The organism is Serratia ureilytica, assembly GCF_013375155.1.
In the GTDB taxonomy this organism is placed as follows: Bacteria; Pseudomonadota; Gammaproteobacteria; order Enterobacterales; family Enterobacteriaceae; genus Serratia; species Serratia ureilytica.
Map to the genome: position 1 here is coordinate 172170 of NZ_JABXOF010000012.1, position 44786 is coordinate 216955.

General features: G+C 60.3%; 46 protein-coding genes (1 of these 46 only partly in view). 32 read left to right on the forward strand and 14 right to left on the reverse strand.

What is annotated here, in order from left to right; genetic code table 11:
- From HWW83_RS21435 to trpS, 5 genes are all read left to right on the forward strand, one after another.
- Nucleotides 1–384: the 3' end of an SPOR domain-containing protein gene (locus tag HWW83_RS21435; RefSeq protein ID WP_033645274.1), read on the forward strand. It extends 630 nt beyond the left edge of the window; only the last 384 of its 1014 coding nucleotides appear in the window; the start codon falls outside the window, past its left edge; its stop codon occupies nucleotides 382–384.
- Between the two features lie 84 nt (nucleotides 385–468).
- Entirely contained in the window at nucleotides 469–1281 is an 813-nt protein-coding gene (gene dam, locus HWW83_RS21440; protein WP_033651736.1) for an adenine-specific DNA-methyltransferase, read from the forward strand.
- A 51-nt stretch (nucleotides 1282–1332) separates the two neighbouring features.
- The gene (gene rpe, locus HWW83_RS21445) at nucleotides 1333–2010 is read left to right on the forward strand and encodes a ribulose-phosphate 3-epimerase (RefSeq protein WP_019456160.1); all 678 of its coding nucleotides are present in this window, start codon (nucleotides 1333–1335) and stop codon (nucleotides 2008–2010) included.
- Entirely contained in the window at nucleotides 2003–2701 is a 699-nt protein-coding gene (locus tag HWW83_RS21450) for a phosphoglycolate phosphatase (RefSeq protein ID WP_038878137.1), read from the forward strand. Before rpe ends, HWW83_RS21450 begins: the two co-directional genes overlap by 8 nt.
- Nucleotides 2702–2703: 2 nt before the next feature.
- Nucleotides 2704–3711, forward strand: a complete 1008-nt coding sequence (gene trpS, locus HWW83_RS21455) for a tryptophan--tRNA ligase (RefSeq protein ID WP_025304534.1) — start codon at nucleotides 2704–2706, stop codon at nucleotides 3709–3711.
- A 51-nt stretch (nucleotides 3712–3762) separates the two neighbouring features.
- On the opposite strand, the gene cysG is transcribed toward trpS, so the two are convergent.
- The 3 genes from cysG to nirB are packed head-to-tail and all read right to left on the reverse strand — an operon-like array spanning nucleotide 3763 to nucleotide 8089.
- Nucleotides 3763–5166 (reverse strand): siroheme synthase CysG, encoded by a 1404-nt coding sequence (gene cysG, locus HWW83_RS21460; protein WP_176589540.1) that lies wholly within the window; start codon nucleotides 5164–5166, stop codon nucleotides 3763–3765.
- Between the two features lie 50 nt (nucleotides 5167–5216).
- Nucleotides 5217–5543, reverse strand: a complete 327-nt coding sequence (gene nirD, locus HWW83_RS21465; RefSeq protein ID WP_038878129.1) for a nitrite reductase small subunit NirD — start codon at nucleotides 5541–5543, stop codon at nucleotides 5217–5219.
- Nucleotides 5540–8089 (reverse strand): nitrite reductase large subunit NirB, encoded by a 2550-nt coding sequence (gene nirB, locus HWW83_RS21470; protein WP_129993643.1) that lies wholly within the window; start codon nucleotides 8087–8089, stop codon nucleotides 5540–5542. Before nirB ends, nirD begins: the two co-directional genes overlap by 4 nt.
- 290 nt (nucleotides 8090–8379) lie before the next feature.
- On the opposite strand from nirB, the gene HWW83_RS21475 reads away from it, so the two are divergent.
- The gene (locus tag HWW83_RS21475) at nucleotides 8380–9660 is read left to right on the forward strand and encodes a cytosine deaminase (protein ID WP_169539927.1); all 1281 of its coding nucleotides are present in this window, start codon (nucleotides 8380–8382) and stop codon (nucleotides 9658–9660) included.
- A gap of 53 nt (nucleotides 9661–9713) precedes the next feature.
- Here HWW83_RS21475 and tsgA read toward each other — a convergent pair whose 3' ends face one another.
- The 4 genes from tsgA to HWW83_RS21495 all read right to left on the reverse strand — a co-directional run bounded on the left by tsgA (nucleotide 9714) and on the right by HWW83_RS21495 (nucleotide 13785).
- Nucleotides 9714–10898 carry an MFS transporter TsgA gene (gene tsgA / locus HWW83_RS21480; RefSeq protein ID WP_025304528.1) on the reverse strand — a complete coding sequence of 395 codons (1185 nt, stop codon included), beginning with the start codon at nucleotides 10896–10898 and terminating at the stop codon, nucleotides 9714–9716.
- 191 nt (nucleotides 10899–11089) lie between these two features.
- The gene (locus HWW83_RS21485) at nucleotides 11090–12070 is read right to left on the reverse strand and encodes a LacI family DNA-binding transcriptional regulator (protein ID WP_033645266.1); all 981 of its coding nucleotides are present in this window, start codon (nucleotides 12068–12070) and stop codon (nucleotides 11090–11092) included.
- 72 nt (nucleotides 12071–12142) lie between these two features.
- Nucleotides 12143–13450: a 6-phospho-beta-glucosidase gene (locus HWW83_RS21490; protein ID WP_046687917.1), complete on the reverse strand. Its 1308-nt coding sequence runs from the start codon at nucleotides 13448–13450 to the stop codon at nucleotides 12143–12145.
- Complete coding sequence (locus HWW83_RS21495) at nucleotides 13447–13785, reverse strand: PTS lactose/cellobiose transporter subunit IIA (RefSeq protein WP_025304525.1); 339 nt, start codon at nucleotides 13783–13785, stop codon at nucleotides 13447–13449. The genes HWW83_RS21490 and HWW83_RS21495 overlap by 4 nt, the downstream gene beginning before the upstream one ends.
- A 354-nt stretch (nucleotides 13786–14139) precedes the next feature.
- On the opposite strand from HWW83_RS21495, the gene ppiA reads away from it, so the two are divergent.
- The 6 genes from ppiA to argD all read left to right on the forward strand — a co-directional run bounded on the left by ppiA (nucleotide 14140) and on the right by argD (nucleotide 20966).
- Nucleotides 14140–14709: a peptidylprolyl isomerase A gene (ppiA, locus tag HWW83_RS21500; protein WP_060660178.1), complete on the forward strand. Its 570-nt coding sequence runs from the start codon at nucleotides 14140–14142 to the stop codon at nucleotides 14707–14709.
- Nucleotides 14710–14865: 156 nt separating this feature from the next.
- On the forward strand, nucleotides 14866–16551 hold the full coding sequence (locus tag HWW83_RS21505; protein WP_044029984.1) for a sensor histidine kinase: 1686 nt from the start codon (nucleotides 14866–14868) through the stop codon (nucleotides 16549–16551).
- Nucleotides 16551–17276: a two-component system response regulator BtsR gene (btsR, locus tag HWW83_RS21510; RefSeq protein WP_046688553.1), complete on the forward strand. Its 726-nt coding sequence runs from the start codon at nucleotides 16551–16553 to the stop codon at nucleotides 17274–17276. Before HWW83_RS21505 ends, btsR begins: the two co-directional genes overlap by 1 nt.
- Before the next feature lie 151 nt (nucleotides 17277–17427).
- Complete coding sequence (locus HWW83_RS21515; RefSeq protein WP_129993644.1) at nucleotides 17428–18951, forward strand: helicase HerA-like domain-containing protein; 1524 nt, start codon at nucleotides 17428–17430, stop codon at nucleotides 18949–18951.
- Nucleotides 18952–19023: 72 nt separating this feature from the next.
- Nucleotides 19024–19599 carry an aminodeoxychorismate synthase component II gene (locus HWW83_RS21520; RefSeq protein WP_033645386.1) on the forward strand — a complete coding sequence of 192 codons (576 nt, stop codon included), beginning with the start codon at nucleotides 19024–19026 and terminating at the stop codon, nucleotides 19597–19599.
- Nucleotides 19600–19730: 131 nt separating this feature from the next.
- Nucleotides 19731–20966, forward strand: a complete 1236-nt coding sequence (argD, locus tag HWW83_RS21525; protein ID WP_176589541.1) for a bifunctional acetylornithine/succinyldiaminopimelate transaminase — start codon at nucleotides 19731–19733, stop codon at nucleotides 20964–20966.
- A 22-nt stretch (nucleotides 20967–20988) separates the two neighbouring features.
- Here the strand turns inward: argD and HWW83_RS21530 are convergent, their stop codons facing one another.
- Nucleotides 20989–23067, reverse strand: a complete 2079-nt coding sequence (locus HWW83_RS21530; protein ID WP_129993646.1) for a YccS/YhfK family putative transporter — start codon at nucleotides 23065–23067, stop codon at nucleotides 20989–20991.
- A gap of 50 nt (nucleotides 23068–23117) precedes the next feature.
- Complete coding sequence (crp, locus tag HWW83_RS21535; protein ID WP_004090925.1) at nucleotides 23118–23750, reverse strand: cAMP-activated global transcriptional regulator CRP; 633 nt, start codon at nucleotides 23748–23750, stop codon at nucleotides 23118–23120.
- Nucleotides 23751–24132: 382 nt separating this feature from the next.
- On the opposite strand from crp, the gene HWW83_RS21540 reads away from it, so the two are divergent.
- On the forward strand, nucleotides 24133–24540 hold the full coding sequence (locus tag HWW83_RS21540; protein WP_004930372.1) for an OsmC family protein: 408 nt from the start codon (nucleotides 24133–24135) through the stop codon (nucleotides 24538–24540).
- A gap of 38 nt (nucleotides 24541–24578) precedes the next feature.
- Here HWW83_RS21540 and HWW83_RS21545 read toward each other — a convergent pair whose 3' ends face one another.
- The 3 genes from HWW83_RS21545 to HWW83_RS21555 form a co-directional block, all read right to left on the reverse strand.
- Entirely contained in the window at nucleotides 24579–25448 is an 870-nt protein-coding gene (locus HWW83_RS21545; RefSeq protein ID WP_042785488.1) for a phosphoribulokinase, read from the reverse strand.
- Nucleotides 25449–25599: 151 nt separating this feature from the next.
- On the reverse strand, nucleotides 25600–25833 hold the full coding sequence (locus HWW83_RS21550) for a YheU family protein (RefSeq protein ID WP_069101032.1): 234 nt from the start codon (nucleotides 25831–25833) through the stop codon (nucleotides 25600–25602).
- Entirely contained in the window at nucleotides 25830–26810 is a 981-nt protein-coding gene (locus HWW83_RS21555; protein ID WP_123062005.1) for a hydrolase, read from the reverse strand. Before HWW83_RS21555 ends, HWW83_RS21550 begins: the two co-directional genes overlap by 4 nt.
- A gap of 119 nt (nucleotides 26811–26929) precedes the next feature.
- Between HWW83_RS21555 and HWW83_RS21560 the strand changes: the two genes are divergently transcribed.
- The 6 genes from HWW83_RS21560 to tauD all read left to right on the forward strand — a co-directional run bounded on the left by HWW83_RS21560 (nucleotide 26930) and on the right by tauD (nucleotide 31891).
- The gene (locus HWW83_RS21560; RefSeq protein WP_033645257.1) at nucleotides 26930–27532 is read left to right on the forward strand and encodes a LysE family translocator; all 603 of its coding nucleotides are present in this window, start codon (nucleotides 26930–26932) and stop codon (nucleotides 27530–27532) included.
- 11 nt (nucleotides 27533–27543) lie between these two features.
- A complete protein-coding gene (locus tag HWW83_RS21565) occupies nucleotides 27544–28326 on the forward strand; it encodes a PhzF family phenazine biosynthesis protein (protein WP_033645256.1) in 783 nt (260 codons plus the stop codon).
- 114 nt (nucleotides 28327–28440) lie between these two features.
- A complete protein-coding gene (tauA, locus tag HWW83_RS21570; RefSeq protein WP_176589542.1) occupies nucleotides 28441–29436 on the forward strand; it encodes a taurine ABC transporter substrate-binding protein in 996 nt (331 codons plus the stop codon).
- Nucleotides 29437–29445: 9 nt separating this feature from the next.
- Nucleotides 29446–30213: a taurine ABC transporter ATP-binding subunit gene (tauB, locus tag HWW83_RS21575; protein ID WP_033645255.1), complete on the forward strand. Its 768-nt coding sequence runs from the start codon at nucleotides 29446–29448 to the stop codon at nucleotides 30211–30213.
- On the forward strand, nucleotides 30210–31046 hold the full coding sequence (gene tauC, locus HWW83_RS21580; RefSeq protein WP_033645254.1) for a taurine ABC transporter permease TauC: 837 nt from the start codon (nucleotides 30210–30212) through the stop codon (nucleotides 31044–31046). The genes tauB and tauC overlap by 4 nt, the downstream gene beginning before the upstream one ends.
- Nucleotides 31043–31891, forward strand: coding sequence for a taurine dioxygenase (gene tauD / locus HWW83_RS21585; RefSeq protein ID WP_033645253.1), 849 nt, complete (start codon nucleotides 31043–31045; stop codon nucleotides 31889–31891). Before tauC ends, tauD begins: the two co-directional genes overlap by 4 nt.
- A 6-nt stretch (nucleotides 31892–31897) precedes the next feature.
- Here tauD and HWW83_RS21590 read toward each other — a convergent pair whose 3' ends face one another.
- The gene (locus HWW83_RS21590) at nucleotides 31898–33811 is read right to left on the reverse strand and encodes an ABC transporter ATP-binding protein (protein ID WP_033645252.1); all 1914 of its coding nucleotides are present in this window, start codon (nucleotides 33809–33811) and stop codon (nucleotides 31898–31900) included.
- A 129-nt stretch (nucleotides 33812–33940) separates the two neighbouring features.
- Between HWW83_RS21590 and kefG the strand changes: the two genes are divergently transcribed.
- The 4 genes from kefG (at nucleotide 33941) to slyD (ending at nucleotide 37221) form a co-directional block, all read left to right on the forward strand.
- Entirely contained in the window at nucleotides 33941–34492 is a 552-nt protein-coding gene (gene kefG / locus HWW83_RS21595; protein ID WP_028127618.1) for a glutathione-regulated potassium-efflux system ancillary protein KefG, read from the forward strand.
- A gap of 2 nt (nucleotides 34493–34494) precedes the next feature.
- On the forward strand, nucleotides 34495–36303 hold the full coding sequence (gene kefB / locus HWW83_RS21600; RefSeq protein WP_033651722.1) for a glutathione-regulated potassium-efflux system protein KefB: 1809 nt from the start codon (nucleotides 34495–34497) through the stop codon (nucleotides 36301–36303).
- A gap of 14 nt (nucleotides 36304–36317) precedes the next feature.
- The gene (locus HWW83_RS21605; RefSeq protein WP_015379274.1) at nucleotides 36318–36521 is read left to right on the forward strand and encodes a YheV family putative zinc ribbon protein; all 204 of its coding nucleotides are present in this window, start codon (nucleotides 36318–36320) and stop codon (nucleotides 36519–36521) included.
- A 112-nt stretch (nucleotides 36522–36633) separates the two neighbouring features.
- Nucleotides 36634–37221 carry a peptidylprolyl isomerase gene (slyD, locus tag HWW83_RS21610; protein WP_004930407.1) on the forward strand — a complete coding sequence of 196 codons (588 nt, stop codon included), beginning with the start codon at nucleotides 36634–36636 and terminating at the stop codon, nucleotides 37219–37221.
- Nucleotides 37222–37284: 63 nt separating this feature from the next.
- Here slyD and HWW83_RS21615 read toward each other — a convergent pair whose 3' ends face one another.
- The gene (locus HWW83_RS21615) at nucleotides 37285–37512 is read right to left on the reverse strand and encodes a SlyX family protein (RefSeq protein ID WP_033645250.1); all 228 of its coding nucleotides are present in this window, start codon (nucleotides 37510–37512) and stop codon (nucleotides 37285–37287) included.
- Nucleotides 37513–37868: 356 nt separating this feature from the next.
- On the opposite strand from HWW83_RS21615, the gene fkpA reads away from it, so the two are divergent.
- The 9 genes from fkpA to HWW83_RS21660 form a co-directional block, all read left to right on the forward strand.
- Nucleotides 37869–38693 (forward strand): FKBP-type peptidyl-prolyl cis-trans isomerase, encoded by an 825-nt coding sequence (gene fkpA / locus HWW83_RS21620; protein ID WP_033645249.1) that lies wholly within the window; start codon nucleotides 37869–37871, stop codon nucleotides 38691–38693.
- 373 nt (nucleotides 38694–39066) lie between these two features.
- A complete protein-coding gene (locus HWW83_RS21625) occupies nucleotides 39067–39789 on the forward strand; it encodes a helix-turn-helix transcriptional regulator (protein ID WP_033645248.1) in 723 nt (240 codons plus the stop codon).
- Nucleotides 39789–40178, forward strand: a complete 390-nt coding sequence (gene tusD, locus HWW83_RS21630) for a sulfurtransferase complex subunit TusD (protein WP_033645247.1) — start codon at nucleotides 39789–39791, stop codon at nucleotides 40176–40178. Before HWW83_RS21625 ends, tusD begins: the two co-directional genes overlap by 1 nt.
- Nucleotides 40179–40185: 7 nt before the next feature.
- The gene (gene tusC, locus HWW83_RS21635) at nucleotides 40186–40545 is read left to right on the forward strand and encodes a sulfurtransferase complex subunit TusC (protein WP_033645384.1); all 360 of its coding nucleotides are present in this window, start codon (nucleotides 40186–40188) and stop codon (nucleotides 40543–40545) included.
- 9 nt (nucleotides 40546–40554) lie between these two features.
- Nucleotides 40555–40842 (forward strand): sulfurtransferase complex subunit TusB, encoded by a 288-nt coding sequence (gene tusB / locus HWW83_RS21640; RefSeq protein ID WP_046687912.1) that lies wholly within the window; start codon nucleotides 40555–40557, stop codon nucleotides 40840–40842.
- 143 nt (nucleotides 40843–40985) lie between these two features.
- Complete coding sequence (gene rpsL / locus HWW83_RS21645; protein ID WP_004930426.1) at nucleotides 40986–41360, forward strand: 30S ribosomal protein S12; 375 nt, start codon at nucleotides 40986–40988, stop codon at nucleotides 41358–41360.
- A gap of 96 nt (nucleotides 41361–41456) precedes the next feature.
- Nucleotides 41457–41927, forward strand: a complete 471-nt coding sequence (rpsG, locus tag HWW83_RS21650) for a 30S ribosomal protein S7 (RefSeq protein ID WP_004956203.1) — start codon at nucleotides 41457–41459, stop codon at nucleotides 41925–41927.
- A gap of 93 nt (nucleotides 41928–42020) precedes the next feature.
- A complete protein-coding gene (gene fusA, locus HWW83_RS21655) occupies nucleotides 42021–44135 on the forward strand; it encodes an elongation factor G (RefSeq protein WP_033645245.1) in 2115 nt (704 codons plus the stop codon).
- A gap of 70 nt (nucleotides 44136–44205) precedes the next feature.
- The coding region (locus HWW83_RS21660) for a GTP-binding protein (protein WP_164124542.1) at nucleotides 44206–44786 on the forward strand (581 nt) is incomplete at its 3' end.

Below are 44786 nucleotides of genomic sequence, written 5' to 3' on the forward strand. Positions count from 1 at the left end.
GCCGCCAAACCGACCGCAACGCAGCATAAATCACCGACTACGGTGTATACGCCGCCGGCCAAGCCGTCTTCCACCGCGAAAGCGGGAGCGGTCGCCAGCAGCGGCAGTTCTGTGCAGTCTGCGCCGGGCAGCCACTATACCTTGCAACTGAGCAGCGCTTCGCGTTCCGATACGCTGAACGCCTACGCCAAACAGCAGAAGCTGCAGAATTACCTGGTGTACGCCACCAAGCGTGACGGCAAGCCGTGGTATGTGCTGGTGAGCGGCAACTATGCGTCTTCTGCTGAAGCGAAGCGCGCCATTGCTTCGTTGCCGGCCGATGTGCAGGCGAAAAAACCATGGGTTCGACCTGTACACCAAGTGCAGCAAGATCTTAAAAAATAAATCATTTAAATTTGTGCGCTGATGTGCTGTCTGAAACAGAGTACAATCCGCCGCTCTGAATTGTATAAGTAGCTAATTGACGGCATGAAGAAAAACCGCGCTTTTTTAAAATGGGCTGGTGGAAAATACCCGCTGGTAGATGAGATTCGTCGCCATCTGCCGGCGGGAGACTGCTTAATCGAGCCCTTCGTGGGTGCGGGATCCGTCTTTCTGAATACGGATTACGACGCCTACATTCTCGCCGACATCAATAGCGATCTTATCAACCTGTATAACATCGTTAAGCTGCGCACGGATGACTTCGTGCGCGATGCCCGCACGCTTTTCGCCGATGAATTCAATAACTCGGATCAGTTTTACCTGCTGCGAGAAGAGTTCAATACTAGCACCGAGCCTTACCGCCGGGCGCTGCTGTTCCTGTACCTGAACCGTCACTGCTATAACGGCCTGTGCCGCTATAACCTGCGCGGCGAGTTCAATGTGCCGTTTGGCCGGTACAAGAAACCGTACTTCCCGGAAGAAGAGCTCTACTGGTTTGCTGAAAAATCGCGCAATGCCACTTTTGTCTGCGAGCATTACCGCGATACCATGGCGAAGGCCGCAGCCGGCGCCGTGGTGTATTGCGATCCGCCTTATGCGCCGCTGTCGGCGACGGCGAATTTCACCGCTTACCACACCAACAGCTTCAGCATCGCCGATCAGCAGAGCCTGGCGCATCTGGCGCATCAGCTCTCGGTAGAGAGCCGGGTGCCGGTATTGATTTCCAATCACGATACCGAGCTGACGCGCGACTGGTACCAGCATGCTGCGCTGTATGTGGTGAAAGCGCGCCGCACGATCAGCCGCAATATTCTCGGCCGCAGCAAAGTGAACGAGCTTTTGGCGCTGTATCGCTAAGCCGGGGGCACCCCGGCGCATAACAACTCGACCCTACGTTTGGAGAAGCGGATGAAAAAGTTTTTGATTGCCCCGTCCATTCTGTCGGCAGATTTTGCCCGGTTAGGTGAAGATACCGCTAACGTGCTGGCCGCAGGCGGCGACGTGGTGCACTTCGACGTCATGGACAACCACTACGTGCCCAATCTGACCATCGGTCCGATGGTGTGCGAAGCGCTGCGCAACTACGGCATTACCGCGCCGATTGACGTGCATCTGATGGTCAAGCCGGTGGACCGCATCGTGCCTGACTTCGCCAAGGCCGGCGCGTCTTATATCTCTTTCCACCCTGAAGCCTCCGAACATGTCGATCGCACCATTCAGCTGATCAAAGAGCACGGCTGTAAGGCCGGCCTGGTGTTCAACCCGGCGACCCCGCTGAGCTATCTTGATTACGTGATGGATAAAATCGACGTGATCCTGCTGATGTCGGTCAACCCGGGCTTCGGCGGCCAGTCGTTCATCCACGGCACGCTCGACAAGCTGCGCCAAGTGCGCAAGCTGATCGACGACAGCGGTCGCGACATCCGCCTGGAAGTCGACGGCGGGGTGAAGGTGGATAACATCGCCGAAATCGCCGCCGCGGGCGCCGATATGTTCGTCGCCGGTTCCGCCATCTTTGGCCAGCCGGACTACCGCAAGGTGATCGACGAGATGCGCAGCGAGCTGGCGAAGGTTTCCCATGGCTGATTTCGGCGCGATCCGCGCATTGGCCTTCGATCTGGACGGCACGCTGGTCGACAGCGCGCCGGGCCTGGCGGCCGCCATCGATATGGCGCTGGAAGAAGCGGGCCTGCCGCAAGCGGGTGAGGAGCGGGTTGGCACCTGGATCGGCAACGGCGCCGACGTGCTGGTGCAGCGCGCGCTGCGCTGGGCGGAAGCGGAAGGCACGCCGGAACAGTGCGGCCGGCTGCGTGAACGCTTCGACCATTTCTATGCGCAGACCGTCGACAGCGGTAGCCGCCTGTTCCCGCAGGTGCAAGAGACGCTGGCCCGACTGGCCGCGCACGGCTACCCGATGGCGCTGGTGACCAACAAGCCGACGCCGTTCGTGGCGCCGCTGCTGGCATCGTTGGGGATTGGCGACTATTTCTCGCTGGTGATCGGCGGCGACGACGTGACGGAAAAGAAACCGCACCCGGCGCCGTTGTATCTGGTGCTCGGCAAGCTTGGGCTGCGCGCGCATGAACTGCTGTTCGTCGGCGATTCACGCAACGATATTCAAGCCGCGCAGGGCGCCGGTTGCCCAAGCGTCGGCTTTACCTACGGTTATAACTACGGCGAATCGATAGCCCTGAGCCACCCCGATCGGGTGTTGGAGCGCTTTGCCGATTTGTTGCCCGCTCTTGGGCTGTCATCTTTAGAGAATCAGGAAATTTAAACATGAGTAAGCCCATCGTATTTAGCGGCGCGCAGCCGTCCGGCGAACTGACCATCGGCAACTACATGGGTGCGCTGCGTCAGTGGGTGCAGATGCAGGACGACTACGACTGCATCTACTGCATCGTCGATCTGCATGCCATCACCGTGCGCCAGGACGCCGAGAAACTGCGCAAAGCCACGCTGGATACGCTGGCGCTGTACCTGGCCTGCGGTATCGATCCGGAAAAAAGCACCATCTTCGTGCAGTCGCACGTGCCTGAGCACACGCAGCTGAGCTGGGTGCTGAACTGCTACACCTATTTCGGCGAACTGAGCCGCATGACGCAGTTCAAAGACAAATCCGCGCGCTACGCGGAGAACATCAACGCCGGGCTGTTCAGCTATCCGGTGCTGATGGCGGCGGATATCCTGCTGTATCAAACCAACCAGGTGCCGGTGGGCGAAGACCAGAAGCAGCACCTGGAACTGAGCCGCGACGTGGGCCAGCGTTTCAACGCGCTGTACGGCGACGTGTTCAAAGTGCCGGAGCCGTTTATTCCTAAATCCGGCGCGCGCGTGATGTCGCTGCAGGAACCGACCAAGAAGATGTCCAAGTCGGACGATAACCGCAACAACGTGATCGGCCTGCTGGAAGATCCGAAAGCGGTGACCAAGAAGATTAAGCGCGCAATGACCGACTCGGAAGAGCCGCCTGTCGTGCGTTACGACGTGGTCAACAAGGCGGGCGTCTCTAACCTGCTGGATATTCTCGCCGGCGTGACCGGCAAGAGCATCGCGCAGCTGGAAGCCGAGTTCGAAGGCCAGATGTACGGCCACCTGAAAGGCGCGGTGGCGGAAGCCGTCTCCGGCATGCTGGGTGAGCTGCAGGAGCGCTATCACCGCTTCCGTAACGACGAAGCCTATCTGCAGCAGGTGATGCGCGACGGCGCCGCCAAGGCCCGCGCACGCGCGCAGGAAACCCTGGCGAAGGTCTATCAGGCCGTTGGTTTCGTACCGCCGCAGGCGTAACGCCGGCGAAAATAAAAAAAGCGGCCACGGGCCGCTTTTTTTATGTCGGTATCACGCCATTTGCGCCAGGCTGACGGGTGATGCCTCGCTGGCGAACCAGTTGAGTTTGCTGCGCAGGCTGACCACGCTGCCGACGATGATCAGGCTGGGGCTGGCGGCCTGCAGTGACAGGGCGCCCAGTTGGCCGAGCTCGCCTTCGATCACCCGCTGGCGGCAGGAAGTGCCGTTTTCTACCAGCGCCACCGGCGTGGTGGCCGCCAATCCATTCACGATCAGCTGGCGCTGGATCTCCGCCGCCTGCGACAGCCCCATATAAAACACCAGCGTCTGTTGCCCGGCGGCCAGCGTCGCCCAGTCCAATCCGCCGTCGGCCTTGGCGTGGCCGGTCACCAGGCGCACGCTCTGCGCATGGTCGCGGTGGGTGAGCGGGATACCGCTGTAGGCGGAACAGCCGGAGGCGGCGGTGATGCCCGGCACCACCGAGAACGGCACGTTGGCGTCCGCCAGCGTCTCCAGCTCTTCGCCGCCGCGGCCGAAGATAAAGGGATCGCCGCCTTTCAGACGCACCACGCGTTTGCCTTGCTGCGCCTGCTGCAGCAGGATTTGGTTGATTTGCTCTTGCGGCACGCAGTGGTGGCCGGCGCGTTTCCCGACGAAGATGCGTTCGGCGTCGCGACGCACCAGCGTCATGATCGCTTCGGAGACCAGCCGGTCGTAAACCACCACGTCGGCCTGCTGGATCTGCTGCAGCCCTTTCAGCGTCAGCAGGCCGGCATCGCCCGGCCCGGCGCCCACCAGCACCACTTCACCGCGATCTTCCGGCCGTTCGCTGAACAGCTGCTCGAGCTGGCGTTCGGCCAGCGTGGCGTCGTCGTTGGCCAGCGACTGCGCCAGCCGATCGTGGGCGAATAACCGTTCCCAGAAGCGACGGCGCGCGCCGAGGCTGCTGAAGCGTTGTTTTACCCGCTGCCGCAGCGAGCCGCCCAGCTGGGCCAGCTTGCCGAGGTGCTGCGGCAGCATCGCTTCCAGCTTCTCGCGCAGCAGCCGCGCCAGCACCGGCGCTTTGCCGCCGGAGGACACCGCCACCATGATCGGCGAACGATCGATGATTGACGGCATGATAAAGCTGGCGCGTTTCGGATCGTCCACCACGTTGCAGAACACCCGCTGCTGGTTGGCGCACTGATACACCAGTGCGTTGACCTCCAGCCGGTCGGTGGCGGCGATCACCAGCCATTTTTCCGTCAGCAGGGCCGGGCTGAATTCGCCCTCGGCCAGCGTCAACAGGCCTTCTGCCGCCCACAGGCGGAACTGCGAGGTGAAGTCTACGGCGTTGACGGTCAGCGCTGCGCCGGCGTCCAGCAGCAGGCGGGCCTTGCGTTCGGCGATCTCGCCGCCGCCGACCAGCAGGCAGGCTTTGTGTTGCAGTTGGCAGAAAATCGGCAGGTAGTCCATCGGCACTCCTCAGGGTTATCGGCGTGGGGGCGGGATGCGCCCCCGAAAGGTTATGCCGCGACTTGCACGATGCCGTCGACCACCCGGCTGGTGAAGCTGGCGACGGAGCGGCTGTCATCTTCCAGACAGTGGCCGTCGTACAGGCGGAAATGCTGTTTCTTCAGCGGGCTGGCGACCCACAGTTCGCCCTGATGCTCGGCGATCAGCCCGCGTGACAGCACGCTGGCCTGGGCGAAGGGGTCGATATTGCTGATGGCGAACACCTGTTCGTCGGCATAGGGGCGGAACACCGCCACCTGCCGATCGCCGATCAGGGCGCACACGCCGGTGCCGGGCAGAATGTCGGCGACGGGACAAACGGTAATCCACTGGCTCATGCGTGGCTCTCCTCGGTATCGATCAGGGTGACGGGAATGCGCTCGTCAGGGCGCGCCGGGCGGTGCTGGTCGCGTTCAGCCACCACCTGCACGTTCGGATCGCGCAGCGGGCTGTTGATGAAGTGAGCGAAGCGCAGCTGCGTTTCCGGATGCTCGACGGTCTCTTTCCACTCGCAGACCACCGCGTCGCGCAGGCGGGCGATCTCCGCTTCCAACTGCTCGTTGATGCCGAGCTTGTCGTCGACGATCACCTTGCGCAGGTAATCGATGCCGCCTTCCAGGCTCTCCAGCCATACCGAGGTACGCTGCAGCTTATCGGCGGTGCGGATATAGAACATCATGAAGCGGTCGAGGTAGCGCACCAGGGTCTCGCGATCGAGATCGGCGGCCAGCAGGTCGGCGTGGCGCGGTTTCATGCCGCCGTTGCCGCAGACGTACAGGTTCCAGCCGTTTTCGGTGGCGATGATGCCGACGTCCTTGCCCTGCGCCTCGGCGCATTCACGGGTACAGCCCGAGACGCCGAACTTCATTTTGTGCGGGGTGCGGATGCCTTTGTAGCGATGTTCCAGCGTGACGCCGAAGCCGACGCTGTCGCCGACGCCGTAGCGGCACCAGGTGCTGCCGACGCAGGTTTTCGCCATGCGCAGCGCCTTGGCATACGCGTGGCCGGTTTCAAAGCCGGCGGCGAGCAGCTTGCTCCAGATGGCCGGCAGATCGTCTTTCTGCGCGCCGAACATGCCGATGCGCTGCGAGCCGGTCATTTTGGTGTAGAGGTTGTATTCCTTGGCGATCTGGCCGATGGCCAGCAGGCCGTCCGGGGTGATTTCGCCGCCGGCGGAGCGCGGGATCACCGAGTAGGTGCCGTCTTTCTGGATATTGCCGAGGAAGTTGTCGTTGGTATCCTGCAGCGGCGTATGCTGCGGCTTGAGGATGTACTCGTTCCAGCAAGAAGCCAGCAACGAGCCGACGGTCGGTTTACAGACTTCGCAGCCGTAGCCTTTGCCGTATTTGGCCAGCAATGCCTCGAACGACTTGATGCCTTCGACGCGGATCAGGTGGAACAGCTCCTGGCGTGAATAGGCGAAGTGTTCGCACAGGTGGTGGTTGACCTCGATGCCTTGCTTGCTCAGCTCGGCGTTCAGTACCTGGGTGAGCAGCGGGATGCAGCCGCCGCAGCCGGTGCCGGCCTTGGTTTCGGCCTTCAGCGCCGCCACGGTGTGGCAGCCTTTATTGACCGCCTGGATGATGTCGCCTTTGCTGACGTCGAAGCAGGAGCAGATCTGCGCGCTTTCCGGCAGCGAATCTACGCCGATGGCCGGTTTGCTGCCCGCATGGGCCGGCAGGATCAGGCCGTCCGGGTTTTCCGGCAGCTCGATGCCGTTCAGCGCCAGCTGCAACAGGTTGCCGTAGTCGCTGGTGTCGCCCACCAGCACCGCGCCGAGCAGGGTTTTATTGTCGGCGCTGACCACGATGCGTTTGTAGACTTCTTTGCTCTCATCCAGATAAACGTAGCTGCGGGCGCCCTCGGTGCGGCCGTGGGCATCGCCGATGCCGCCGACGTCTACGCCCAGCAGTTTCAGTTTGGCGCTCATATCGGCACCCTGGAAGCCGTTTTCGCGGCCCAGCAGGTGATCGGCGGCCACCTGCGCCATTTTGTAACCCGGCGCCACCAGGCCGAAGGTGCGATCGCGCCAGGCGGCGCACTCACCGATGGCGTACACGTCCGGATCCGATGTCTGGCAGCAGTCGTTGATGGCGATGCCGCCGCGGCGGCCGATCTCCAGTCCGCATTGACGCGCCAGCTTGTCCTGGGCGCGGATGCCGGTGGAGAAAACGATGAAATCCACTTCCAGCAGGCTGCCGTCGGCGAAATGCAGGGTTTTGCGCGCCGTGCCGCCGCCGTTGACGATCTCCTGGGTGTTTTTCCCGGTGTGTACTTTGACGCCCATGCGCTCGATCTTGCGGCGCAGCTGGTCACCGCCCATCGGGTCGAGCTGTTCGGCCATCAGCACCGGAGCGAATTCGATCACGTGCGTTTCCACCCCCAGGCTTTTCAGCGCGCCGGCGGCTTCCAGCCCCAACAGCCCGCCGCCGACCACCGCGCCGCGTTTGCTGCGGCGCGCGCAGGCTTCAATGGCGTTCAGGTCTTCGATGGTGCGGTAAACGAAGCAGTCCTGGCTATCCGAGCCTTTAATCGGCGGGATCCACGGATAGGAGCCGGTGGCCATGATCAGCTTGTCGTAATAGACGGTGCGTCCGGTATTGGAGTGGATGACTTTCTCGTCGCGATTGATGGTGATGGCGCGTTCGCCGATCAGCACCTTCACGCCGTGCTTTTCGTAAAAGCCTTCGCGCACCAGCGACAGCTCTTCGGCGGTATGGTGCGAGAAATAGGAAGAGAGATGCACGCGATCGTAAGCGATGCGCGGCTCTTCGCAAAACACGGTGATGTCGAATAGGTCTTTGTCTGCTTTATCCAACAGATCTTCGATGAACCGGTGGCCGACCATGCCATTGCCGATCACGGCAAGTTTGACTCTGCTCATTATTGCCTCAAAATTCGGGTTTCCTAGGCTTACCTTATCCCTCCCGAGGGGCAATTTATTGATGCAAATCAATCGCGCCTTTATATACCCACAACGTGGTATATGAATGATTTTCCAAGTTTTTTGATAAGTTGCGGATTTTATTCACCTTTAGCTGAAGCGAGTCAGGTCGCGCACCAACTACCCCGCAGGGAGTAGACGCGCAGGCCGGCATGCAACGGCGACTTTGTCAGCGCGATCCGCTGCCAGTATGATGAAGAAAACCAGCGCAACGGCAGAGGTGAAGGGTGGTGAAACGTCCATTGAAGTTTATCGACAACCTGCGTTTAAGCGGGCATGAAGGATTGTGGCAACTGGCGATAGAACAGGGGCGCATTGCGCATCTGGTGCCGCAGCCGGAAGGGCAGGAGTGGCGCAGCGACGTGCTGGATGCGCAGGGTGGGCTGGCGCTGCCGGCATTCGTCGAACCCCATATTCATCTGGATACCACGCAAACCGCCGGCCAGCCGGCCTGGAACCAGTCCGGCACGCTGTTTGAGGGGATCGAGCGCTGGGCAGAACGCAAAGCCTTGTTGACCCATGAAGACGTCAAGCAACGCGCCTGGCAAACGCTCAAGTGGCAGATCGCCAACGGCGTGCAGTATGTGCGCACCCACGTCGACGTTTCCGATCCCACGCTGACCGCGCTGCGCGCCATGCTGGAAGTTAAGCAGGAGGTGGCGCCCTGGGTAACGCTGCAGATCGTCGCCTTCCCGCAGGAGGGGATCCTTTCCTATCCCAACGGCGAAGCATTGCTGGAAGAAGCGCTGCGGCTGGGAGCCGACGTGGTGGGCGCCATTCCGCATTTCGAGTTCACCCGCGAGTACGGCGTGGAGTCGCTGCACAAGGCATTCGCGCTGGCGCAAAAATACGATCGGCTGGTGGACGTGCACTGCGATGAAATTGACGATGAGCAATCGCGTTTCGTCGAGACCGTGGCGGCGCTGGCGCTGAAGCTGGAGATGGGGGAGAAAGTCACCGCCAGCCACACCACGGCGATGCACTCTTACAACGGCGCTTACGCCTCGCGGCTGTTCCGCCTGCTGAAAATGTCCGGCATCAACTTCGTCGCCAACCCGCTGGTGAACATTCACCTGCAGGGGCGTTTCGACAGCTACCCAAAACGGCGCGGCGTGACGCGGGTGAAGGAGATGCTGGAGGCGGAGATCAACGTCTGCTTCGGCCACGACGATGTGTTCGATCCCTGGTATCCGCTCGGCACCGCCAACATGCTGCAGGTGCTGCATATGGGGCTGCACGTGTGCCAGCTGATGGGCTATGGCCAAATCGACGACGGGCTGAAGCTGATCACCAGCCACAGCGCGCGCACGCTTAACCTGAGCGACTACGGCCTGGCGGCCGGCAACAGCGCCAACCTGGTGATCCTGCCGGCGGAAAGCGGTTTCGACGCGGTGCGCCGCCAGACGCCGGTGCGTTATTCGATTCGCCAGGGCGCGGTGATCGCCGAAACGCGGCCGGCGGAAACCACGCTGCATCTGCAGCAGGATGAGACGGTGGATTTTCGGCGCTAAGGCGCAAAAAAGGGCGCCTTGCGGGCGCCCTTGATGTATTTGATGCGTAGAAATCAGTGCGTTACGTGACCGTGGCTGCGGTGCTTGGTCACGAAGCCCAGCAGCAGACACATCACGAACACCGCCAGATACAGGCCGTTGGCGGTGGTCAGCGCCGCGTGCGCCCCGCCTTTCGCCACGATCGGGCCGGTGACCACGAAGGTCAGCATGGTGCCGATGGTGCCGCAGGTCAGGATAAAGTTGACCAGCTTCGGCGAGGAGACCTTGGTCTGCAGCGAGCCGAGGGTGATCAGCGTGGTGTAGATGGCGCTGGAAACGAAGCCCAGGGCCATGATGTAGTAGCCCAGGTGCTCCGGATTGTCGGTGCTGACGAACAGGTACATCGCGCCGGTGGCCAGCGCGGCCAGCACGGTAACGATGCGCTGCAGATCGAAGAAGCGCAGGATGAAGCTGAACACCCACATGCCGACCATGTATGAGGTCCAGAAGTCGCTCACCAGCTTACCGGCCTGGCCGATGTCCATGTTGAACGACTTGGTGGCGTACTCAGGCACCCACTGAATGAAGCCCAGCTGGCCAAGGATGTAGCACAGCGCGGCGATCGACAGGAACAGCACGCCGATGCCCCATTTTTCTTTCTCGACCGGTTGACCGGCGTCGGCGCCTTTCTTGCCCAGCACCGGGAAGTCGGAGCACAGGGTCAGCACGAAGATCCCCACGTACAGCAGGCCGATGCAGGCATAAACCCAGTACCAGCCGATATGGCGAGCCAGCAGCATCGCGGCGACGATTGGGAAAATCATCCCGGCCATGCTGAAGAAGGAATCGGTGAACAACAGGCGTGAACCGCGCTGGCGGCCGGCATACATGTGGGTGATCAGGAAGGTGCCGATCGACATGGTGATACCGCTAACCACGCCAAGGATAAACATGCACAGCGAGAACATGGTCAGGCTCTTGCCGAGCATCAGCCCTGCCACCGCCAGCACCATCAGGACAAAGCCGAAGATCAGCTGACGCTTCAGCGGGATGATTTCCATCAGCCAGGCATTGAGGAAGATCGAAATCAAAATGCCGGCGTTGAGGAAAGTAAAGGTGTTACTCATGCTGGAAACCGGCAGATTAAAGTACTCTGCAATGTTTCCCATCACCATCCCTGTGACGATCACTAAAGCACCGGTCAGCGCGTACGAAAAGAAGCTGATCCAGGTAAGCCGTATGCGGTTACTGTCATTCATTATATAGGCCTGAATATGTCTGTTAGAGGTTTTAAAACTGGCATAAGGCCGCTGGCTTTTCCTGGCAAACGCAGAAAAAAGTCCCGTTCAGGCCACCAGGGGGCGGATCCTAGCACAGACAACGGGATTTTTTGTGATGGCTGTCGATTTTTTGATGCAACCCATGAAGGGATGATACGCATTATTGTGATCTATTTGCGTACCGTCACAATGGAATCACGGTTGATGATCGTCGGCTCAAAACGGTGCGTCGGGGTGGCGGGATCGATCAACCTGCGCGCCGCGTATTGCGCCATCTCGCTGATGGGAAAGTGTACGCTGCTCAACGCCGGGCGGACGAAGGGCGCGCGTTCGCCGCTGTCGTAGCAGATCAAGGAGATATCCTGCGGCACCCGCAGGCGGTGCTCGTTGATCGCCAGCAGGGCGCCGATCGCCATCTCTTCGTTGCAGCAGTAGATGGCGCTGGGCGGCGCGGCCTGCCGCAACAGGCGATCGGCGCAGCGGTAACCGCTTTCCAGATCGTAAACGCCCTCCAGACAGGCCACCGGCTCGATATTCGCCGCCTGCATCGCCTCTTCAAACCCTTGCAGCCGCAGGCGGCTCGACGGCCGCTCGCGCGGCCCGCTGATGCAGGCGATGCGCCGGTGGCCGGCGTCGAGCAGTTGCTGGGTCGCCATGCGGCTGGCGAGCGGATGATCGAAGGTGACGCAGCGGTCTTCCAGCCCCGGCACCAGACGATCGAGCAACACGAAATGACGTTGCTCCGCCGCCAGCTGGCGCAGCCGATCGTCGCTGAGAAAACGCACGTGCAGGATCACGCCGTCGCAGCGCAGGCTGAACAGCCGCTGCACCGCCTGCCATTCGTTTTCGGCGCTGTTGCGGCCCTGGGTCACCAGCAGCTGCTTGCCGTGGGATTCGGCCTCGGTTTGCACGAAGTCCATCAGCGCGCCGAAGAAGCCGCCGCGATACGACGTGGTGACCAACCCGAGGGTATTGCTATGGCTGGAGGCGAGCGCGCGGGCCGCCGGGTTGGGGGTGTAACCGAGCTGGGCGACGGCGCGCTCAACCTTCTCGCGGGTCGGCGCTTTGACGTTGCTGTCGCCGTTCACTACCCGCGATACGGTGGCGCGCGATACGCCCGCCAGCGCCGCGACATCTTCCAGTGTCACCATCGTCCAACTCCTGATTACGGCTAAAAAAATGGGTTCGGCGCGCCGAACCCCTGTCATACCGCGCGCAGGTGCTTACCTGAACTGCGGCAAATACGGCGCGTTTATCGTCAACACCTCGTCCAGCAACGGCTGCGCCAGATTGGCGTTGCCCACCAGCGGGTTGGCGATCAGCGCTAGCAAGCCGCTGCGGCGATCGCCGTGCACCGCGGCCTCGATGGTCAGGCGTTCGTAGGCTTTCACCTGCTGCGTCAGCGCCTGCATCGGTTCCGACAGCGGGCCGAAGGTCAGCGGATGCGCGCCCTGAGCATCGACGATACAGTTGATTTCTATCACAGCATCGTCCGGCAGGCCATGGATTGCGCCGCGGTTTGCGGTGTTGACCACTAATTGCGTGCCGAGATTATTATGGATAGCACGGATCAGCTCCAGCGCAACTTCGGAATAGAAAGAACCGCCGCGGAAGCTGAGCTGCTCCGGCTTACTGTTCAACAGCGGATCGGCATACAGCTCGAACAGCTCTTTTTCTACCTGCATCACCTGCTCGGCGCGGGTGCCGCGCTCGCCGGCGGCGGCCATCTCTTCCGCCAGCATCTCGCGGGTCTGGTAAAAATAGCGGTGGTACGGGCAGGGGATGGCGCCGAGCGCGCGCAGGAAGTCCGGCTGCCAGGGCTCTTCCTTGATGTTGTTCATGGTCAGCGCCGCGCCGTCACACAGCATGTCGATCACGTTGCCGGTGACGTCGCGCCCCTGCTGCGTGACCTGATGCACCCAGACCATGTGGTTCAAACCGGCAAACCGCAGCTGCACGTCGGCGTAAGGCGCCTGCAGCATGTTGGCGATCATGTGATGCATGCTGATCGGTACGTTGCACAGGCCGATGATCTTCGCTTTGGTAAAGCGGGACACCGCCTCGGTGACGATGCCGGCCGGGTTGGTGAAGTTGATGATCCAGGCGTCCGGCGCCAGCTTTTCCACCCGACGGGCGATATCCAGCATTACCGGAATGGTGCGCAGCGCTTTGGCGAAGCCGCCGACGCCGGTGGTCTCCTGGCCGAGCAGCTGATATTTGAGGCCCAGCCGTTCGTCGGCGGCGCGCGCCGGCAGTTGCCCGACGCGGAACTGGGTCAGCACGAAAGCGGCGCCGCGAATCGCTTCGTCCAGCGCGAAGTGCACGCTGACCTTCACCTGTTCCAGCCCGTGGCGCGCCAGCATGCGGCGGGTCAGGGCGGCGATGGTTTCCACTTTTTGGCGGCCTGGCTCGACGTCTACCAGCGCCAGTTCGGTGACCGGCAGCTCATCGATGCGTTGGATCAGCCCATCGACCAGTTCGGGAGTGTAGCTGCTGCCACCGCCAATCACCGCGATTTTGAGCGTGCTCATGAGCGGCCCTCCGTTTGCGACTGACGGCGATAGAGCTCGATCATGTCGTCGGCCAGATCCTGGATCACCATGGCGTTCATCAGATGATCCTGCGCATGTACCGTGATCAGGTTGATCGCCAGCTTGCCGCAGCCTTCGTCCAGGCCGATCAGCTCGGTCTGGATCAGGTGCGCCTTCTTCACCCACTCTTTGGATTCGACCATGTGTTTGGCCGCGGCGGCGAAGTCACCGGCGCGCGCTTGCCGCAACGCCATCAACGCATTACTGCGCGCGCTGCCGGAGAACACCAGCAGTTCCATGATGGTGCTTTCAAACTCGGGGCTGACTTCAGTCATCAATTCACTCACGTCATTTCTCCAGGGGGTTGCGCGGCGACGCCGCCGTGGGATACCTCAGTATCCGTTCTTTTTATAATGAGAGCGCTCTCATTTATATAGGGTAACGGCAACGGGTGTGCAAACTGGGAGGCAGATCGCAAAAACCGACCCAGGGCGGCGCTGGGCAAAAAATGCGTGACGCGGTTGGCAAAAAAGCCTTCTGCGCCCATACTTTCCGCAGCAAAATTCAGGGCCACCTAGGATATGTCCCGTAATTGGGTAAATATAGGTAAATGGCTGGCACTTGCCGATACAGCTCTTTAGAATCAAAGCGCTTTTCCGTTGTTTGTCTCTCAGAGAAAGGACCCGTTAATGTTCAAACGTACTTTAGTGACCTTCGTCGCGCTGTGTTCCCTGACAGCGATGGCGCCAGCGGCGCTCGCCGCCGGTGAAACTCATGTCATGCTGACCACCTCGGCAGGGAATATCGAGTTGGCGCTCGACAGCCAGAAGGCACCGGTTTCCAGCCAGAACTTCGTCGACTACGTGAACAGCGGGTACTACAACAACACCATCTTCCACCGCGTGATCCCGGGCTTTATGATCCAGGGCGGCGGTTTCACCGCTGACATGCAGCAAAAATCCACCAAGGCGCCGATCAAGAACGAAGCCGACAACGGCTTGCGCAACCTGCGCGGCACCATCTCGATGGCGCGCACCGCCGACAAGGACAGCGCCACCAGCCAGTTCTTCCTGAACGTGGCGGATAACGCCTTCCTGGATCACGGCCAGCGTGACTTCGGCTACGCGGTGTTCGGCAAAGTGGTGAAAGGCATGGACGTGGTGGACAAAATTGCCCAGGTGCCGACCGGCAACGTCGGCCCTTACCAGAATGTGCCGACCAAACCGGTGGTGATTCTGTCGGCCAAGGTACTGCCGTAAGTTTTTTGGCCGATCCCGGCGGGATCGGCCGCTCCTTCCTCCCGAAGCCTTGCCTTCATCACTGTTTTCTCCCGCGCCCCATGCTCTAATCGGCAGACAATAATCAGACCGGAAATCCGGCGTTCGCCCTTTGTTGTCTCTGGATGAGTTGCTGCCATGTATGAATTTAACCAGGTGCTGTTGCTGCTGCAGCAGATGTGCGTCTATCTCGTTATCGCCTATCTGCTGAGCAAAACCCCGCTGTTCATCCCGCTGATGCAGGTGACCATCCGCCTGCCGCACAAGCTGCTGTGCTACGTGATCTTCTCGGTGTTCTGCATCATGGGCACCTATTTCGGGCTGCACATTCAGGATTCGATCGCCAACACTCGTGCGATAGGCGCGGTCCTGGGCGGCTTGCTGGGCGGGCCGTCGGTAGGCTTTCTGGTCGGGCTGACTGGCGGCCTGCACCGGTATACGCTCGGCGGCATGACCGACGTGGCCTGCGCGATCTCCACGGTGTCGGAAGGCCTGGTCGGCGGTATCGTACACAGCATCGCCATGCGCCGCGGGCGCATCGAGCTGCTGTTCAATCCGCTGTTCGTCGGCGGCGTGGCGCTGGTGGCGGAAGTGTTGCAGATGGCGATCATTCTGGCGGTGGCGCGCCCTTACAACGAGGCGTTGCAGCTGGTGGAACACATCGCGCTGCCGATGATGATCGCCAATACCGTCGGCGCGGCGATGTTTATGCAAATCCTGCTGGATCGGCGCGCGATGTTCGAGAAATACACCAGCGCTTTCTCTTCCAAGGCGCTGAAAATCGCCGAGCGCACCGAGGGTATCCTGCGGCAGGGCTTCGATCAGGAAAACAGCATGAAGGTCGCCCGGGTGATTTATCAGGAACTGGGTATCGGCGCGGTGGCGATCACCGATCGCGACAAGCTGTTGGCGTTTATCGGCATCGGCGACGATCACCACCTGCCGGGGACGCCGATCGCCTCGGTGCATTCGCATCGCGCCATCGACAACAACGAGGTGGTGTACGCCGACGGCAACCAGCTCTCTTACTGCTGCTCGATCAATCCGGCCTGCAAGCTGGGATCGACGCTGGTGATCCCGCTGCGCGGCGAAAACCAGCGGGTCATCGGCACCATCAAGCTGTACGAACCGAAAAGCCAGCTGTTCAGCACCATCAACCGCACGCTGGGCGAAGGCATCGCCAGCCTGCTGTCGGCGCAGATCATGGCCGGACAGTACGAGCGCCACAAGCAGTTGTTGGCGCAGTCGGAGATCAAGCTGTTGCATGCGCAGGTCAACCCGCATTTCCTGTTCAATGCGTTGAATACGCTGGTGGCGGTGATCCGCCGTGATGGCGAGCGCGCCTGCGAGTTGGTGCAGTCCCTTTCGACCTTCTTTCGCAAAAACCTCAAGCGCTCGGATGATGAAGTCAGCCTGGCGGACGAGATAGAACATGTGAACGCCTACCTGCAGATCGAGAAAGCGCGTTTCGCCGATAGGCTGGAGATTGCGGTATCGCTGCCCGAGGCGCTGCTGGCGGCGCGGCTGCCGGCGTTTTCGCTGCAGCCGATCGTCGAGAACGCCATCAAGCACGGTACCTCGCATCTGTTGGGCGTAGGCCGCATCGAAATCGGCGCCTGCTGCGAAGGCGAGCATCTGCTGCTGCAGGTGACGGACAACGCCGGGCTGTTCCAACCGAAACCGAACTGCAGCGGGCTGGGTATGAATCTGGTGGATAAACGCATTCGCGTGCGCTACGGCGAAGGCTATGGCGTGCAGGTGGATTGCCGGCCGGACGCCTATACCCGCATTACGCTCAATGTTCCCATGGAGAGGGCCGCCTGATGTTAAACGCACTGATTGTTGACGATGAGCCTTCCGCGCGCGACAACCTGCGCCATCTGCTGGAGGCCGAAGCGGGGATCGCGATCATCGGCGAATGCGCCAACGCCATCGAAGCCATCAGCCAGATCCACCGGCTGCAGCCGGACGTGGTGTTTCTCGATATTCAAATGCCGCGCATCAGCGGGTTGGAAATGGTCGGCATGCTGGATCCCAATCGGATGCCGCACATCGTGTTTCTGACCGCCTACGACGAATACGCGGTGCAGGCGTTCGAGGAGCACGCCTTCGACTATCTGCTGAAGCCGGCGGAGCCGAAGCGGCTGAGCAAGACGCTGCAACGCCTGCGGCAGCGCAGTGCGCCGCAGGACGTGACGGCGCTGGATGAGAGCGCCGGTTATCTGAAATACATTCCCTGCACCGGCCACAGCCGCATCTATCTGCTGCGGTTCGACGAGGTGTTGGCGATTCGTTCCAAACTGAGCGGGGTATTCGTGGTGCGCAGCGACGGCATGGAGTGTTTCACCGAATTGACGCTGCGCACGCTGGAAAGCCGTACGCCGCTGGTGCGCTGCCATCGGCAGTATTTGGTCAACCTGGAGCAGGTGCGCGAGATCCGCTTCGAAGAAGGCGGCGCGGCGGAGATGATCATGTCCGCCGGCGATCCGGTGCCGGTCAGCCGGCGCTATTTGAAAGCGCTGAAGGAGCAACTGGGGCTGCGGGGGTGACGCAGGTCTTAGGGGGATTCTGAAAAGACAGGCATCATGGGCGTCCCGACGGCGCCCTTTTTGTTTGTCCTTGACGGGGTTACGCGGCACTTATAGCTTTATTGCATCAACAGGCGCGTTTCGCGCCGCGTCAGCGTCAAAGGAACAGAAAATGAGTGAACCACGGATTATCGCCAAGGCGATGAAAGACGGAAAACCGGAACAGGATCTGGTGATTTTGCCGGCGTTGGCCAACCGCCACGGGTTGATTACCGGGGCAACCGGCACCGGCAAGACGGTGACGCTGCAAAAAATGGCCGAACAGTTCTCGCGCATCGGCGTGCCGGTGTTCCTGTCGGACGTGAAGGGCGATCTTTCCGGCATCGGCGCCGAGGGCGTGCCTTCCGAGAAGCTGCAGGCGCGCCTGGCAGCGATTGGCGTCACCGACTGGCAGCCGCAGGCCTGCACCATTATCCCGTGGGATATTTACGGCGAAAAGGGCCACCCGATCCGCGCCACCATTTCCGATCTCGGGCCGCTGCTGCTGGGGCGCCTGTTGGATCTGAACGAGGTGCAAAGTGGCGTGCTGCAACTGGTGTTCAAAATCGCCGATGACAACGCGCTGCTGCTGTTGGACATGAAAGACCTGCGCGCCATGGTGCAGTTCGTCGGCGATAACGCCAAACAATTCCAGACTCAGTACGGCAACATCTCTGCCGCGTCGATCGGCGCCATCCAGCGCGGGTTGCTGACGCTGGAAGAGCAGGGCGCCAACCAGTTCTTCGGCGAGCCGATGCTGGACATCAACGATCTGATGAAAACCGACACCAACGGTCATGGCGTGATCAACCTGCTGGCGGCGGACAAGCTGATCAATCAGCCGAAGCTGTATTCAGTGTTCCTGCTGTGGCTGCTGGCCGAGCTGTTTGAACATCTGCCGGAAGTGGGCGACCCTGAACAGCCGAAGCTGGTGTTCTTCTTCGATGAAGCGCACCTGCTGTTCAACGACGCGCCGGCGGCGCTGTTGACCAAGATCGAACAGGTGGTGCGCCTGATCCGCTCCAAAGGCGTCGGCATTTACTTCGTCACCCAGAACCCGCTGGATATCCCGGACAGCGTGCTGGGCCAGTTGGGCAACCGCGTACAGCATGCGCTGCGCGCCTTTACGCCGCGCGATCAGAAGGCGGTGAAAACGGCGGCGCAAACCCTGCGTGCCAATCCGGCCTTCGATGCCGAAACGGCGATCACCGAGCTGGGCGTGGGTGAAGCGCTGGTGTCATTCCTCGACGAAAAGGGCCGGCCGAACGTGGTGGAGCGGGCGATGGTCATCGCGCCGGAATCCAAGATGGGCATGCTCGGCGCGGAAGGGCTGAACAGCGCGATCAACAAGTCGCCGCTGTATGGCCGCTATGAAGACATGATTGACCGCGAGTCCGCCTACGAGAAGCTGTCGTCGGGCGGCTTCGCCACCGTCGGCACTGCGCAGCAGGGGCAGCAACCGCAGGCGCAAGCGCAGCAACAGACGGGCGGCGGCCTGATGGACGGATTGAACGAGCTGCTGTTCGGTTCCACCGGCCCGCGCGGCGGCAAACGCGACGGCATCGTCCAGACCGCCGCCAAGAGCATGGCGCGCGATCTCGGCCGGCAGATCCTGCGCGGCGTACTGGGCTCGATCACCGGCGGCCGTAAAAAGTAAGCGGAAATTATCGTCGGCAGCGGCGGGTTAAATCAGTAAACTATGGCGGCGTTTTTCTCTGCCGGACCTAACATGCTGCTGCTGATCGATAACTACGACTCCTTTACCTATAACCTTTACCAGTACTTCTGCGAGTTGGGCGCCGAGGTGGTGGTGAAGCGCAATGATGAGCTGCAGCTGGCCGATATCGAGCGGCTGGCGCCGCAGCATCTGGTGATTTCCCCCGGCCCTTGTACCCCGAACGAAGCGGGCATCTCGCTGGCCGCCATTCGTCATTTCGCCGGCAAGCTGCCGATCCTCGGCGTGTGCCTGGGGCACCAGGCGCTGGGGCAGGCGTTCGGCGCCGAGGTGGTGCGCGCCCGCGCGGTGATGCACGGCAAAACCTCGGCGATTCGCCATCTGGGCGTCGGCGTGTTTCGCGGCCTGAGCGATCCGCTGACCGTGACGCGTTACCATTCGTTGGTGCTGAAAGCCGATACGCTGCCGGATTGCTTTGAAGTGACCGCCTGGAGCGAACGCGACGGCGTGCGCGACGAGATCATGGGTATCCGCCACCGCACGCTGGCGCTGGAAGGGGTGCAGTTCCACCCGGAAAGCGTGCTCAGCGAGCAGGGCCATCAGCTGTTGGACAATTTTCTCAGGCGTTAATCCCTTCGCATTTTTTTCGCCCGTCAGGCGTTTTGCATTTGCGCTTTAGTGTTTTTTTATGCATATTTCGTGATTACATTTTCATTATAACATCGCGATAGCGCTGAAAAACCTTCAGGGTGGAGCCGAAAATGACTGACAAATCCGCAGTGAGCCGCAGCACCTTTGACCAGGTGATCCTGCCTGTTTATGCACCCGCCCAGTTTGTGCCGGTGCGCGGCCAAGGCAGCCGGGTCTGGGATCAGCAGGGAAAAGAGTACATCGATTTTTCCGGCGGCATCGCGGTGACGGCGCTGGGGCACTGCCATCCGGCGCTGGTCGAGGCGCTCAAACGCCAGGGCGAAACCTTGTGGCATACCAGCAACGTCTTCACCAATGAACCGGCGCTGCGCCTGGCGAGCAAATTGATCGACGCCACCTTCGCCGATCGGGTGTTCTTCGCCAACTCCGGCGCAGAGGCCAACGAGGCGGCGTTCAAACTGGCGCGTCATTACGCTATCACCCGCCACAGCCCCTATAAAACCAAAATCATCGCCTTCTATAACGCGTTTCACGGCCGCACGCTGTTCACCGTGTCGGTGGGCGGGCAGGCCAAATATTCCGACGGGTTCGGGCCGAAGCCGGCCGACATCGTGCACGTGCCGTTCAACGATCTGGCGGCGGTGAAAGCGGTGATGGACGACCACACCTGCGCGGTGGTGATGGAGCCGATTCAGGGCGAGGGCGGCATTACGCCGGTCGACGCCGACTTCCTTAAAGGCGTGCGCAAACTGTGCGACCAACATCAGGCGCTGCTGGTGTTCGACGAAGTGCAAAGCGGCATGGGGCGCAGCGGCAAACTGTTCGCCTATATGCATTATGGCGTGACGCCGGACATTCTCACCACCGCCAAGGCGCTGGGCGGCGGTTTCCCGGTCAGCGCCATGCTGACCACCGAAGACATTGCGTCGGTGATGCAGGTGGGCACCCACGGCACCACCTACGGCGGCAACCCGCTGGCCTGCGCGGTGGCGGAGGCGGCGCTGGACGTGATCAATACGCCGGAGGTGCTGAGTGGCATTGAGCAGCGTCATGCGCTGTATGTGCAGGTTTTGCAGCATATCGGCGATAAATACGGTATTTTCACCGCGATTCGCGGCATGGGGCTGCTGATTGGCGCCGAGCTGACGCCGCATTATCACGGCAGGGCGCGCGACTTCCTCACCGCCGCCGCCGCGCGTGGGTTGATGATCCTCAATGCCGGGCCGAACGTGATCCGTTTCGCGCCGTCGCTGGTGGTGGAGCTGCAGGATATCGAGGCCGGCATGGCGCTGTTCGAGCTGGCGGTGCAGGATGTGATCAACGCCAGAAGCCCGCGCGGCATATAACGGGGCGCGGCATGCCGCGCCCTTATTGATCGCGCAGTTTGCGCTTGAGCCAGATGCCGTGGTGCGGGCGCTGGCGCCAGGCCAGCGACGAAATGGTGTGCATCACGCTCAGGTGCGACAAAATGCGCCGCAGATGGCGCTCCATCTCGGTAACGGGCATGTCCGGATGCAGATCCGGCGGCTGCATGATGCCGCTGTTGCCGCTGCTCGGGCCGTCGTATTCCAACCGCTGCTGGCAGCTTTGCAGCGCGATTTCACAGGTCTGCAGATACTCTTCCGCCAGTTTCGGCGTCAGCATGTAGTGCTCGCGTGCCAGAATGGTCATGGCGTTCAGGTGTTCGACGATGAACTGGCTGTGAGTGACCCACAGCCGCATGTCCGCCAGATAGTTTGACGCGAACCCCGGCTCTTGCATCGCCTGATTGAGCGAGGTGAACAGCGCGTTGTGTGCCTGGTTGACCTGCATGCGGGTATAGGCCAACGCGGTGGCGTCCGGTTCCGGTTGCTTCAGCATCAGCCGCAGCGCGGCTTGATCGTTCTCCAGCGCCTGATGGGCATTCTTGCGCAGCAGCCCGCTTTGCCACTGCGGCCACAGCCAAATGGTGCCGCCGAACGCCAGCACGCAGCCGATCAGCGTATCGATCAGGCGCGGTACCAGAAAATGCGAGCCGTTCAGCGCCAGCAGCTGCAGGGTGTAAACCGCCGTGACCGTAAAGCCAATCACCGACAGCCCGTAGTTCTTGCGCGAAACCAGGTAGGCCAGCAGCGTGATCACCAGCATGATGCTCAGCGTTTCTCCCTCCGGCAACTGCAGCTGCAGCAGCCCGGCTGCCAGCAATAGCCCGGCAATCGTGCCCAGCGCACGGTGCTGAATACGCACCCGGGTGGCGTTATACCCGTTTTGGCTCACCAGCATGATGGTGAGCAGGATCCAGTAAGGCTTCGGCAGGTTGAATACCGCACCCAGGCTGCTGCCGACCGCCAGCGTTACGCCCAGCCGCGCGGCGTTGCGCAGGGCGGTGGATTTGAACGACAGATAGCTGACCAGCGCCGGCCAAAACGGCAGGCGGTGCTGGCCGGGCATCAGGTCGCGGCGGTACAGCGGATGCTGGGTGCGCAGCAGGCGGGCGATGCGGCTGAAGTGGTAATAACAAAACTGGCCGACCGGATTATCGGGATGCTGCGCCGCCATTTTTTCCAGCGCCGCCAGCTCGTGGGTCATGGAGAAGCGCTTCGAATATTGATGATAGAGAATATCGTGCGCCACCACGCGCAGCCGGCCGGCGATCACCTGAGCATTGCGGCGAATGATCGCTTCGGCCTGGCTCTGCTCCACCAGTTTTTGCACCTCTTCCGGCAGATGCAGGCTGACGGTGATGTGCTCCTGCAGGTCCATCGCCACCTGAAAGGCGCGCTGCAGGCGCTTTTGCTCGAGATTGTTGGCGTGCGGCAGGAAATTAAGCTGTTGGTACAACAGGCTGATCAGGTCCATCACCTTTTGCTGGCGCACCAGCAGCGGCGGCAGCGCGGTCTGCGGATCGGTGTGCTGGGTCAGCAGCGAGTATTTGGCTTCGAAATAGTCCGCCAGTTCCAGATAGAGCTGGCTCAGCGTCTCGCGCATCGGCTGCTCTTTCCACAGCTTGAACCAGAACCAGGTGAATAAGCCATACCAGGCGGTGCCGATCGCGTACAGCAGCGGCGCCTGCCAGATAGGCACCGTGCCGGCCGTGCTGAGGGCGAAGATGGCGGCCACCAGCGCCGCCGGCAACAGCCGGGCGTGCAGCGGGCTGATTTCGCCGGTGACGCCGAGCAGCAGCGCCAGGCCCAGCATCAGCGCCGGCAGCGGCACGTGCCACAGCAGGGCCTGTTGCAGCAGCACGCTGCTGAAGGCGAACAGCGAACCGCCGACGATCAGTCGTTTAAAGAAGCGCTTATGCGGCGTATCCAGCCCGGCGATATTGCAGCAGGCGGGCACGAGGGAGAACATCAGGCCGAGCTGCAGCTGGCCTATCAGCAGGCCGAACAGCACCGGCAGGCACAACACCAGCGTTTGTCGCAGTGCGTAGTTGATTTCCGGGTGGTAGATCAGGCGGCGCCACATGGCAGAGAGCAGACAAAAAAACGGCGCAGACTGCGCCGTTTTTTCAGGGATTAACGGGTGCCGTAGACGACAATGGTTTTGCCGTGGGCGGAAATCAGGTTTTGATCTTCCAGCATTTTCAGAATACGGCCAACGGTTTCACGCGAGCAGCCGACGATCTGGCCGATCTCCTGACGGGTGATCTTGATCTGCATGCCGTCCGGGTGAGTCATGGCGTCGGGTTGCTTCGCCAGATTCAGCAGGGTTTGCGCGATGCGGCCGGTAACGTCCAGGAAGGCGAGGTTGCCCACTTTTTCGGAGGTGACCTGCAGGCGGCTCGCCATTTGGGCGGACAGACGCATCAGGATGTCCGGGTTCACCTGGATCAGCTGGCGGAATTTCTTGTAGGAAATTTCGGCCACTTCACAGGCGGTTTTCGCGCGAACCCAGGCGCTGCGCTCCTGGCCTTCTTCGAACAATCCGAGCTCGCCGATGAAATCCCCCTGGTTGAGGTAGGACAGGATCATCTCTTTACCTTCTTCATCCTTGATCAGCACCGCGACGGAGCCTTTCACGATGTAGTAAAGCGTTTCGGCCTTTTCACCTTGGTGAATCAGCGTACTCTTCGATGGATATTTGTGGATATGGCAATGAGACAGGAACCATTCGAGAGTAGGGTCTGTTTGCGGTTTGCCGAGAACCATTCGCTGTTATCCTCTGTTGTTATCGCTGCCTTGTGTCACAGGGGTCAGAGTTCCCTGTAAAACCCGCCTGTAGCCGCAGTCATGAGCGAGGGCTACCGGCAAGTTTTGAGGCGTGTCATAAAAATACGCTGTCGCTCTAGCATATTAACTTGCCGTAAGCGCTGCAAGCTACATTCTGTTAACATACCGGTAAAGGAGCCTTTCTCTGGGCGTTTCCCTGAAATTCAGTGTCCCGGAAAGATTTATTGCGGCTCTGTTTGTAGCACAGAGTAAGGCGGGTGTCTCGTGTTGTCTCGCTTCAGCATGATTAGCATCAGGTTACGTTGCCTGTTTCTATGCGAAAGCGTACTCTGATTTTAAGAAATCAACCGGAGTGACCAGAATGCAGGCAAGAGTTAAATGGGTGGAAGGGTTAACGTTTTTGGGGGAATCGGCCTCCGGCCACCAGGTGCTGATGGACGGCAACGCCGGTGATAAAGCGCCCAGCCCGATGGAGATGGTGCTGATGTCGGTGGGCGGCTGCAGCGCGATCGACGTGGTGTCCATCCTGCAAAAAGGGCGCAACGACGTGCGCGACTGCGAGGTGAAGCTGACCTCCGAGCGCCGCGAAGAAGCCCCGCGGTTGTTCACCCATATCAACCTGCACTTCATCGTTACCGGCCAGGACCTGACCGACAAGATCGTCGAGCGTGCGGTGAACCTGTCGGCGGAGAAGTACTGCTCGGTGGCGCTGATGCTCAACAAGGCTGCCACGGTGACCCACAGCTTCGAGATCCGCCAACCGGCGTAATCGAAACGGAGCGCGGCCCGGCGCCGCGCTCAACGCATTTATTCGATCTTCTTGCCTTCCAGCAACCGCTGCACCAGCGGCGCCATGATCAGCTCCATCGCCAGCCCCATCTTGCCGCCCGGCACCACTAACGTATTGATGTGTGAGATAAACGAGCCCTGCAGCATCGCCAGCAAATAGGGGAAATCTATCTGATCCAGCCCGCGGAAGTGGATCACCACGAAGCTTTCGTCCAGTGAGGGAATCGCCTTGGCAGCGAACGGGTTGGAGGTGTCCACCGTCGGCACGCGCTGGAAGTTGATGTGGGTGCGCGAGAACTGCGGCGTGATGTAGTTGATGTAATCTTCCATCGAACGCACCACCGAATCCATCACCGCTTCGCGAGAGTGGCCGCGCTCGCCGGTATCGCGGATCAGTTTCTGAATCCACTCCAGGTTGACGATCGGCACCACGCCGACCAGCAGATCGACGTGGTTGGCCACGTCATGGTGCTCGGTGACCACACCGCCGTGCAGCCCCTCGTAGAACAGCACGTCGGTCGGCGCCGGCAGCGGCTCCCACGGGGTGAAGGTGCCCGGCACCTGATTGTAGGGTACCGCTTCGTCGTAGGTGTGCAGGTACTTGCGCGAACGGCCGGTGCCATTTTTGCCGTACTCGATAAAGCTCTGCTGCAGCAGACCGAAGTCGTTGGCCTCGGGGCCGAAATAGCTGATGTGTCTGCCCAGATCGCGCGCCTTGCGGATCGCCGCGTCCATTTCCGGCCGGGTGTAGCGGTGGAAGCTGTCGCCCTCCAGCTCGGCGGCGCGAATGTTGAGCTGTTGGAAGATTTTGCGGAACGCCACGCTGGTGGTGGTGGTGCCGGCGCCGCTGGAACCGGTCACCGCGATAACGGGATGTTTGGCAGACATGGTAGTTGTCACTCCGTGTTGAATGCGCCGGCGTCAGGGGATTATTGTGGCTCTTGTTGACGCTCTCTATGTCAGGAAAAAATGGCGCGCGCTGGTTTGCAATGTCCCATTGTTACCTGATTTTTTCCGTCAGTCATAGAACCGGGCGCCACTAAATTTCTTCCTGCCCGGCGCGGATCTGACCGCGCGGCATGATGTTGACGCTCTCATGCAGTTCCGACCACACCAGCACCACCTCGCCGTTTTTCAGCTGGCGGCGCACGTCCTCCACCTTCTGCTCCAGCGATCGTTCGTGCTCGCCGTAATCGGTGCCTTCACGCAGCACAAAGGATTCGATCAGGCTGTTCAGGGTGTCGGTTGCCAGTTCTTGCCAGGGAATGATCACGTCGGGATGTCCAGATAAGGGGAAAGCCAGGCCGGAATGCGATGCTCCAGCCACATGTGCGGTTTTTTCAGCGTGCCGCCGACAAAGCCGACGTGGCCGCCGAACTCGGTCAGCTGATATTCGATATTGCGCGGCAGGCCGGCGACGTCGGGGATCACCTCATGGGTCATGAAGGGATCGTCCTTCGCATGGATGATCAGCAGCGGCGTTTGGATCGCCGGCAACAGCGGCAGGGCGCTGCAGCGGCGATAATAATCGGTGGCGTCGCTGAAGCCGTGAATGCGCGAGGTGATGGCGTCGTCGAATTCGCGGATGCGCCGCAACCCGTTCAGCTGTGACAGCTTGAGCGGCAGGGTGTCCGGGTAGTGCAACAGCTTGCGGGTGGCGTTTTGTTTCAGCTGCCCCAACAGGTAGCGCTGATAGACGCGGGAGAAACCTTGCTCCATGCGATAGGCGCAGGGCTCCAGCATCAGCGGCGCCGAGACCACCACCGCCGCCTGCAGCAGGCTGTCGGCGCCTTGCTGCGCCAGATAACAGGCCAGCATGTTGCCGCCGAGCGAAACGCCTACTGCCGCGGTTGGCACCTCGCCGTAGCTGTCGTGCAGCCAGCGCAGGAAGAAACGCGCGTCTTCGGTTTCGCCGGAGTGGTAGATGCGCTGTTTGCGGTTGGGCACGCCGCTGCAGCCGCGAAAGTGCATCACCACCCCGAGCCAGCCACGTTCGCGCCAGGCGTTGAGCAGGCCATGCGCGTAGGGGCTGTAGAAGCTGCCCTCCAGACCGTGGAACAGCACCGCGCGCGGTTTATCGCGCGCCTGCGCCGGATCCTCGCTCCAGGCGAGATCGACGAAATCGCCGTCGGGCAATTCCAGCCGTTGCCAATGCGGTTTCAATAACACGCGGCGGCGCACCAGCCGCGGCAACAGCGTTTGCAGGTGCGGGTTACTGGCCCCGGTCAGGGGGCGAAAGACGTCATGCATAGGCGGAGTAAAAATGTTGTTGGCGACTATTGTGAGATCCCAGGCGCACTGTTAGCTTCAATACCAATAACTGACAATGATACTGCAAAAAAGCGCCTTGGGTGAGGAGCACCCGTGCCATGGAACCGAGTTTATTCCTTTCGATGCTGGGCTTCCTGTGGGTCGCCGCCATCACGCCTGGCCCCAATAACCTGCTGCTGACCACCTCCGGCGCTCATTTCGGCTTTATGCGTTCGCTGTGGCTGATGATCGGCATCATGCTCGGCATGCAAAGCATTTTGCTGCTGGTGGCCTTCGGCGTCGGCAGCCTGATCCTGGTTTACCCGTCGCTGCACCTGATCCTGAAAATCCTCGGCAGTTTGTACCTGCTGTGGCTGGCGTGGAAAGTCGCCACCGCCGCCTATGAAAAGCTGGAAACCGACGTGGCGCCGCCGCAGCCGGTGCGGCTGTATCAGGGCTGGCTGTTGCAGTTCCTCAACCCGAAAGCCTGGCTGATGGCGCTGGGCGCGGTGGCGAGCTTCAGTCTGGCGGGCGATAAGTACAACGGTTCCATTGCGGCGATCGCGCTGGGCATTTTGGCGGTCAACATCGTCGCCGGCGTTATCTGGCTGGCGTTCGGCACGGTGATCGGCCGCCTGCTGCGCAGCAAAAAGGCCTGGATTATCTTCAACGTTTCCATGGGGCTGCTGACTGCAGCCTGTGTATTACTGATTTGGCATTAAGGAGCGGAACGATGGCGGAAAACTATTATCACGTGGTCGCCTTTACCGGTGAGGGGCTGCGCGGCAACCCGGCCGGGGTCTGCCTGCTGACGCAGCCACTGCCGACGGAGCGGCTGCAGGCGATCGCCAACGAGATCGGCCTGCCGGAGACCAGCTTTGTCTGGGATGACGGCGACATGACCGCCATTCGCTGGTTTACCCCGGAGCGTGAGGTCGATCTTTGCGGCCATGGCACGCTGGCGGCGGCGCATGTGATGTTCAGCGCGGTTAACCCGGCGCTGAAGGATATTCGCTTCAGATCGGCCGGCGGCGAGCTGTTCGTCAAGCGCGATGAGCGGGATGGGGAGCGGCTGGTGCTTGATTTCCCCGCCAGGCCGCCGCAGAAAGTCGCCGAACCGGCGGGCCTCGCGGCGCTGCTGGGCGTGCAGCCGCAGGAAGTGTGGCAGGCGAAAGCGCTGCTGGCGGTGGTGGAAAATGAGGCGCAGGTGCGCGCGCTGCGCCCGGACATCCCGGCGCTGATCGCATTGGCCGGCCGCGCGGTGATCGTCACCGCGCCGGGTGACACCGTGGACTTCGTTTCGCGCTATTTCACGCTCGACGGCGGCGAGGATCCGGTGACCGGTTCCGCGCATTGTACGTTGATGCCTTACTGGACGGCGCGTCTCGGCCGCCATCGGCTGCACGCCCGGCAGATTTCGGCGCGCGGCGGCGAGCTGTTCTGCGAACTGCAAGGGGACCGCACGCTGCTCGGCGGCTACGCTCACGTGTTCTTGCGCGGGACGATCGTGCTGTGATTCGCTTTAATATTACCTAAGGTAATAAAGAAGACTTTTTTATTCTTTTATCGCCCGTCATCGCTCAGATAAAACTGTCAGCAACTGAACAGATTTTTATCAACGGAGCGGAACATGGCGGGCAAACTCTTTTCTTTACGCAACGCGGCGCTGCTGGCGCTGTCGCTCAGCGCTGCCAGCGCCTATGCGGTGGACGTGACCGTGGCGTACCAGACGTCTGCAGAACCGGCCAAGGTGGCGCAGGCGGAAAACAGCTTCGCCAAACAGTCCGGCGCGACCGTCGGCTGGCGTAAGTTCGACAGCGGTTCCAGCGTGCTGCGTGCGCTGGCCTCCGGCGACGTGCAGATCGGCAATATCGGCTCCAGCCCGCTGGCGGTGGCCGCCAGCCAAAAACTCCCCATCGAAGTGTTCCTCATCGCCTCGCAGCTCGGCAGTTCCGAAGCGCTGGTGGTGAAGAATGACATCAAAAGCCCGCAGGATCTGATCGGCAAGCGCATCGCGGTGCCGTTTATCTCCACCACCCATTACAGCCTGCTGGCCTCGCTCAAACATTGGGGCATCAAGCCTGAACAGGTGAAGATCCTCAATCTGCAGCCGCCGGCCATCGCCGCCGCCTGGCAGCGCGGCGACATCGACGGCGCCTACGTCTGGGCGCCGGTGGTCAACGAACTGGCCAAACAAGGCAAGGTGTTGACCGACTCCGCGCAGGTGGGCGAATGGGGTTCGCCAACCCTGGATGTGTGGGTGGTGCGCAAAGACTTCGCCGAGAAACATCCCGACGTGGTGACCGCCTTTGCCGCCAGCGCCCTGCAGGCGCAGAAGGCCTACCTGGCAGCGCCGGAACAGTGGCTGAAAGATCCGAGCCATCTCAGCACCTTGGCGCGCTTGAGCGGCGTGCCGGAAGCGCAGGTGCCGGAGCTGGTGAAGGGGAACCGTTATCTGCCGGTGGCGGATCAGGTCGCCCAACTCGGCCAGCCGGTGGACAAGGCAATCCGCGATACCGCCGAATTCCTCAAGCAGCAGGGCAAGATCCCGCAGGTCGACAGCGATTACAGCGCTTATGTGACCGACCGTTTTGTGAAACAGGTGCAGGCTGCGCCGCAGTCGTAAGGAAGCAGGATGCTAAACGTCAGCCATCTTTCAGCAGAATATCAGGGGCGGCCCGCGCTGCGTGACGTGTCGTTCCAGATCGCCGCCGGGCAACTGGTGGTGGTGCTCGGCCCGTCGGGCTGCGGCAAAACCACGCTGCTGAATTTAATCGCCGGGTTTATCGAGCCTTCAGCTGGCAGCATCACGCTGGATGGAACGTCCGTTCATGGCCCAAGCGCCGAACGGGGCGTGGTGTTCCAGCATGAGGGTTTACTGCCGTGGCGTAACGTGGTGGACAACGTCGAGTTCGGCCTGCAGCTGGCCGGCGTCGGCAAGGCGCAGCGCCGCCAGGTGGCGGAGCAGATGTTGCAGCGCGTCGGTCTGGCCGGTTACGAGCGGCATTTCATCTGGCAGCTTTCCGGCGGCATGCGCCAACGCGTCGGCATCGCCCGCGCCCTGGCCGCCGATCCGCGTCTGCTGTTGCTGGATGAACCGTTCGGCGCGCTGGACGCGTTCACTCGCGAGCAGATGCAAGAGCTGCTGCTGACCATCTGGCGCGATACCGGCAAGCAGGTGCTGCTGATCACTCACGATATTGAAGAGGCGGTGTTCCTCGCCAGCGAGCTGTTGCTGCTGTCGCCGGGGCCGGGGCAGGTGGTGGAGCGGCTGTCGCTGAACTTCGGCCAACGCTATGCCGACGGCGAAGCCTGCCGCTCGATTAAGTCCGATCCTGAATTTATCGCGCAGCGCGAATACGTGCTGGGCAAAGTTTTCCAACAGCGCGAGGCCTTGTTATGAGCCTGCATTCCACGTTAAAGGCCGCGGCGCAGCCGCAGGGCAAAGCGACGCGCCGTTTCAGCGTGCCGCGCAACGTTTGGCTGAGCGGCGCCACGCTGTTGACGGTGTTGATCGTCTGGTGGGGCGTGACGGCGCTGCAGCTGATCAGCCCGCTGTTCCTGCCGGCGCCGCAGCAGGTATTGCATCAGCTGATCACCATCGCCAGCCCGCAAGGCTTTATGGACGCCACGCTGTGGCAGCATCTGGCGGCCAGCCTGGGGCGCATTTTGGTGGCGCTGCTGGCGGCGGTGATCGTCGGCATTCCGGTGGGCATCGCCATGGGGCTGAACGACACGGTGCGCGGCATCCTCGATCCGCTGATTGAGATCTATCGTCCGGTGCCGCCGTTGGCGTATTTGCCGCTGATGGTGATTTGGTTCGGCATCGGCGAAACCTCGAAGATCTTGCTGATTTATCTGGCGATTTTCGCGCCGGTGACGCTGTCCGCCGTGGCCGGCGTGCGCAGCGTGGCGCAGGTACGGGTGCGCGCGGCCCGCGCGTTGGGTGCGACGCGTTGGCAGGTGCTGCGTTTCGTGGTGCTGCCGAGCGCGCTGCCGGAGATCCTGACCGGCATTCGCATCGGGCTGGGCGTCGGTTGGTCGACGCTGGTGGCCGCCGAACTGATCGCCGCCACGCGCGGCCTGGGATTTATGGTGCAATCCGCCGGTGAGTTTCTGGCGACCGACGTGGTGCTGGCCGGCATCGGCGTGATTGCGGTGATTGCATTTGGGTTGGAGCTGGGGCTGCGCGCCCTGCAGCGCCGATTGACCCCGTGGCATGGAGTACAGCAATGAACGAACGTCTGAATATCACCCCGCTGGGGCCTTACATCGGGGCGCTGGTGGAAAACGTCGAGTTGGCCCGGCCGCTGGGCGACGGCCAGTTTGAACAGCTTTATCATGCGCTGCTCAAGCATCAGGTGCTGTTCTTCCGCAATCAGCCGATCACGCCGCTGCAGCAGCGCGATCTGGCCGGCCGCTTCGGCGATCTGCACATCCATCCGGTCTATCCGCACGCCACCGACGTGGAAGAGATCATCGTGCTCGATACCCACGACGACAACCCGCCGGATAACGACAACTGGCACACCGACGTGACCTTTATCGAGAACCCGCCGCTGGGGGCGATCCTGGCGGCCAAGACGCTGCCTGCCACCGGCGGCGATACGCTGTGGGCCAGCGGCATCGCCGCCTATGAGGCGCTGTCGGCGCCGTTCAGAACGCTGCTCGCGGGGCTGCGCGCGGAACATGACTTCACCAAGTCGTTCCCGGAGCACAAGCATCGCGGCAGTGAAGAAGAGCATCAGCGCTGGCAACTGGCGGTGCAGAAAAACCCGCCGCTGTTGCATCCGGTGGTGCGTACCCATCCGGTCAGCGGCCGGCAGGCGCTGTTCGTCAATGAAGGGTTCACCACGCGGATCGTCGATCTGGCGCCGAAGGAGAGCGACGCTTTACTGAATTTCCTGTTTGCTCACATCACCAAACCGGAGTTTCAGGTGCGCTGGCGTTGGCAGGAGAATGACGTGGCGATCTGGGATAACCGCGTGACGCAGCACTACGCCAACGCGGATTATCTGCCGCAGCGGCGCATCATGCACCGCGCGACCATTCTGGGGGACAAGCCCTTTTACAAGGCGTAACAGCGGTTAGGCGTCGAACGCTTGCGTTAACTGCTCCAGCTGTTCCTGCGCATCCAGCCAGGTCATTTCCGTCTCTTCGAGCGCGGATTTGGCCTGGCTTTGCTTTTGCAGGCAGTCGGTCAGTTCGGCCTTGCGGCTGATGTCGTACAGTGCGGAATCCGCCAACTGCTCTTCCACCGCCGCCAGTTCGGCGCCCAGTTTTTCCATCTGCTGTTCCAGCTTGGCGATCTGCTTGCGCAGCGGTTGGGTTTGCGTACGGAACTCCGCCTCGCGGCGTTTTTGATCCTTGCGCGCCTGCGCGCTGTTGGCGCCGCTCTCTTTTTCCGGCGCGTCCTGTTGGCTTTCCTGGCGCTGCAGATCGATCAGCCACTGCTGATAATCGTCGAGATCGCCTTCGAAAGGCTCGACCTGGCCATCGTGCACCAGGTACAGATCGTCGGTGGTGGAGCGCAGCAGGTGACGGTCGTGCGAGACCACCACCAATGCGCCTTCGAAATCGATCAGCGCCTCGGTCAGCGCCTGGCGCATGTCGAGATCCAGGTGGTTGGTCGGTTCATCGAGCAGCAGCAGGTTCGGGCGCTGCCAGACGATCAGCGCCAGCACCAGCCGCGCCTTCTCGCCGCCGGAGAAGCGTTCGGTGATTTCACTGACCTTGTCGCCCTGGAAGCCGAAACCGCCCAGATAATCGCGCAGCTGTTGCTCCAGCACCCGTGGCGCGATGCGGCTCAGGTGCTGCAGCGGCGATTCGTCGGCGCGCAGGAATTCCAACTGGTGCTGGGCGAAGTAACCCAGCTTGATGCCTTTCGCCAGGCCGATCTCGCCGCTCAGCGGCTCCAGGGTGCCGGCCAGCAGTTTGATCAACGTCGATTTACCGGCGCCGTTGCGGCCGAGCAGGCCAATGCGTGAGCCGGGCACCAGGTTCAGTTTGATGGACTTCAGGATCACCTTGTCGCCGTACCCGGCGCTGACTTTTTCCATGCGCAGCAGCGGGTTCGGCAGGCTTTCCGGCGGCCGGAAGCTGAAGGTGAACGGGTTGTCGACGTGCGCCGGGGCGATCAGCTCCATGCGCTCCAGCATCTTGATGCGGCTCTGCGCCTGCTTGGCCTTGGTCGCCTGCGCGCGGAAGCGGTCGATATAGCTTTGCAGGTGCGCCACTTTTTCTTGCTGGTGCTGATACAGCGACTGCTGCTGCGCCAGTTTGGTGGCGCGTTGGCGTTCGAACGACGAGTAGTTGCCGGTGTACTCGTTCATCGTCTGCTGTTCGATATGCAGGATCTTGTCGACGATCGGATCGAGGAAGTCGCGGTCGTGCGAGATAAGCACCAGCGTGCCGGGATAGCTTTTCAGCCAGCGCTCCAGCCAGATCACCGCATCGAGATCCAGGTGGTTGGTCGGTTCGTCGAGCAACAGCAGATCGGAACGGCACACCAACGCCTGCGCCAGGTTAAGACGCATGCGCCAGCCGCCGGAAAAGTCGCGCACCGGGCTTTGCAGTTGTTCGTTGGAGAAGCCGAGACCGTGCAGCAGGCTGGCGGCGCGGGAACGAATGGTCCAGGCGTCGATGGCGTCCAGCTTGCCGTGCAGGGTGGCGATGGCGTGGCCGTCGTTGCGGTCGTTGGCGGCCTGCAGTTCGGCTTCGAGCTGGCGAAACTCGCGGTCGCCGTCGATAACATACTCGATCGCCGGCACGTCCAGCGCCGGCGTCTCCTGGTTGACCCAGGCCAGCGCCCAGTTGCCGGGGAAGGTGAAGCTGCCGCCGTCCGCCGCGATCTCGCCCTTCAGCAGCGACAACAGCGTGGATTTGCCGCAGCCGTTTTTGCCGACCAGGCCGACCTTCTGACCTGGATTAACCGTCGCCGTGGCGTTGTCCAGCAGGACGCGGATGCCGCGTCGGATTTGTAGCGAGGAGAATACAATCATAAAGCGCCGTATGTTCAGAGTATGTTAAATTATCATTAAGGTAACAGAACGCGCACCGCGCGCTGTTTTTGTCTTTGCGATGCATGGTAACGGAAAACCGCTACCCTGACGACGCTTTGGAGGGGAATGATGTCGCAGCCGCCCAAGGTCTTGCTGCTGTATGCCCATCCGGAATCCCATGACTCGGTGGCGAACCGGGTTTTGCTTCGACCGGCGCAGCAATTGGAACATGTCACCGTGCACGATCTCTACGCGCACTACCCTGATTTTTTTATCGATATTCATCACGAACAACAGCTGCTGCGTGAGCATCAGGTCATCGTGTTTCAGCACCCGCTGTATACTTACAGCTGCCCGGCGCTGCTGAAGGAATGGCTGGATCGCGTGCTGGCGCGCGGCTTCGCCAGCGGCGTGGGCGGCAATGCGCTGGCGGGCAAATACTGGCGTTCGGTGATCACCACCGGCGAGCCGGAAGGCGCCTACCGCACCGGCGGTTATAACCATTATCCGATGGAAGATATCCTGCGGCCGTTCGAGTTGACCGCCGGGATGTGCCATATGCACTGGTTGACGCCGTTCGTGGTCTATTGGGCGCGGCGGCAAAAGCCGGAGGTGCTGCGCAGCCACGCAGACGCCTACGGGGAGTGGCTGAGCCACCCGCTGCCGCACGGGGGGCGGTGATCATGGAAGGATCGACCTTACTGACCGCCATTTTACTGTTCCTGTTTGCCGCGGTGGTGACGGTGCCGATCGCCCGTCGCCTGGGGATCGGCGCGGTGCTGGGTTATCTGATCGCCGGCATCGCCATCGGCCCGTGGGGATTGGGTTTTATTCGCGACGTTGACGAGATCCTGCACTTCTCCGAGCTGGGCGTGGTGTTCCTGATGTTCATCATCGGCCTGGAGCTGAACCCCAGCAAGCTGTGGGAGCTGCGGCGCTCGATTTTCGGCGCCGGCGCCGGCCAGGTGCTGATCACCGCGGCGGTGCTGGGCGCATTGCTGTACCTGACGCACTTCGCCTGGCAGGCGGCGGTGATCGGCGGCGTTGGCCTGGCGATGTCTTCCACCGCCATGGCGCTGCAGCTGATGCGCGAAAAGGGCATGAACCGCAACGAAGGCGGGCAGCTGGGGTTCTCGGTGCTGCTGTTCCAGGATATGGCGGTGATCCCGGCGCTGGCGTTGATCCCCATTCTGGCCGGCGCCGGCGGCACCAGCGACGACTGGGCGAAGATCGCGCTCAAGGTGGCGGCGTTCGGCGGCATGCTGATCGGCGGCCGCTTCCTGCTGCGGCCGCTGTTCCGCTATATCGCCGCTTCCGGCGTGCGCGAGATCTTTACCGCCGCGGCGCTGCTGCTGGTGCTCGGCTCGGCGCTGTTTATGGAGACGCTCGGCCTGTCGATGGCGCTCGGCACCTTCATCGCCGGCGTGCTGCTGGCGGAGAGCGAATACCGCCACGAACTGGAGATCTCCATCGAGCCGTTTAAAGGGCTGCTGCTGGGGCTGTTCTTTATCTCGGTGGGCATGGTGTTGAATATCGGCGTGCTCTACACCCATCTGGCCGAGGTGTTGATCGGCGTGTTGGCGTTGGTGGCGGTGAAATCCGGCGTGCTCTACGGCGTATCGCGCCTGTTCGGCCTGCGCAGTTCGGTACGCCTGCAGTTCGCCGGCGTGCTCAGCCAGGGCGGTGAGTTCGCCTTCGTGCTGTTTTCGGCGGCGGGCGCCCAAAAGGTGCTGCAGCCGGATCAACTCTCTTTGCTGCTGGTGGTGGTGACGCTGTCGATGATGACCACGCCGCTGTTGATGCAGGCCATCGATCGCATTTTGGCGCGCCGCTATAACGCCAAAGACGAAGACGAGGAGACGCCGTACGTGGAAGATGACGATCCGCAGGTGATCATCGTCGGCTTCGGGCGTTTTGGCCAGGTGATCGGCCGCCTGCTGATGGCCAACAAAATGCGCATTACCGTACTGGAACGCGACGTCAGCGCCGTCGGCGTGCTGCGTCGCTACGGTTACAAGGTCTATTACGGCGACGCCACCGAGCTGGAGCTGCTGCGCGCGGCAGGCGCAGAGAAGGCCAAGTCGATCGTGATCACCAGCAATGAGCCGGAAGACACCATGGCGATCGTGCGGCTGTGCCAGCAGCACTTCCCGAACCTGAGCATCCTGGCGCGCGCGCGCGGCCGCGTGGAGGCGCATGAGCTGCTGCAGGCGGGCGTAAAACAGTTCAGCCGCGAGACCTTCTCCAGCGCGCTGGAACTGGGGCGCAAGGCGCTGATGGAATTGGGCATGCACCCGCATCAGGCCTTTCGCGCCCAGCAGCATTTCCGTCGTCTGGATATGCGCATGCTGCGTGAGCTGATGCCGCCGCATCAGGGCGACGTGGCGCAAATTTCTCGCGTGAAAGAGGCGCGGCGCGAGCTGGAAGAGCTCTTCCATCGCGAAATGCAAAAAGAAAGTCGCCAGTTTGACGGCTGGGATGAATACGAATAAGCGGGAGCATAACGATGTCTGCAACACGTAAGAGATTTATCGCCGGAGCGGTGTGCCCGAGCTGTAGCGCCATGGATACGCTGGCGGTATGGCGGGAGGATCAGGTGGAAGTGGTGGAGTGCGTCAAGTGCGGCCATCACCAGCGCCAGACCGAACAACAGGTGGAAAAACACGTTCGACCGCAAGAGCAGGTGATCGGCATTTTTCAGCCGAAGTAGCGTTTTTTTATCCCGGAGGGTACAGCGAGGCAGATTTCCGTTACAATCTGTCCGGAAAAGGCGCGCATCCCGATAACGGTGCGCGTCCTAGTAGCCAACGGTAGGAGATATCATGAAAGTAGCAAAAGACTTGGTGGTCAGCCTGGCTTACCAAGTACGTACAGAAGACGGTGTTTTGGTTGATGAGTCTCCGGTGAGCGCACCGCTGGACTATCTGCACGGGCATGGTTCTCTGATCGCAGGTCTGGAAAAAGCGCTCGAAGGCCACGACGTTGGCGATCGTTTTGACGTTCACGTCGGCGCGAACGACGCGTACGGCAACTACGACGAAAACCTGGTGCAGCGCGTACCGAAAGACGTCTTCATGGGCGTTGACGAACTGCAGGTCGGCATGCGTTTCCTGGCTGACACCGATCAGGGCCCGGTACCGGTTGAAATCACTGAAGTTGACGGCGACCACGTTGTGGTTGACGGCAACCACATGCTGGCCGGCCAAAACCTGAACTTCAACGTGGAAGTTGTCGCGATCCGCGAAGCGACCGCAGAAGAACTGGCGCACGGTCACGTACACGGCGAGCACGATCATCACCACGAGCACGGTGAAGGCTGCTGCGGCGGTCACGGCCATAGCCACGATCACGACCATGGTCACGACCACGGTAAAGGCGGTTGCGGCAACGGCGGTTGCGGCTGCCACTAAGCAGAACGCAATCCCGAGACGAGAGGGCAGCCATTGGCTGCCCTTTTTTATGCGCGGCGCCCCTCAATAGTGCGGCGGAGGGGTTTCTTCCGATTGCGAGGCGATCATCGAGGTTTGGGTCGAGCGCAGTTTGTCGGTCAACATGCGCAGGTGCTCGCGCATCTTCAGCATTTCCATCTGATGCTGGGTGACGGTCTGGTTGAGCTCTTCGATAGTGAGCTCTTGAAAAGCCTGACGGCTTTCCAGTTCTTCAAGCCGCTGTAGCAGGCTTTGAATGTCGGCGTTGTGCATGAGGCTACCTCTGACGCGATAAAATCCTGATTCGGCGCTATGGTAACAGCTGGCGTCGGGTTTGCCCGCGCTATTTCTTTGGGCGGCGCGCAACGTTGCGATCGGCAGTGTAAAGTGCTGAAAAGCTGCACGCCTGATTCGCCGTTTTTTGCTAACCTCGCCGAATATTCTGCAAGAAAAATCTGATTTATCATGTGAGTAGCACGCAGCGGGAAACTTCTTGGCAAAGCGGGAGTCACACTTTGACTCGATTGGTTACCTGTGCGACTGTTTTGTTTTGTTTCAGGCAGCTATAGTAGCCCGGTTATCTTACCTAATGATTGTTTGGGGCATTGCTTCAGACACTGGAGAAATGGATGAAATCTTTGTTTAAAGTCACGCTTCTGGCAACCACCATGGCTTTTGCTCTGAATGCGACCCAGGTCATGGCAGCCGATGCCGCTAAACCGGCGGCAGACGCGGCAGCAGCGCCAAGCACCGGCAAGTTCAAAAACGACGACGAGCAAGCGGCTTACGCACTGGGCGCCTCTCTTGGCCGTTACATGGACAACTCTCTGAAAGAGCAAGAGAAGCTGGGCATCAAGCTGGACAAAGATCAGCTGATCGCCGGCGTTCAGGACGCTTTCGCTAACAAGAGCAAGCTGAACGACGCCGACATCGAAAAGACCCTGCAGGGCTTTGAAGCGCGCGTGAAGGCTTCCGCTCAGGCGAAGATGGAGCAGGACGCCAAGGACAACGAAACCAAAGGCGCCAAGTATCGCGACAGCTTCGCTAAAGAAAAAGGCGTGAAGAAAACCGAATCCGGCCTGCTGTATCAGGTAGAGAAACCGGGCGCGGGTGAAGCGCCGAAAGACAGCGACACCGTGGTAGTGAACTACAAAGGCACCCTGACCGACGGTACCGAGTTCGATAACTCCTACACCCGCGGTGAGCCGCTGTCATTCCGTCTGGACGGTGTGATCCCTGGCTGGACCGAAGGCCTGAAGCACATCAAGAAAGGCGGCAAAATCAAGCTGGTGATCCCACCGGCGCTGGCCTACGGTAAAACCGGCGTTCCGGGCATCCCGGCTAACTCCACGCTGGTCTTCGACGTCGAGCTGCTGGATGTGAAAGCGGCGCCGAAAGCCGACGCTAAAGCCGAAAAACCGGCCGACGCCAAAGCCGACGCCAAAGCGAAATAATCTCGTCGCTCTGTTTGCCACCGCCGCGGATGCCCTCCGCGGCGGTTTTCATTTCGGCAGCCGCTACCGCTCTCTCCATTGAACGCTTGACGCCTGACGGGCATCGGGCTTAACGTCAATACCACGCGCAAACGCAAGGACTTTGCTCCGGCCGCTTTGCTAGACTAATAATTCTGACTTATCAGTCATGCGTCTGCCCCTTAGGGCGTGTACCTAAAATTGTTCCCGGCCGCCTCGCCCGCGGATGTCATCGCGCCGTTTTATGCCGCTCTCAGCCAGCCGCGCTGCAGCGCGCCGACGACGGCAGCGATCCGGCCCGAGCGGTTTTAGCTGCGCCCCCTGGCACAGGCGATCTATGAGGGTGGTATCTTCGATGTCGAATTCGCTTTTATCCAGCGAAGCCAGCGAACTTGATTTGCTGAATGAACGTCCGTTTACTCAAACGGATCATGAAATCCTGAAATCCTATGAAGCGGTGGTCGACGGGCTGGCGATGTTGATCGGCGGCCACTGCGAAATCGTATTGCACGCGCTGGAAGACTTGAACAGCTCGGCGGTGCGCATCGCCAACGGGGAACACACCGGGCGCAAAATCGGCTCGCCGATCACCGACTTGGCGCTGCGCATGCTGCACGACATGGCCGGCGACGACAGCAGCGTGTCGAAAGCCTACTTTACCCGCGCCAAGAGCGGCGTATTGATGAAATCGGTGACTATCGCCATTCGCAATCGCGAGCAGCGGGTGATTGGTTTGTTGTGCATCAACATGAACCTCGACGTGCCGTTCTCGCAGATCATGCAAACCTTTATGCCGCCGACAGCGCAGGACGTGCCGTCGTCGGTGAACTTCGCCTCTTCCGTCGACGATCTGGTGGCGCAGACGCTGGAGTTCACCATCGAAGAGGTGAACGCCGACCGCTCGGTGTCCAATAACGCCAAGAATCGACAGGTGGTGCTCAATCTCTATGAGAAAGGCATCTTCGACATCAAGGATGCGATCAATCAGGTGGCGGATCGTCTGAATATCTCCAAACACACCGTCTATCTGTACATTCGCCAGTTTAAAAGCGGCGACCTGGTAGGAAGTGACCGCTGATGCTCGACTATTGTCTGTTGGTTACCGGCCCGGCTTATGGCACGCAGCAGGCCAGCAGCGCCTATCAATTCGCTCAGGCTTTACTGGCGAAAGGGCATCGTCTTTCCAGCGTCTTTTTCTACCGTGAAGGGGTGTTGAACGCCAACCGGTTAACCGCGCCCGCCAGCGACGAATTCGATCTGGTGCGCGGCTGGACGCAGCTCGCGCAGCAACACGGCGTAGCGCTCAACGTCTGCGTGGCCGCCGCGCTGCGTCGGGGCGTCACCGACGAACAGGAAGCGCAGCAGCAGGGGCTGGCCGGCGCCAACCTGCAGCCCGGTTTTACCCTGAGCGGGCTGGGTTCCCTGGCCGAAGCGTCGCTGAGTTGCGACCGTCTGGTGCAGTTCTGAGGAAATGATGAAACGAGTCGCTTTTGTTTTCACCCACGGGCCGCATGGCGGCGCCGGCGGCAGGGAAGGGCTGGATGCGCTGCTCGCCACGTCGGCGCTCAGTGAGGATTTGGGGGTGTTTTTTATCGGTGATGGCGTGTTGCAGCTGTTGCCGGGCCAGCAACCGGAAAAGATTTTGGCGCGCAATTATATCGCCACTTTCGGTGTGCTGCCGCTGTATGACGTGGAGCGGTGTTATCTGTGCCAGGCTTCGCTGCAGGAACGCGGGCTGAGTCAGGTGACCGATTGGGTGCTGGATGCCGAGGTGCTGGCGCCTGACGAACTGCGCCGTGAATTGGCCGGCTACGACGCCGTAATGACGTTTTAGGAACTTCTGATGTTGTATACCCTGAGCAATTCGCCAAACCAATGTGACCTGCCCGCGCTGTTGCGCCTGACCGCGGAGGGCGACGCGCTGCTGCTGCTGCAGGATGGCGTGCTCGCAGGCCTTGTTGGTAGCGCCCATCTTGAATCGCTGCTCGCCGCCCCCATATCCCTTTATGCGCTGCAGGACGACCTGGAAGCCAGGGGGTTGATTGGTCATTTTTCGCACAAAATCACTGTCGTCGGCTATAATCACTTCGTTGAATTAACCGAACAACACCGCAGCCAAATGGCCTGGTGATGACGGTGATGTTGTATATTTCTTGACACCCATACTGGTCAGCCCTAAAATTCTGCGTCCTCGTACTTTGCCAGTAGTGCATACGAGGGGATTTATCACATGTTTACGAAGCTAGTACGAAGCAAAAACCAGGAGCTTTTTTAATGGCAACAATTAACCAGCTGGTTCGCAAACCACGCTCTGTGAAGGCTGCTAAAAGCAACGTTCCAGCGCTGGAAGCCTGCCCGCAGAAACGTGGCGTATGCACCCGCGTATATACCACTACCCCGAAAAAACCAAACTCCGCACTGCGTAAAGTTTGCCGTGTGCGTTTGACCAACGGTTTCGAAGTGACTTCCTACATCGGTGGCGAAGGCCACAACCTGCAGGAACACTCCGTAATCCTGATCCGTGGCGGTCGTGTAAAAGACCTGCCAGGTGTGCGTTACCACACCGTCCGTGGTGCACTTGACTGCTCCGGTGTTAAAGACCGTAAGCAAGCTCGTTCCAAGTACGGCGTGAAGAAGCCAAAGGCTTAATGGTTCTCCGTTAAGTAAGGCCAAACGTTTTAACTTTAATGTCAAAATAAACTCGTAGAGTTTTGGACAATCCTGAATTAACAACGGAGTATTTCCATGCCACGTCGTCGCGTAATCGGCCAACGTAAAATCCTGCCAGATCCTAAGTTCGGATCTGAGCTGCTGGCCAAATTTGTAAATATCCTGATGGTAGACGGTAAAAAATCTACTGCAGAAGCAATCGTCTATACCGCGCTGGAGACCCTGGCTCAGCGTTCTGGTAAAGATCACCTGGAAGCTTTCGAAGTCGCTCTCGACAACGTTCGCCCGACTGTAGAAGTTAAGTCGCGTCGCGTTGGCGGTTCTACTTATCAGGTACCAGTTGAAGTCCGCCCGGTTCGTCGTAATGCTCTGGCAATGCGTTGGATCGTTGATGCTGCACGTAAACGCGGTGATAAATCCATGGCTCTGCGCCTGGCGAACGAGCTGTCTGACGCAGCAGAGAACAAAGGTTCTGCTGTTAAGAAGCGTGAAGACGTTCACCGTATGGCCGAAGCCAACAAGGCGTTCGCCCACTACCGCTGGTAATCATCTGGCTGTAGTCATGCTAACCAAGCGGGCGCGTCAAATCGGCCCGCTTGGGTTAACTGAACTTGAACGCCCTAGGAATAGAGGAATCAAATGGCTCGTACAACACCCATTGCACGCTACCGTAACATCGGTATCAGTGCTCACATCGACGCCGGTAAAACCACCACTACCGAACGTATTCTGTTCTACACCGGTGTAAACCACAAAATCGGTGAAGTTCATGACGGCGCTGCCACCATGGACTGGATGGAACAGGAGCAGGAGCGTGGTATTACCATCACTTCTGCAGCGACGACTGCCTTCTGGTCTGGTATGGCCAAGCAGTTCGAACCGCATCGCGTAAACATCATCGACACCCCAGGGCACGTTGACTTCACCATCGAAGTAGAACGTTCCATGCGTGTGCTGGATGGCGCGGTAATGGTTTACTGTGCTGTTGGTGGTGTTCAGCCACAGTCTGAAACCGTATGGCGTCAGGCTAACAAATACAAAGTGCCACGTATCGCGTTCGTTAACAAAATGGACCGTATGGGCGCTAACTTCCTGAAAGTTGTTGGCCAGATCAAAACTCGTCTGGGCGCTAACCCTGTTCCTCTGCAGCTGGCTATCGGCGCAGAAGACAAATTCACCGGCGTTATCGACCTGGTGAAGATGAAGGCGATCAACTGGAACGAAGAAGACGCAGGCGTTACCTTCGAATACGAAGACGTCCCGGCTGACATGATGGAACTGGCTGAAGAATGGCGCCAGAACCTGATCGAATCCGCTGCGGAAGCTTCCGAAGAGCTGATGGAAAAATACCTGGGCGGCGAAGAGCTGACCGAGGCAGAAATCAAGTCCGCTCTGCGTCAGCGCGTGCTGAACAACGAAATCATCCTGGTTACCTGTGGTTCTGCGTTCAAGAACAAGGGCGTACAGGCGATGCTGGATGCGGTAATCGAATACCTGCCGGCGCCAACTGACGTTCCTGCGATCAACGGTATCCTGGACGACGGTAAAGACACCCCGGCTGAGCGTCACGCAAGTGATGACGAGCCGTTCTCTGCTCTGGCGTTCAAAATCGCTACCGACCCGTTCGTAGGTAACCTGACCTTCTTCCGCGTGTACTCCGGCGTTGTTAACTCCGGCGACACCGTGCTGAACTCCGTTAAGGCTGCGCGTGAGCGTTTCGGCCGTATCGTTCAGATGCACGCCAACAAGCGTGAAGAGATCAAAGAAGTTCGCGCAGGCGACATCGCCGCTGCGATCGGTCTGAAAGACGTGACCACCGGGGACACCCTGTGTGATCCAGACTCTCCAATCATCCTGGAGCGTATGGAATTCCCTGAGCCGGTAATCTCTATCGCCGTTGAACCAAAAACCAAAGCTGACCAAGAGAAAATGGGTCTGGCTCTGGGCCGTCTGGCTAAAGAAGACCCGTCATTCCGCGTATGGACTGACGAAGAGTCTAACCAGACCATCATCGCCGGTATGGGTGAACTGCACCTCGACATCATCGTTGACCGCATGAAGCGTGAATTCAACGTTGAAGCTAACGTGGGCAAACCTCAGGTAGCTTACCGCGAAGCGATTCGCGCGAAGATTACCGATGTTGAAGGTAAGCACGCCAAGCAGTCTGGTGGTCGCGGTCAGTACGGTCACGTTGTGATCGACATGTACCCACTGGAGCCGGGCTCTAACCCGAAAGGTTACGAGTTCATCAACGACATCAAAGGCGGCGTAATTCCTGGCGAATACATCCCTGCCGTTGATAAAGGCATCCAGGAGCAGCTGAAGTCTGGTCCGTTGGCTGGTTACCCGGTAGTAGATATGGGTATTCGTCTGCACTTCGGTTCTTACCACGACGTTGACTCCTCTGAACTGGCGTTTAAACTGGCCGCATCTATCGCCTTTAAAGAAGGCTTTAAGAAAGCGAAACCAGTTCTGCTTGAGCCTATCATGAAGGTTGAAGTTGAGACTCCAGAAGAGAACACCGGTGACGTTATCGGTGACTTGAGCCGTCGTCGCGGCATGCTGCGCGGTCAGGAATCTGAAGTGACTGGCGTTAAGATCCACGCTGAAGTACCGTTGTCCGAAATGTTCGGCTACGCAACTCAGCTGCGTTCTCTGACTAAAGGTCGTGCATCATACACCATGGAATTCCTGAAGTATGATGATGCACCGAACAACGTCGCTCAGGCCGTAATCGAAGCCCGTGGCAAATAAGCCGCAGGGTTAAAACCAAAGTCCCGTGCTCTCTCCAGAAGGGGAGAGCGCTATAGTAAGGAATATAGCCGTGTCTAAAGAAAAATTTGAACGTACAAAACCGCACGTTAACGTTGGTACTATCGGCCACGTTGACCACGGTAAAACTACCCTGACTGCAGCGATCACCACCGTTCTGGCTAAAACCTACGGCGGTTCTGCACGTGCTTTCGACCAGATCGATAACGCGCCAGAAGAAAAAGCTCGTGGTATCACCATCAACACCTCTCACGTTGAGTATGACACCCCGACTCGCCACTACGCGCACGTTGACTGCCCAGGGCACGCCGACTACGTGAAAAACATGATCACCGGTGCTGCTCAGATGGACGGCGCGATCCTGGTAGTTGCTGCGACTGACGGCCCAATGCCTCAGACCCGTGAGCACATCCTGCTGGGTCGTCAGGTTGGCGTTCCTTTCATCATCGTATTCATGAACAAATGCGACATGGTTGATGATGAAGAGCTGCTGGAACTGGTAGAAATGGAAGTTCGCGAACTGCTGTCCGCGTACGATTTCCCAGGCGACGACCTGCCAGTGATCCGCGGTTCCGCGCTGAAAGCGCTGGAAGGCGAAGCTGAGTGGGAAGCGAAAATCATCGAACTGGCCGA

What these genes read in the sequence shown, in the direction of transcription:
- kefB (WP_033651722.1), top strand. Translation starts at nt 34,495, where the DNA reads ATGGAAGGATCGACCTTACTGACCGCCATTTTACTGTTCCTGTTTGCC.
- rpsL (WP_004930426.1), top strand. Translation starts at nt 40,986, where the DNA reads ATGGCAACAATTAACCAGCTGGTTCGCAAACCACGCTCTGTGAAGGCT.
- trpS (WP_025304534.1), top strand. Translation starts at nt 2,704, where the DNA reads ATGAGTAAGCCCATCGTATTTAGCGGCGCGCAGCCGTCCGGCGAACTG.
- HWW83_RS21540 (WP_004930372.1), top strand. Translation starts at nt 24,133, where the DNA reads ATGCAGGCAAGAGTTAAATGGGTGGAAGGGTTAACGTTTTTGGGGGAA.
- HWW83_RS21545 (WP_042785488.1), bottom strand. Translation starts at nt 25,448, where the DNA reads ATGTCTGCCAAACATCCCGTTATCGCGGTGACCGGTTCCAGCGGCGCC.
- HWW83_RS21560 (WP_033645257.1), top strand. Translation starts at nt 26,930, where the DNA reads ATGGAACCGAGTTTATTCCTTTCGATGCTGGGCTTCCTGTGGGTCGCC.
- crp (WP_004090925.1), bottom strand. Translation starts at nt 23,750, where the DNA reads ATGGTTCTCGGCAAACCGCAAACAGACCCTACTCTCGAATGGTTCCTG.
- HWW83_RS21590 (WP_033645252.1), bottom strand. Translation starts at nt 33,811, where the DNA reads ATGATTGTATTCTCCTCGCTACAAATCCGACGCGGCATCCGCGTCCTG.
- tsgA (WP_025304528.1), bottom strand. Translation starts at nt 10,898, where the DNA reads ATGAATGACAGTAACCGCATACGGCTTACCTGGATCAGCTTCTTTTCG.
- HWW83_RS21530 (WP_129993646.1), bottom strand. Translation starts at nt 23,067, where the DNA reads ATGTGGCGCCGCCTGATCTACCACCCGGAAATCAACTACGCACTGCGA.
- tusC (WP_033645384.1), top strand. Translation starts at nt 40,186, where the DNA reads ATGAAACGAGTCGCTTTTGTTTTCACCCACGGGCCGCATGGCGGCGCC.
- HWW83_RS21515 (WP_129993644.1), top strand. Translation starts at nt 17,428, where the DNA reads ATGAGTGAACCACGGATTATCGCCAAGGCGATGAAAGACGGAAAACCG.
- HWW83_RS21625 (WP_033645248.1), top strand. Translation starts at nt 39,067, where the DNA reads ATGTCGAATTCGCTTTTATCCAGCGAAGCCAGCGAACTTGATTTGCTG.
- tusD (WP_033645247.1), top strand. Translation starts at nt 39,789, where the DNA reads ATGCTCGACTATTGTCTGTTGGTTACCGGCCCGGCTTATGGCACGCAG.
- HWW83_RS21555 (WP_123062005.1), bottom strand. Translation starts at nt 26,810, where the DNA reads ATGCATGACGTCTTTCGCCCCCTGACCGGGGCCAGTAACCCGCACCTG.
- HWW83_RS21520 (WP_033645386.1), top strand. Translation starts at nt 19,024, where the DNA reads ATGCTGCTGCTGATCGATAACTACGACTCCTTTACCTATAACCTTTAC.
- ppiA (WP_060660178.1), top strand. Translation starts at nt 14,140, where the DNA reads ATGTTCAAACGTACTTTAGTGACCTTCGTCGCGCTGTGTTCCCTGACA.
- fusA (WP_033645245.1), top strand. Translation starts at nt 42,021, where the DNA reads ATGGCTCGTACAACACCCATTGCACGCTACCGTAACATCGGTATCAGT.
- rpe (WP_019456160.1), top strand. Translation starts at nt 1,333, where the DNA reads ATGAAAAAGTTTTTGATTGCCCCGTCCATTCTGTCGGCAGATTTTGCC.
- HWW83_RS21505 (WP_044029984.1), top strand. Translation starts at nt 14,866, where the DNA reads ATGTATGAATTTAACCAGGTGCTGTTGCTGCTGCAGCAGATGTGCGTC.
- nirB (WP_129993643.1), bottom strand. Translation starts at nt 8,089, where the DNA reads ATGAGCAGAGTCAAACTTGCCGTGATCGGCAATGGCATGGTCGGCCAC.
- HWW83_RS21490 (WP_046687917.1), bottom strand. Translation starts at nt 13,450, where the DNA reads ATGAGCACGCTCAAAATCGCGGTGATTGGCGGTGGCAGCAGCTACACT.
- argD (WP_176589541.1), top strand. Translation starts at nt 19,731, where the DNA reads ATGACTGACAAATCCGCAGTGAGCCGCAGCACCTTTGACCAGGTGATC.
- HWW83_RS21565 (WP_033645256.1), top strand. Translation starts at nt 27,544, where the DNA reads ATGGCGGAAAACTATTATCACGTGGTCGCCTTTACCGGTGAGGGGCTG.
- nirD (WP_038878129.1), bottom strand. Translation starts at nt 5,543, where the DNA reads ATGAGCCAGTGGATTACCGTTTGTCCCGTCGCCGACATTCTGCCCGGC.
- HWW83_RS21495 (WP_025304525.1), bottom strand. Translation starts at nt 13,785, where the DNA reads ATGACTGAAGTCAGCCCCGAGTTTGAAAGCACCATCATGGAACTGCTG.
- HWW83_RS21450 (WP_038878137.1), top strand. Translation starts at nt 2,003, where the DNA reads ATGGCTGATTTCGGCGCGATCCGCGCATTGGCCTTCGATCTGGACGGC.
- rpsG (WP_004956203.1), top strand. Translation starts at nt 41,457, where the DNA reads ATGCCACGTCGTCGCGTAATCGGCCAACGTAAAATCCTGCCAGATCCT.
- btsR (WP_046688553.1), top strand. Translation starts at nt 16,551, where the DNA reads ATGTTAAACGCACTGATTGTTGACGATGAGCCTTCCGCGCGCGACAAC.
- kefG (WP_028127618.1), top strand. Translation starts at nt 33,941, where the DNA reads ATGTCGCAGCCGCCCAAGGTCTTGCTGCTGTATGCCCATCCGGAATCC.
- slyD (WP_004930407.1), top strand. Translation starts at nt 36,634, where the DNA reads ATGAAAGTAGCAAAAGACTTGGTGGTCAGCCTGGCTTACCAAGTACGT.
- tauB (WP_033645255.1), top strand. Translation starts at nt 29,446, where the DNA reads ATGCTAAACGTCAGCCATCTTTCAGCAGAATATCAGGGGCGGCCCGCG.
- tauC (WP_033645254.1), top strand. Translation starts at nt 30,210, where the DNA reads ATGAGCCTGCATTCCACGTTAAAGGCCGCGGCGCAGCCGCAGGGCAAA.
- dam (WP_033651736.1), top strand. Translation starts at nt 469, where the DNA reads ATGAAGAAAAACCGCGCTTTTTTAAAATGGGCTGGTGGAAAATACCCG.
- HWW83_RS21615 (WP_033645250.1), bottom strand. Translation starts at nt 37,512, where the DNA reads ATGCACAACGCCGACATTCAAAGCCTGCTACAGCGGCTTGAAGAACTG.
- cysG (WP_176589540.1), bottom strand. Translation starts at nt 5,166, where the DNA reads ATGGACTACCTGCCGATTTTCTGCCAACTGCAACACAAAGCCTGCCTG.
- tauD (WP_033645253.1), top strand. Translation starts at nt 31,043, where the DNA reads ATGAACGAACGTCTGAATATCACCCCGCTGGGGCCTTACATCGGGGCG.
- HWW83_RS21485 (WP_033645266.1), bottom strand. Translation starts at nt 12,070, where the DNA reads ATGGTGACACTGGAAGATGTCGCGGCGCTGGCGGGCGTATCGCGCGCC.
- tusB (WP_046687912.1), top strand. Translation starts at nt 40,555, where the DNA reads ATGTTGTATACCCTGAGCAATTCGCCAAACCAATGTGACCTGCCCGCG.
- HWW83_RS21605 (WP_015379274.1), top strand. Translation starts at nt 36,318, where the DNA reads ATGTCTGCAACACGTAAGAGATTTATCGCCGGAGCGGTGTGCCCGAGC.
- fkpA (WP_033645249.1), top strand. Translation starts at nt 37,869, where the DNA reads ATGAAATCTTTGTTTAAAGTCACGCTTCTGGCAACCACCATGGCTTTT.
- tauA (WP_176589542.1), top strand. Translation starts at nt 28,441, where the DNA reads ATGGCGGGCAAACTCTTTTCTTTACGCAACGCGGCGCTGCTGGCGCTG.